Origin of the sequence: Chitinophaga sp. (genome assembly GCF_036569125.1) — a bacterium.
Lineage (GTDB): Bacteria > Bacteroidota > Bacteroidia > Chitinophagales > Chitinophagaceae > Chitinophaga.
The window spans coordinates 1-50,374 of record NZ_DATCRF010000365.1 but is presented as its reverse complement, the minus strand read 5'-3'; the positions used below and the strand labels follow the sequence as shown (position 1 = coordinate 50,374).

The window sequence follows — 50,374 nt, the reverse complement described above, 5'->3', positions numbered from 1 at the left end:
GGCAGGCCCAGTATCAGGCGAATGCTATCGCCCGCCATGCCGGGGTGCTGGAATTGCAGGTGCTGGCCTATATAACCAATACCTACATTAGAGCGGATGTGGGAGGCCGTAGTGGTATCCCCGTCTATAGCATTACCCGGGTTGGTTACACTGCACAACAGGCAAATGCTGAGCGGTGCGGTGTATACCGGGCTTTGCTGCGCATTGCTGTAGGTACAGGGCAAACCGCCGGGTGCATTCACCAGCTGTATAACGCCTACTGCGCGGGTGCGGCTGGCCTGGTTAGAGGCATTCACCGCCTCTGCATATACTTTACCATTTGCAGTTATGGCAGGGGTAGTATAAATAGTATCTGTAGCCAGCACTACGCCGCCGCTATCCACACTATACCAGCGGTAAGTAAGCGCCGGATCAGGATTGGCAATACGGAAGGTGGCCCTTTGGCCGGTGCTTACATAGGCGGTATCGGGAATAATATCCGGTACCGGCGGTAAGGTGGAGATAATAACGTAAACGGGCGTACGCTTACTGCTGCAGCCGCTGGAATCGGCCTGCACATAATAAACAGTATTGGAATCCAGCGCAGCGGTTATGAACTGTGCGCCGGTGTGAATGGCTGTGCCGCCGGTATTTGCTGTAAACCAGCGGTAAGTATAATTAGCGTTGGGAGATATTACGTTAAAGGTGGCAGTATGCCCTTTGTCTATTGTAATGGTGGACGGGTTCACCGCAACAGCAGGCAGGCCCAGTTTTACCTGAACCGGCGTGCGGGTATTGCTGCCGCAGGCATCTGCACCGGTGGATACTGCTTCTACATAAAAAGTAGTATCTGAAGTAATGTTGCCGGCGTTAAAGGTGGCGCCGGTGAACAACAGGTTACCGCCGGAATAGGAATCGTACCAGCGGAACACGCTACCTGCAGGCAAAGTAGCCTTTAAAGCTACACTGCCGCCGGGGCATGCCCTTACCACGCTGTCTGCCACCACGGCGTTGGGCGGGGTGAATTTAGCGTAGTAGATCCTGAAGGAGCTGATGGCTGCCAGTAAAGCGTTGAAATCTATTTTTACACTGTCGAATGCTACGCCGGGCGCAAAAACAATTTCTCCGCGGGTAGTATCACCCAGCAGATGCAGATCCAGCAGGGCTGCGTTATTAGCCTGCGCTACCTGGGTATTACCGCTATACAGGGTAAAGGTTAAACCGGATAAGGCGCCCAGGTTTAACAGGCCGGTGTTGACGCCCACGCCTATACGCAGCGTATCCTTAGCGCCGCTTAATGCGCTAAAGCCTAAACCCTGGTACACCCCGCCCAGCAGGCCAATGGTTACACGCAGCTCAGATGCGCTATTCACATCGCCATCAATGGCCAGTAAGGGATTTATTACGGAACAACCCAAACACGCTACACCACTGGTGCCGGCGGATTGTGTGGCGGCGGCCCCGCACAGGAGGTTATTCACCGCCTTGGCGTAAATGGGTACAGCTGTACGTATCAGGCTATGTAAGCCATCGTTGGGTGAAAATGCTTCTACATAATACACCTTGTTATCCAGTATGTCCGGTGTGGTAAAGTTAGCGCCGGTAAATACAGGCGTGCCGCCGGTTGGTGTTTCATACCAGCTGAAGGTAGCATTGGGAATACGCGGAATACCGGCTGTAAAGCTGGCCGTTTTGCCCACTTCTACGGTATCGGATGCGGGGTTTACCCTGGTTACCTGTACCGGCATCATGGCGGCGGCTTCATATACATTTAAACCGTCTAATAAACCTACGGTAGAGGTAAGGTCTATACGGGTACCATCAAACGGTTGTGTAGCGGCAAAGGCTACACGGAATTTATTAATACCGCCGTCTATGCCCAGCAGGTCCAGCTTAATAAGGCTGCTGTTCAGGAAGGTGGCATCACCATTAGGGGTGGCGCCATTGAAAGTTTGTACCCGGATGCCGTTCAGCAGATTGGCGGTAGCCAGGGGATTGTTCTGCGTACCTAAGAAAAATACCACGCTGTCGCCGGCCTGGTATTCAGCCGGGAAGCGGATCTGCTGCCCTACGTAGGTAGCTACGCCTACCGGCAGCACCAGGCGCGAAGCGGTAGTGGTATCTTCATCTACAGCCAGGTTAGGGTTGTTAACGGCGCACAGCACGCAGGCAATACCGCCGGTTATGGGGCTTTGCTGGTCCACACCATACGTCCACAAGGGGCCGGCACCACCGGCTACTATTACGGGTACGGCTGTACGTTTAAAGCTGGTTTTACCCAGCGGGTCTACTGCCTCTACATAGTAAGTAGCATTACGGGTAAGCGGCGGGGTGGTAAATGTACCGGTGGCCAGCGGTGCGCCACCGGTGGGAGATGCGTACCAGTTGTAGGTAGCGCCTGCTATACGCGATGAGGGTGTTAAAGTAGCGGTTTGATGATAAGCCACAGTATCGGGCGAAGGGGTAACCGTTACCGGCACCATAGCCACGGCTTCATATAATTTAAGGTTTTGCGCCAGCGAAAGCGATGCGGTAGATCTCAGGTTCACCTGCACTGCATCACAGGTATCCTGTATGGGCAGTGTAACCCTGAATTTACGGTTGCCTCCGGAAAGGCCCAGCAGGTCTATCCGCGCCAGCTGAGCATCCAGCACCGTTGCATCATCGTTTGCTACCGGAGCGCCCAGGATAGCATCATGATAGGTTTGTACAATGAGGTTAGGTAATAGCTGTCCGCTAAGGAGGTTGGCCGGTGTTTCCAGGATCAGCACCAGGCTATCGCCGGGGTAGTACACACCCGGGAATATCACCCGCTGGCCTAATGTGGTGGCCAGTCCCAGCGGCATTGTGAAAGCTGATGCGGTGGTAGTATCGCCGTCTGCCGCCTGTGCGGGATTGCTTACCGAACACAGAACGCAGGCAGCGCCGCCAACAAAGGGCCCGTCCTGTTCATCGCCATACGTCCAGATAGGGCCGGGTGCGCCGGACACTCTAACTACAACGGGCGTACGTATATAGCTGCTTAAATTATCGGGAGTAGTAGCCTCTACATAATAGGTAGCTGCTGCTGTAAGGGGCGGGGTATTAAAGGTAGCGCCGGTATGCAGGGCAGTGCCGCCGGTGGGGCTGCTGTACCATTTGAACTGTGCGCCTGATAAGCGGGATGCCGCGGTGAAAGAAGCGCTTTGCCCTGATACTATTACGGTACTATCGGGGTTTACGGTCACCGGTACAATGGCTGCGGCCTCATAGATCCTTAAGGAGCCTAAAGCTGCCAGTACGGAACCGGTAGTTACCTGTATGGCATTAAAGGCCTTTGTTACCGGTATAATTGCACGGAACTTACTGGCTGCGCTGCCTAACAAATTCACCTGTACCAGGGAACCATTTAAAGCGGTTGCATCATTATTCAGTATTCCGTTATTGAGCGTTTGTACGGTAATGCCGGACAATAAGCCACCGGCCAGCAGCTGGCCGGGCACTTCCAGGTCCAGCGCTATTTTATCACCGGCCTGGTAATCGCCGGCAAAAGTAAGCCGCTGTGTTACAGTACCGCCTACACCCACCAGTGTTACCAGGGCGGAGTAGGTAGTGGTATCGCTATCAACGGCGCGGGCGGGGTTGGTTACCCCGCAGCCCAGGCATATGCCGGTAACAAAATTGCTTTGGGTAGCGGCAAAGCTCCATAAGGGGCCGGGTGCTCCGCCAAAAAAGCGTATAGCCGTTTCCTTTAGGGCAAAGGGAGCAAAGGGATGATCCTGCAGGTAGGCCTGCTGCCAGCTGTTATAGGTTTGCCGGGAAAATACAGCCTTTGCAGGGGCAATACGGGCATAGGCTCCCATAGCCACGAGCAGCGGGATACAGGAGATGACAGCAAAAATAAAAGCTCTTAAAGAACCTTTAGGAGTAACTTTTAAATGCATAGACAGCAAATATTAGTTTGGTAGATATAATGCGTTTTGGTTTTACATAGTGATCACTATGCATCTAAACTCTGGCCAGGTTACGAACGGGGAGTAAGGTTTCAAACGGATCTTAAGTTTCTTACTAGCAGATTAAATTGAAAGCAAAATCACAACTTATCGGTATAGCATTTTTCACAATCTGTTAAAGAAGTGTTATTGTATTCGCCTAACGAAAGTACTCTCAAAAGGGAGGAAACGAAAATTCATTTCATTCATGTAAGCGCCTATGTTCAGACTTATTCAGTAAATATCGTTTTGTTCATTTTGTTCATTTAAGAATTGTTGTGAGAGGAAATATATCAGGAGCTCCGCATTTTATAGAACGGCGATATGTAAACGCGGAAAAAAGATGTAGGGTTTTATGTAGGGGGGTAGAGTTGCACTAGGGTTGCGCAGCAATTACGGAGCCTTTTTAGGAGGGAAGCATACCAATAACACCCGAATCAGACTACCCTTACACTGCTTAAAAACAACGCCTGCAATTGAAGCGCAGTTTCACTACTCATTTAAATAGCTGATAAGAATAACCGTATCAGTAATGCAGTAACCGGTATCGATTGCAAAAATATTCTTCATGGGAATATTAATGTGTGATCATACTGTTAGATATAATATTTTCCCTCTAAAGCCATGCAATATTTTAGCAGCCGGACCTATCTAACATTTGTTATCACTGCTATTGCAGCCGATCTATTTTGCTAAATAAAAATCTAAATGTGTAATCTATACGTAACTATTCATGGAAATCTAAAGTCAATCACCTAAAATCCATTATTGTTCCCTATGATAGATCTATCCTATGATTTTATCGTAGCGCTGCAAAAAGAAGTGCTGTATAGATTTGGCGTGGAAGTAATGTTACCGGGGGATTGTAAGCATCTCTCCCAATCTATCCTGGACGCCACAACTAAGCTGGTAAGTGAAACCACACTTAAACGTGTATTTGGTTTTGCTGTTGCCCAGCATAGTTTTTCGCGTTATACACTGAACACCTTATCGCAATATTGCCGGTATAAGGATTGGGAAGATTTTCAAACCCATCAATACAAGCAGCTGAGTGGAGATATTATTGTTGATAACGATAAATGGTCTGATCTTAAGAATAAGGCAGACGCTGTTTCCTATTACACCATTGTAACCTTAAAGAACCGTTCCGGCATTCCTTTTAACTACACTGTACCGCGGCAATACTGCACCGCGCATATTGAACGTTTCCTGGAAAGCGACTATGCAGCTACTGCACTTATTGCACCTTCCGGCTGGGGTAAATCCGTTACATTAGTTCATTTAGCCGAGCATTTCTGGTTTGGCCGGGAGGCCCGTTACAAACAGGATATCTGCTGGTTCATACATGCGCATGCAGCCGGCAGCCTGCTGTTAAAAGGCTTCTCCCTCTCATCCTGGCTGGATAACCAGCTGAATCTTGGCAGCGGTGAAAACTTCCGGGAATACTTTGCCCGTAATTTTGATAAGAAGGGCGGCCGCCTGGTGCTGATCATAGACGGCTTTGATGAAATAGCTGTGGCAGGCGATAAGCTGCGCCTTATGTACACCAAGCTGGAAGACTTTGTGTATTCCAACGATCTGTTCCCCTGGGTGAAAGTGATCCTTTCTATCCGCAGCAATACCTGGTCAGAGATCTTCCAGCACTCCGTGCAGTACCCTGCCTTTCGCCGCTACTGGTATGTAGGCGCTGAAATGGATGAAGAAACCAATACCAATCTGCCCCTGCTTACTGAACAGGAAGTAAAATCCGTTTTATACAATCATCAGTTTAACCCGGTAACGGTACGCACTTTCAGTGAACCCTTCCTGCAAAAGCTGCGTTACCCTTATTACCTGCAGCTCTTTTGCCAGCTGAATGCAGGGCCGGACCAATCGTTTATAGATGAGCACCTGAGCCTTTTTGAGATCGTATCGCGGTTTGTGCAGCAGCGGGTGTTTAATTCCCAGAATAATTCCTTTAAGATCAGGATCCTTGACCAGCTGCTGGACCTGCTGGACTATGGACGTAACGGACAGTACACGGATAAGATGCTGTTGCTGAACCAGCAGGATATGGCCCTTGTACAAGCGTATAAAGAGCTGCTGGCCGATAATATACTGGTGGAGGAAAACCTGAGCCAGGAGATCATGTTCCATGTGAAGGTGCGCTTTGCGCATAACTTTCTGCTGGAATATTTTACCGCCATGCATTTTGTGCGGGAAAGCGGGCAGCTTACAGACGATATGCTGCAGCAGATCCTTACGCATTTCCCCGCATCTGCTTACCGGGGCAGCATATTTAAATGGCTGCTGCGGTATGCTATTAACCAGCGGCAAACAGACAGCGTGCATAAAATACTTTGCCTGCCGCTTTCCGCCCCCGAAAAATCTGTGCTGCTGGAATACCTGGTGCTGCACTACCAGCAGGAGGGCGACCGGCAGCAGGACCTGAAGCATGTTTTTCCGCCCGGCTATTTTAAAAAGTACCCGCTGAACAGCTTTATCAGCGATGACTTTTTGCACCCCGGCAAACGCAAGGTGCTTACCGCATTGCTTACACTGGCCGAGGCGCCGGAAGACCGGCTGAAGATACGCAGCATCCTGTTCCGCCTGGCGCTGCTGCAGCTGGATGCGGAACAGTGCGAGCAGGAGCTGAACAACATTAAGAAGATCTGCGCCAAAGAACCGCAGGATGAAGGGTTGTGGCTAAGTCCCTATGAAATATGCCTGTTCATTTATGAGTATATGAAATTCGGGATCGTGAATGAAGGCATCCGTGAAAAGATCTACGATTATACACGCTACTGGAATGGCAGCAGCCGGCAGTCTATTACCGTGGCGCAGGAAATTGTGTACCGTAACATGGGATTTATATTCCTGCTGCTGGAAGATTATGAGCACCTGTTTAACTTCAGCAAACGCTTGTTTGCCTATCACCCTGCCCTGCCCTACCGCACTACGGACAGCTTACGCCAGGTACTGCTTTGCTGGCAGGCCTATGCACAGCTGCAGCTGGGAGACCCGGACACGGCTTCCAAAATATGCCGCCATGTAGACACGGTACTGAGCAAAAACGCAACGGACCATTACTGTATGCGGCATGTGGAAACGCTGCAAAAGATCATTATGGCGCAGGTGTATGATAACCGGCAGGAGTATAGCAAGGCACTGCGTACGGCAGAAGGGGCTATGGAAATAGCGCTGAAGCAGGACCTGAAGCTGCTGGCGCTCCTGAACTTTTCCCTGCTGCGGAGGATCTATAAACAGCTGCAGCTGGAAAAACAGCTGGATCAGGCGCAGCAACAGGTAGAACTTTTCCATAAAAGCACCTCCTTTAAACAAACGGCCCGGTTATGGTAAAGAGGTAGAATGATTACATTTGTAATTTACATTTTACCTTCATATGAATGGCAATTGATGAAAGCAGATACTCCGGCCTGCAGCAATTCCTGCTCAACCTATTGAGCCTGTTAACCGTGCTGCCCCTGGCGCCGTACCTGAACCGGTACCTGCCACAAATAGTGGCCGGTGGCTGGCACCTGGATATGATGGTGGCCATTATCCTTTCCTTTTTATTTACCCGCCTGCTGCTGTGGATCTTTAAACCGCTGATCATACCGGCGTTTTTGCTGGTATGCGGGGTGCTGGTATTCAACTACTTCACTGACAGCTACAGCTTTAGCAACGTTTTAAACGATTATAAAGGCGTGGTACAGGGCAACTGGGGCGCCAAGGACAGCAAGCAGCTGGACATTTTAAGCCTGTACCCCCGCCGTGTGGAAACCTACCGGGATAAAACCGTACGGGGCATAAAGTCGCGGGTGGATTTCCAGGATTCTGTGGTACGCAACTTTTCTGTGCGGCACTCCCTGGAAGATTTTGATGAATATTTTCCAAAGTATGGGCGGGTGGTACGCTTTCTTTCCCTGTTCCGCTACATTAACACCCATTTCAAATATGTGCAGGATACCCGGCGTGATGAATATTTTGCCACGGCCCGTGAAACCATCTTAAACGGGCTGGGTGGGGATTGTGATGATCACTCCATTCTTATGGCGGCCTGCCTGCAATCCATTGGCGCCCAATGCCGTATTGTGCTTATCCAGGGGCATGCTTACCCGGAGCTGTACTGCGGCAGCAAAGAAGATTTTGAGGCCATGAAACAGGCTATTATCACACTTTTTCCCCGGCCGGCAGTAAAGGAGATCTATTACCACGAAATGAAAGGCAGCTACTGGATAAACCTGGATTATACCGCCCGCCACCCCGGCGGCCCTTATATGAATGATAAGGTGTATGCGCTTATAGAATTATGAGCCTGTCGGCTCACAATTCTATAAGCACAGTCTATGGTCGATGGTCCATAGACCATGGCCTAGTGCGTATGGCGGGTTGCTCGTTGAATGGGCTGCTGTCCACGGACGACGGTTTACGGCCCATTGCATAGTTCGTATAGCTTGTTTAGCGTGATGAACTGCAACTACCTGTTAACGTATTATTTACAATCCTGAACCATGCCATGGACTATGGACCATCGACCATGGACCAGTATGGTCAGCGATGGCCCGCAGGCCATCACTAACCATACTTTATTACATTTGCACCATGAGCCATTACAGCCGGATACGGAAATACCATAGCTTTTTCAGATTTAAACAGGATTTTGAGCGGTACAGCCTGAAAAAGGCCCGGAGCTACGAGATCATTATTCATTGGCTGCACAGCAAAATGAGCCGCACCCAGTTCCTGATGCTATCCGGTATACTGGTTGGTACTGCTGCCGGGCTGGGCGGTGTGGCGCTGAAAATGCTGGTGCATTACATTCATTATGTTATTACGTATAAAGTACATTTCAGCACACAGATCATATTTTATGCGCTGTTCCCTTTCCTGGGTATTGTGCTTACCACGCTGATGGTGATCTGGTTCTTTAAAGGGCAGGCACGCAAAGGCATTCCGGCTATTTTGTATGAAATAGCGCAGAACAGCAGCCTGGTGCCGGCTGTTAAAATGTATTCACAGATCTTACAAAGTGCAGTAACCGTGGGCCTGGGCGGCTCTGCCGGGCTGGAAAGCCCCATAGCGGTAACAGGCGCGGCCATCGGCTCCAACTATGCACGCATTTACCACTTAGGCTATAAGGAAAGAACGCTGCTGCTGGCAGCCGGCGCTACGGCCGGTATTGCGGCTGCCTTTAATGCACCCATTGCAGGTATGATGTTCGCGTTTGAGATATTGCTCACCGGCGTGGTGTTCTCTGATTTTATTCCGCTGATACTGGCGGCCGTATGCGGCAGCCTTTTATCCAAGGTTATTTTGCAGGAGGAGGTATTGTTCCACTTTCAATCGCGCGAGCCTTTTAATTATCATAATCTTCCTTACTACATTATACTCTCCATCCTATGCGGGTTGTATGCCCGCTACTTTGTAGTGCTTTCCCAGTGGGTGGAACATTTTTTTCACCGCCGGCAATGGAGCAAGCTGCAAAAGGCCATGCTGGGCGGCGGGGTGGTAGCGGTGTTGTGTGTGATGATGCCGCCGCTGTTCGGGGAAGGTTACACCTCTGTAAAGCTGCTGGTGAACGGCGATGCAGGTAATATTATAGAGCACAGCTTTTTACGGTACGTACATCTTGAAAACTGGATCGTGCTGCTGTTTGCGGGCAGCGTATGCCTGCTGAAAGTGTTTGCCACTTCCTTTACCATTCATAGCGGAGGCAATGGCGGTAACTTTGCACCATCCTTGTTTGCAGGCGGTTTCCTGGGTTATTTTTTTGCCATGGTATGCGAGCAGGCAGGTATGAAGGATGTGCCGGTGGTGAACCTGGTGATTGTGGGCATGGCCGGCGTAATGAGCGGTGTGCTGTATGCTCCGTTAACCGCTATTTTCCTGATCGCAGAATCCAGCTCGGGGTACGACCTGTTTATTCCGCTGATGCTGGTATCCACGATTTCTTTCCTGATAGGCAAATGGTTCTCCCCCATTTCACCGGACCTGAAAGAGCTGGCAGATGCAGGTAAGATCTTTACCCGCGAGCATGACCGCAATATATTATCCATCCTGAAAATTGAGCCGCTGATTGAAAAGGATGTGCAGCAGATAGATATACAAGCTTCCCTGCGGCAGCTGGTGGAGCTGGTGAAACAGGGTAAACGGAATATGGTGGCGGTAGTGAACCAGCAGCAATTCCTGGAAGGTATTATTACACTGGAAGATATACGGCCTATTATGTTTAACCCTTCCCTGTACGATACCACTACTGTAAGGGAGCTGATGAAAGCGCCGCCCGCACTGGTGCACCCGGAGGACAGCGCTGCTTTTGTAATGCAAAAGCTGGATGAGACCCATAGCTGGAACCTGCCGGTGGTGGAGCAGAACCGCCTGCTGGGATTTGTATCGAAATCCGGTATCCTGAATCGCTATAGACAACTGTTACAGGAGTACTCCAACGATGATTAATTAAGAATGAATAATTAAGAATTAATAATCGTATGAAGTGTTTCCCAATTATTATTAATTGTTCATTATTAATTGTTAATTTATTGCATGGCAAAGATACTCATTCTGTTTGCGCATCCTGCGCTGGAGAAATCACGCATACATGCCGGCTTGCTAAAGAACATCAAAGGCACGCAGGGCGTTACGCTGCATGACCTGTACGAGGTATATCCCGATCTGAATATAGATGCAGACCGGGAACAGGCGCTGTTGCTGCAGCACGATATTATTCTTTTCCAACACCCGTTTTACTGGTACAGCGCACCGGCCATTATTAAACAGTGGCAGGACCTGGTGCTGGAACATGGATGGGCCTACGGGCATAACGGCAAAGCCTTAAGCGGCAAGCGGATGGGCAATGTGATCAGCACCGGCGGCTCACAGCAATCATATACGGTTGAAGGGCACCATGGCTGTACTATTCATGATTTTCTGCTGCCCTTCCGGCAAACGGCCCGTCTTTGTAACATGGAATATTTGCCGCCTTTTGTAATACATGGCACTCACCGCCTGAAACGGCAGGACCTGCCTTTTTGCTGCATGCAATACCGGGAAACGCTGGAAGCCCTGCGGGATGATAAGTACAGCCCGGCCATGCTGCAGGAAGCCACCTACCTGAATGATCTGATAGCGCAGATCAGTGAGCATAACTGACAGCACTTTTCAATGTTTAATATAATACGGGCAGCAACCATTTGCCAACCTTCTTAAACCTTTGTACGGATGAACGAGCATTCCTTTTTCTTTACTGCCATGATATACCTGGCCGCGGCGGTAGTATGTGTACCGGTGGCTAAAAAGCTGGGGCTGGGATCTGTGCTGGGCTACCTGCTGGCCGGCATTTTCATAGGGCCGAATGTAATGGGGTTCATTGGCGCTGAAGGGCAGGATATTCTGCACTTTGCGGAGTTTGGCGTGGTAATGATGCTGTTCCTGATAGGTATTGAGCTGGAGCCTTCGCTGCTCTGGAAGCTGCGCGCGCCCATTATTGGTTTGGGCGGTATGCAGGTGCTGATCAGCACCGCTGTGATCTCTGTTATTGCCTGGTGGATGGGACAGCCCTGGAATGCGGCGCTGGCGCTGGGTATGACGTTCTCCCTTTCTTCTACCGCCATTGTATTACAGATCTTAAAAGAAAAAGGCTGGATGCCTTCTGCTGCAGGACAAAGCGCTTTTTCCGTGCTGCTGTTCCAGGATATTGCCGTAATTCCCATGCTGGCTATTTTTCCCTTACTGGCCCCGGTGGGCGCTGTTACCAGCACCGGCGGGCATACCGCCAGGGAGGGGCTGCCCGGCTGGATGCAAACGCTGATGGTGTTTGGCGCGGTGATCACCATTATACTGGCAGGGCGTTACCTGGTAAGGCCGCTACTGCGGCTGGTGGCGCAGGTACGGGTGCGGGAGCTGTTCACCACCTTTGCGCTGCTGCTGGTAGTAGGCATCTCCGTGCTCATGACCTTAGTGGGCCTGAGCCCCGCGCTGGGCGCATTCTTAGGCGGGGTGGTGCTGGCCAATAGTGAATACCGGCATGAGCTGGAAAGCGATATAGAACCTTTTAAAGGTTTGCTGTTAGGACTGTTCTTTATTGCCGTAGGCGCTTCTATAGACTTTAAGCTGATATTTGCCCACCCCCTGATGATGGTAGGGCTGGTGCTGGCCCTGATGATGGTGAAATGCCTGATCTTAATGGGCCTGGGTAAAATATTTAAGCTAAGCACGGACCAGAACCTGCTGTTTGGCTACAGCTTATCGCAGGTAGGTGAATTTGCTTTTGTGCTGCTGTCCTTTACCCGCCAAAACGGTATACTGCCGGATACCACTGCCAGCATGATGACGGCCGTAGTGGCGCTTAGCATGGCCTTTACGCCGCTGGTGATACTGCTTTATGAAAAGCTGTTGCAGCCCCGCTTTACCATTACGGAAAACAATACCCGGGAGGCAGATGCCATTGCCGAAAAGAACCCGGTGATACTGGCCGGTTTTGGAAAAACAGGGAATGTGATCGGCCGCTTTTTGCTGGCCAATGGCGTGCCTACTACTATCCTGGACCTGGACTCTGACCGCATAGATATGCTGCATAACCTGGGTATACGCGCCTATTACGGTGACGCATCCCGCCAGGACCTGCTGCATGCCGCCGGCGCGGCAGAGGCTAAAATAATTATTATTGCTACGGATACTATTGACCAAACAACGGAAATAGTAAAAGTGGTGCGCCAGCATTTTCCCAACCTGCAAATGCTGGTAAAGGCGGCTACCATACCGGATACCTTTGACCTGATGGAGCTGGGCGTGCTGCATATTTACCGGGAATCGCTGGATACTTCCCTGCGCATGGGCGCCGATGCGCTGCATATGCTGGGTTTCCGCGCCTATAATGCGCGCCGCGCTGCCAGCACTTTCCGGCAGCATGATGAAAAGGCGCTGAAAGAGCTATCGGCCCTGCGCGATGACCGCAAAACCTACCTGAATACTTTTAAGGAACGTATTGAAGAAATGTCCACGCTCATTCAAACGGATAAGGTTAAACCCTGGAACGATGAAATACTGAGCTGGGATGAACGCTCCCTGATGGAAGAAGAAGGAAACCCGGAAGTAAATGAAATACCGGGCGCCAGTGGTAGTGCAGAAATATTGAATGTAAAAAAAGAAAATACGTAGTATTTATTTTTCACTTCCGGTTACTCAGCACCGGCCGTTCCTTCGCCATTTACGTGGGCGGCTATACGCTGCGCTACCTCTTCCAGCAGGCCGGCATCTATATTTCCTGCCTGGTCATGGTTATCTGCAATGGCGCGCGGGTAGCCTTCTTCATCCGGCTCAAAGGTAATTTCATGCTGCTGTATGATCACCTTATAAACGGTTTTATATTGCTGGTCCCAGGTCTTTACCTCCAGGATATGCGGGTGCCCTTTGTATTCAAATTTCAGTAAAAAGTTGTCCACGATGCTTAGGTTTTTTCTGTTGTTTCAAAAGTAACCGTTTTTGTGGTACAAGAGTTGAGGCTATTTAGAAAAATCTAAGTGTTTATGGCCCAGCTTGTTTTATTATCCAGCGAAATACAACCATATGCCTTCCGGGACGATGGCATTTTTCCCAATAACCCACACTTACCTGCTTTATTTTATGAAGATTGTTTGCAGGTGCCGGATGACTTTACCGCTGCAGCTGCTATAGAAGCGCTGTTCACCAGTAATGGGTGGACGGGCATCTGGGAAAGCGGGATCTATAATTTTCATCACTATCACAGCACCTCTCATGAAGTAATGGGCGTTTGCAGCGGCGAAGCCACGATACAGCTGGGCGGCCCGCACGGCATTGCACTGGAAGTAAGAATGGGCGATGTGCTGATCATACCTGCCGGTGTGGCGCATTGCAGCCTGAATAGCAGCGCTGATTTCAGCTGTATTGGCGCTTACCCTCCCGGGCAGGAGCAATATGATGTTTGCCGGGGCGATACCAGTGAAAGGCCGGAGGCAGACGAACGCATTGAGCATTTACCGTTACCTGCAATAGACCCGGTGTATGGGGCAGATGGCCCACTGCGCCAGTATTGGTTAGAGTGGCGGCTGGCCTAGCTTAGCGGCCGCCTGCAATGCCCCGCTGTAACCCAAGCAGGGCTGCCAGCCCCTTCATTCTGCCAATAGCGGTATAACCCGGGTTGCAGTGTTTTTGCAGATCATCCAGCATACGGTGCCCGTGATCGGGGCGGAATGGAATGGGCAGCGGTTGCTGCTGCTGTAATTGCAGCAGGGTTTTCATAATGGTGTACATGTCTACGTCTCCCTGCAAATGATCGGCTTCATAAAAGTTACCATTGGTATCCTGCTGTACATTGCGTAAATGCACAAAGTTCACGCGGCTGCCTATCATGCGCAGAATGGCCGGCAGGTCGTTATGCGTGCCGGCGCCCAGGGAACCGGTGCAGTAGCAGACGCCATTGGCAGGGCTGTCTACCATCTGCAGTATAAAAGCAATATCATCATGGCTGCTTACAATGCGGGGCAGGCCCAGCACATCAAAGGGCGGATCATCCGGGTGAATGGCCAGCTTCATATCCAGCTTTTCTGCTACCGGCACTACCTGCTGTAAAAAGTATTGCAGGTGCTGCCGCAGCTGCTGGCGGGTAATATGTTTGTAGTGCTGCAGGCGCTCCCGGATGCCGGGTATATCCAGCTTTTTTTCACTGGGAATGCCCAGCAGGATGGTATCTGCAATGGCCTGCTTTTGCGCATCCGTGTACTGCTGCCAGCGTTGGGACACAGCAGCTACTGTGGCCGCATCATAATCGTTCGCGGCATTTTTCCTTTCCAGTAAGTGAATATCAAATAAGGCCAGGTCGGCTTTATCAAAATATAATGCTTCGGCGCCGTTGGGCAATCGGTAGCTGATATTGGTACGCACCCAATCCAGCACCGGCATAAAGTTGTACGTTACAATACGAATGCCGCAGGCAGCCAGGTTCTCCAGCGTGAGCTTATATTTTTCTATGTAGCCGGTATAATCGCCGGTTTGTGTTTTAATGGATTCATGCACGGTTACGCTTTCCACCACATCCCAGGTAAGGCCTGCCTGTTCAATAAGCTGTTTGCGGGCGGCAATAGCAGCCCTGGGCCATACTTCGCCATGGGGAATATCATGTAAGGCGGTTACAATGCCGGTAGCATCTGTTTGCCTGATCTCCTGCAGGGTTACAGGATCATCCGGCCCAAACCAGCGCCAGGTAGGTTTTAATAGTTTCATATAATGCGGAACCATGTTCATAACTAAAAAGTAATCTCTAAAGTAACAAAGGATATTTAAATTTATAGCTTTAATACCGGCGTATGGCTCAACGATCTTTTTTACTATCCTGCATTGGCTGTTTCTTTACCTTATTATCTTTTGCGCAGGACACTTCCCTGCATACAGTACCCAACCGCAGCAACAGCGCCGTACAGCAGCAAAAACCTTATGTGATCCTTATTTCCATTGACGGAATGCGGTATGATTTTGCGGAGAAATATCACGCAAAAAATTTACTGCGCCTGTCGGCCAATGGCGTGCGTGCAAAGAGCATGCAGCCCAGCTTTCCCACCTTAACATTTCCCAACCATTATACGCTGGTAACGGGTTTGTACCCCGCTCACCATGGCCTTGTTGACAATGATTTTTATGATCCGCAGCGGCGTAAAAGATACTATGTGCATGACCGTGATGCGGTGGAGGATGGCAGCTGGTATGGCGGCACGCCATTATGGGTGCTGGCGGAAAAACAGCAAATGGTAAGCGCCAGCTATTACTGGGTTGGTTCAGAAGCTGCCATACAGGATACCCGCCCTACCTATTCTTTTACCTATAATGAAAAGCAGGGTATAGATCAGCGCATACAGCAGGTGGTGGACTGGTTAAGCCTGCCGGCAGATAAGCGTCCGCACCTGGTTGCTTTTTATTTCCCGGAAGTAGACCATGCTGCGCACTATGCCGGGCCTGATTCAGACAGCGCCCGCAAAGCCGTTCAGTTTGTAGATGAAAGCATTGGCAAAATGGTGCAGGCAGTAGGCAGGCTGCAATTGCCTGTAAATTTTATAGTAGTATCAGATCATGGTATGGCGCAGGCGGATCTGCAACATCCCATTTACATAGACAGCACTCTTAACCTCAGTGACTGCAAGCTATCACTGGGGAATGAAAAGGTGATGATCTATAACAGCGATACAGCACGCATCCGCCAACTATATGATACATTAAAAGCAAAGGCCGATCATTACCGGGTATTCCTGAAAAAAGAAACTCCTGCCCGCTGGCATTATGGACAGGAAGACCGTTACAACCGTATTGGCGACCTCATATTAGTTGCAGATGCAGGCTATGTTTTTAGCAGGAAAAATATGCGTACCTATCCCGGCCATCACGGGTATGATAATAATGATATCCGTATGAATGCCACTTTTATGGCCTGGGGCCCGGCCTTTAAAAAACATTATACGCAGCCTGCTTTTGCCAACGTACATGTGTACCCGTTAATAACCAGCATTTTAGGGTTAAAGATCACAGAACCGGTGGATGGAAAAGCTGCAGTGCTGAAAAATATATTACAGAAATAACGCCTAATACATATAAAAAACAACTAATGCGATTATCTTTATGGGTTATAAAAAATAACCCTATTATCCATGAAGAAAATTGCACTGTATGCGTTCTCGCTGGCTGCCCTTTCAGCCTGTTCGAAAAACGACGACAAGCCTCAGCCCACGCCTGAGCAGGACAAACAATCACTGGAAGTACAAGTTTACAACACTTTAACCTGGAGCGTAGACAAACCTGCCGGCTCACCTGCCACCAACGCAACTGTAAAGCTGTTTAAAACAAAGGCTGCATTTAACAGCAGCACAGCTGCGTACACCCAAACTACCGATGCCAATGGTAAAGCCAGCTTTGCCAGCATTGATACCGGCCAGTATTTCATTGTAGCCACCAGCACCGATGGCAATAACCTTTTAGGCGCAAAACAGGTAAATGGCGTGTATGTAGGTTATATAGCAGATTCCCTGTACCAAACCACCGCAGAAATTGCCAGCTCTCCTGTTAACAAGTATGCGGCGCCCGGCAACTTCCGGTTGGAAGATCTGAACGGCGATGGAATGATAAGTGGCGATGATGTTACAGAGCTGCCCGCACAATCCATTCATATAGCAGCCAAAAGCAGCAACACCAAACGCATCCTGATCGGTAAGGTGGATAACCGGCCTATAGGCTTCACTAGTAAAACACAAGTAGCAGCCGCCCTGCAAAGCAGCGTTACAAGCCTGAATAACTTTCATGAGGTACAGGTTACCCTTGACGCTGTGTATACGGACGATGCGGCCTGTGGCAGCATGGGCCCTGACTGGTGCAGCATAGATGCCTATACCGGTATGACCGCCGCCAACAGCACCGCGCTGCTGCTCTGGAAAAACGGTTACCAGATAATATCACAGCTGAATCAAGTAATTAATTATACCAATGCGGTAAGCGATATGCAGGCTGCTGAGAAAGAGCTGGCCATTGCACAGGCTAAAGGCGTAAAAGCATATGTATATTTTCAGCTTATGTCTTACTTTGGTAATGTACCTATGCAAAACGACCTTGCATTACCTACCAACGTGAACCGGCCCGCTACCGACGACCTCCGCACCTATATAGATACGATGTTAACAGCAGCTGCATCAAAGCTGGGCAGCAATACGGATATTATTTCTGCTGTGGCCTGTAAGGCCATACAGGCCAAGCTGGCCCTGCAAGCGGAAGATTTTGTAAATGCAAAAGCCTATAGCAGCGCAGTGATTGCCAATACAGCCTATATGCTGGTGGATACCCCTTTGATATTTACGCAAACCGGTAATAAAGAGCTGTTGTGGAATACTTCCAACACCCTGACAAGCAGCTGGGTGAAGAGCGTATTTACCAGAGGTACTTTCTTACCGGAGCTGCGCTTAACAGAAATGTACCTGATCAATGCAGAAGCTAATCTTCATGTGGGCACTATGAGCGATGCAGTTACCAGCCTGAATAAAGTACGCCAGCGTGAAAAGCTTGCAGCCCTGGCAAACACTATCAGCGCAGACAATTTCCGTGCAGAGCTGATGACCGCCTGGAAACGCAATATGCGTACAGAAGGTAACCGCTTACCGTCTTTAAAACGCTGGGATATGGACGTGCAGGTATTAACACCGCTGGGTTACGATAAACATCATGATCTGCTGCCCATTCCCATCAGCATACTGGAAACTTATCCCAACTTATATCAAAACGTAGGATATTAAACTTTTCCCTGAACAGGGCTAAAGGTTACAAATTAGATAAACATGCAACAGGCTGCCTTTCCAGGCGGCCTTTCTTGTTTTAAGCCGGAGTGTTAAACAACGTTAACAGTTTAAACTCTTGTTACCTGCGCACATCTAACTATCAGATCAAAAATTTGCGAACATGAAACGCTTAATACTTGTAGCCCTGCTGTTCACTGGCAGCATCGCCTTTCACAAAAACGCCAACGCACAGGTAAGAGTTAACGTAAATTTTAACATTGGCAGCCAGCCTGAATGGGGCCCGGCAGGATATGATTACGCGCAGTACTATTATTTACCTGATATAGATGCTTATTATAATGTGCCTGCACGGCAGTTCATATATGCAGATGGTCCGCGCTGGATCACCGCTGCCAGCTTACCGGCACGCTACCGCGGGTTTGACCTTTACCATAGTTACAAGGTAGTGATCAATGAGCCCAGGCCATATATGCACCATGATGTGTACCGGAGCCGTTACGCCGGCTACCGTGGCCATTACAACCAGATGATGAACCGCGATAATCATCGCGATAACCATAACTATGCACGCGATAACCATGGGGATAACAGAAGGGAAAGAGGCCGGGTGATTAACAGGGGCTGGGGCCATGGTAGATAAGAGAAGGAGACTATTCTTTACCTGCTATACACACAACAACAAAACGGGTTGGCTGCCTTTTGCAACCAACCCGTCTATTTTTGAGGCGTAAAGATCTGCCGCAGCTGATCCACCAATACGCCGTTACCACTTACACTAATGCTGCTGATCTTCTCTGCTATCTTTTCCACATATTCCATTTCTTTCAGCTTCCACAGCATCGGGTTATCTTCCATCAGCTTTGCAGTGTTCAGCAAGCTACGCGTGCTGGCAGTTTCTTCCCGGCGCATAATGGTGTTGGCCTGCGCTTTCTTTTCCGCCACCAGCACCTGGTTCATGATATCCTTCATTTCACCCGGCAGTATAATATCGCGGATACCGAAGCCGGTTACCTGCACACCCAGGCCGGCAGCTTTATCGCTTACTGACTGCAGAATGAAGGGCGCCAGGGTATCTTTCTTTTCCAGCAGCTCATCCAAACCCAAACCGGCAACGTATTCACGCAGCGCCAGCTGGAACAGGATGTACAATTGCTTATCGTACTCCTTGTGCTGCAGCATAGCTTTTTCAATATCAGTAACCCGGTACTGCGCCCAGGCATTGATACGCAAAGCGGCTTTGTCTTTGGTTAGTATTTCCTGGCCGTTCAGCTCCGTTTGCAGCTGCCGGGTATCTACCTTGCCCATAAGAATGGGAATGTGGTTCCTCCAGAAGTAGTATACACCACCTGCCAGTGTTTGTGCATACTTACCATCAATAAACAATACTGCGCGCTCGTAGGCTTCCACACTGAAGGTGCGCACATAAGGCGCCACCAGCCGGTGCTGCAGCGTGGTACGGTCAAGGTTTTCCGTGATCTGCACCTTGTTCAAACCGGCGCGTACAAATTTATATTGTACAATGCCTTTCCAGAAAACGTGACGGCCCGTAGTGAGCACCTGCTTCAGCAAGCCGTTCTCATATTGCAGCACTATTTCATCTTCCTTTACTTCTACTACATGCAGCCTTGCTGCCAGCGCTTCATCCTGCAACAGGATGTTAAGCTCAAAAGCTGTTTCAAACGGCGCGGTAGTGTCGTATACGCGCACGGTTTCAACAGGCATCAGCCAGTAGCTGCCTTCTGCCAGCATGCGTTTGTACACGCCATTTTTAAACACCAAACCAACCTGGTAGGCGTTAATTGTTACCCTTTTCATCTTGTTAATTTTATTTTGATCTTAAAAGACCAGCGCTACTTTGCATTCAATACATACGGAGGTGGATTTCCGTTACCGGGGACCGTTGATGGAACAGGTGCGGTGTGCATTACCTGCTCAAATCATTGGCTGCCTGTAACGGAGCATTCACCCGCTGGTATTTACCGAACCGCCTGTCGCCTATACCTTTTGCATAAGCCGGCCGGGTAACGCTGGTTTTGTTGGTGCACTTTTTAGGGAAGGAGTGCGCTTCCGGGCTGTTGCATAACCATTATGCTATCCTTTCTAAAAAGGAGTGGGATTTGAACCCACATACACAACTGTTGCTCTAACCAATTGAGCTAACGGTGCTTTAAACCGTGAAGGAATCGAACCTTCAACCCACAGGTCGGGATACTGCCAAACACGAACAACAGCATACAGCAAGCTACAGCCGCTGCACTGCGGGGCTTCTAAGACCACGCCCGGGTTGCCGGTTAGAAGAGTATCCACTTCCCCTAACAGGGGAAGATCTTTTACTGATGCTTTCCATCAGTTATAATTTATAATTTGTTTTGACAGCTGTCCGCAGTCACATTTTTATACTCACACTTTACAGCTTTGCCAGCTTATCCAAATATGGAGCACTGCCAGCTATCCCGCAGTTATTTCCATACCCACCTTTCAGTTTCTGACGGCTCATTAAAGCAGTGTGCAAATAGCGAGAGCTGTTCCGATGCCTGGTCACATTGCTATCTTTTATGCCAGATCGCCTTATCAATGCACGGCTTTATCTGCACAGCTGCTGCTGGCAAAGGCATGCGGCTTGGCTTTAAAGGCAAAACCCATCCCGGTGATATAACCCATTGCTTCCTTTAAAGCATCGTTACTTTTAAAGTTGGGTTGTGTGTTAATATCCGCGTGCACTTCCATATCTACATTGTAAGTAGTGAACAGGCCACATAATTCGTAGGCTACTTCAATACTTTTGGTTACTTCCGCCAGCATCCTTTCTCTTACAGACATTTTGCGTACCGTGGTTTCATTGTGTATGTACATGAAACCGCCTTTTCCCTTGCGGATAAATACGATCACGGTAGCAAACTCCGTGGTGCGGCCTTTCACCTGACTGTCTGTACCTATACAAACCTTCATGGTGTAACCATTGTGGATGGCTTGTACCAGCACATCCCTTATTTCATCTTCGATCGGTGTTTTTACAATGGCGCCGTTTAACCGTCTCCATTGTCTTTTGTGGTCCATGGCATTCTGTTTTTATTGGTCCGTGGATGGGGCAGGATTCGAACCTGCACAGGCGATGCTTCAAACCGCTGCTCTACCATTGGAGCTACCCAACCTTTTACTAATGTGAGTGGTAAAAATTTTAGCCACTCACATTCTCTTTTGCGGACAGAGAAAGATTCGAACTTTCATCTTGCGGCTTAACAGGCCGCTGCTTTACCATTAAGCTATCTGTCCGTACTGGTGTGAGCTTGCACCACTGTCCTAACCAGTGGTAAGGGATAAATAGCACTCACACCATTGTTGGCCCGGTGAGACTCGAACTCACAACTCCCGGTGTAAAAGACCGGTACTCTGAACCAATTGAGTTACGAACCAATTTTGTGTGGGCGTCCCTGGGGATTCGAACCCTCAACTTCCGGCCCACAACCGGATGTTTTGCCGTTAAACTATGGACGCCATTTATTCAGTTGCCGGATTCAGAATCGAACTGAAACTATCACAGCCAAAATGTGATGTGTTGACCATTACACTATCCAGCAAGTTGTGGTGACTGATAGATTCGAACTATCAACCGTTACGGTATCAGCGTAGTGCGCTACCATTGCGCCAAGTCACCATTTGTTTTGTTGGCCTGACTGGGTTTGAACCAGTAACCTTCTGCGTATAAGGCAACTGCTCTTACCATTGAGCTACAGGCCAGTTACTTTCGTATAAGCGCACAGCGGTTCGTACGGGAATCGAACCCGTAGCTGCAGATCGACAATCTGAGATGTTAACCATTACACCAACGAACCATAAAAAAAGCCCGGCCGCTTAGTACGACCGGGCTTTTTAACTGCACACAGGGTTACTTATGTGCGATCATACCAAGGTCGTTTATTTGACGGGGTGCGTTCAATATGTTTATCATTCTTCTGCTGATCACTATACACATGACAAGGGCTTATGAGTGATAACCATTGATCATTCATACCTCTAAATCGTATACCTGTTATGTGTAGTGAATGCATTTGCATGTTTATGTTTTATGTAAAATAAAAAGCCCCCGACGCGTCGGGGGCTTGTGTTATATCGAATTCGTTGTTTCAACTATTCTGTAGCATAACATGCCCCGCAAACGCTGCAATCCTCCATGGGACCGAAGCCTTTCTTTGCGTTTGTATGTAACTGTATGCGTGACATGTTTTTTATTTTTTGTTTTCTTTAACAGTGCAAAGATGAAACTAATTTTTTGATAAAAACAACTTTTGATAAAAAAATTGCATAAAATTTTTTCCTGTTATAACTAACGTGTACGACTGATGTATTCATTCCATTGTAAACCAGCCGGTAATGTGCGGTTGCAAAATTCTATATGCATTACCCGCCTGTTAGCATTGCTGGTGGCCCTGTCAGAGGCATGCAGTAATAAAGGGCGCATCAGCATTACACCTCCTTTAGGCACATTACACATCACTTCCTTTTCATTTTTCCAGTCAATTGTTTCCGGGCGATAAATGCCTTTGCGATGAGAACCGGGTATTACTTTTAGTGCACCATTGGTTGCATCCGTATCATCTAAATGAATACGGATGGTGTAAATGTGTTCCAGTATTTCCAGTGGTGGTTGTACTGCAAATTGTTGTTGTTTGATAGTCCATGAGCTGAAACCGGGTAATGATATTTTCTGATCAACAGAAATGGTAAGGTCCTGGTGCCAGGCTACCCACCAGTTAGATTGAGGCGGCTTATCAAAGTAAATAGACTTCACTACGAAGTAGTCATCTCCCAAAAGCTGCTGAATAATTTCATGAAGGCTATTTGTGAAGATCAGTGGTTGCAGCGCAGGAATTTCTTTCAAACATTGCCGGATGGCAAAAAGATCGGCGGTCTTCCGAAAAGTGGAGGATGTTGTATCGGCAGTATTGATCACCTCACTAATGGCATCTATTTCATGGGCTGCAAACACATCCGGGATGATCGTATACCCGGCCCCGGCTAATTGATCCTCATAAAACGGCATATGCTCCTGCATAAATAACAGATAAGGCCGCTAAGATACTACCTGGCCCGGCAATATTAAACCGTTTAAAATGTCTGAAAAATGTTAAAAAAACAGCAAATAAGGGACTTCAGCCGTGCATTTTATTCAGATTTTGCCGATATTTGTTATACAAAACAAAACACTACAACTATTCCTAACTATTTTTAATCACCGCAACAGGACCATATACCTGTGGAAAAACTTATGGCCTGTGTCAATTTGGAGAACTGTGAAAATGAGAAAACCTATCCAGCGAAGAGCAAAGCTATTTATTATTCCAATTGTACTTTTTTCGTTCCTATTTGCTGCAAATGTTTCTTCTACCAGCCGTAAGAACGCAAAGTTTATGCCGGTACCTACTGCCGCAAGCAGCAGTAAAAGTATGGTATATGACAGCTTACAGCTGGGTACAATGGGGCTTTCCCAGGATGCTTTTATGTATGGCATAATGGGTTTTAACCGCCTGTTAAATAATGGCAGGCTGCATAATGATAGTGTAATTGCTATTGTGGACTTCAGCCTTCCCTCCACCCAGAAACGTTTATTCGTTATTGATATAAAGAACGGCCGCCTGCTGTTTAACACACTGGTATCCCATGGAAAAAATACCGGTAAGCTGAATGCTACCAGCTTTTCCAATGCCACTAACAGCAATAAGAGCAGCTTGGGATTTTATATTACGGATAATACCTACCAGGGCGAGCACGGCTTATCCCTGCGTTTGCAGGGAACAGAAAAAGGCATTAATGATAATGCTATGCACCGGGGTATTGTGATGCACGGGGCCAGCTATGTGAATGAAGATTTTATTAATAACCAGGGTTACATTGGCCGCAGCCTGGGCTGCCCGGCTATCCCGGACGAGATACACCGTGAGGTGATCGAAGCGCTGAAAGGCGGCGCCTGCCTGTTTATTTACAGCGCTAACAAAAATTATATTGCACATTCCAAAATGCTGAAACAGGATAAAGCTTTAGCGATGAGCACTCCGATGCTGTAAGCGGCATTACCTGTTATACTACCTATGTTTATTGAGAGATTTAATTAAGACCTGGCATAACCGCCGGGTCTTTCTTTTTTAGTTGGCGGAGCTGAGCGCCGGACCCTGCCCGTCTGTAAACATCTTTTGCGCCAGGCGCGCATCGTGCCCATAAATATCCTCGCGGAACTGTAAAGCGCCCTGCTCATCTACCCAGGCGGTGTAATAGGTCACCAGTACGGGTACGGAGTGCTTCAGCCTTACATATTTTTCCTTATCGCCTTTGTTAATTGCGCTGTCTACTTTTTCAGGTGTCCATTTGGGCATATCCTGCAACAGGTAGTTAGCCATTTTAACGGGATCGCTTAAACGTATGCAGCCGTGGCTGTACGCGCGTTTATCTTTTTCAAACAGGCCTTTTACCGGCGTATCATGAAAGTAGATGTTAAAGCTGTTGGGGAACAGGAATTTTACATGGCCCAGCGCATTCTTTTTACCCGGGCGCTGTCTTACTACAGGTACGCCGTTGCGCTCGCCGGTGATCTCCATATCATTCTCTTCCAGGTAATTTTTGTTCTTAGCTATATGTGGCAGTATTTCTTTCCGTACAATACTGCGCGGCACATGCCAGTAAGGGTTAAATACAATCTGGTTCAGATCGCCGTAGAACATGGTGGTGCTGCTGCCTTCCTTGCCTACTACTACGGGCATATCAAATACCTTCTTTTTACCTTCCCATACATGCAACACGTATTCGGGTATGTTCACTATAATCAGCTGGCCTTCCGGTGCAGCGGGCGCCCAGCGTATGCGTTCCATATTCATTACCAGCTGTTGTACGCGGGCCAGCACGGGTACGTTCATATCGCGCAACAGCGTATCTGTAAGCAAACCGCTGGGGGTATAACCATGCGTTTGCTGAAATGTTTTAACGGCTGCTTCCAGGGTATCGTCAAATAAGGTGCTGCTGTCTGCTCCGGACAGCTCGCCGGTAGCCTGCAGCCGTTTCTTTACCAGCTGTATTGCTGCTGCGCTGTCTCCTTTTGCATATTTTTTCTTATCGGCTGTAATGGCCGGCCAGCCACCTTTTTTGGCAATATGTACATACTGCGCCAGCTGCTTTTTCATGGCGGCGTATGCCGGGTTGGCTGCTTCATAGCTCTTTTGTTCCCGGCTGTTGTTAGCCAGTATAGAATCCGTGAGCTGCAGCAGGCGTTGTTTCTGAATGGGAATGAATTGCTGCAGCTGTGCAAGGTTCAGGTCTTCAAACTTTTCCTGGGTAAACTGTATAAAACGTTTTGTGAGCTGCAGCTCTGTTTTTATAATACCTGCTTCATTGCCGGTGATAGTAGTATCATTATCATTCATCAATTCATCCAGGCGAACCTCCATTTGCCGGCTGCCGCTGGTGTCTTTGCTGTAATGGTACAGGCTGCGGAAGCCCAGCGCCTGTTCAGTTAGCCCCTGGCTGTCGAACCAGGCGTATTCAAAATTGCGGACGTTGTAAAAGCTGCGCATGGCATTCGCGGTGGTATCGTCCATTTTTTGCTGCGCTATAAATTTCTCTACGGCTGTGCTGTCCAGGAACAGATCGTTGTAGGCATTGCTTTTGTTCACCGCGGTATTGCGGGCTGAGATCTCCGGTTTGCTTTTGGTACCCTGCCGGCATCCTGCAAGAAGCAGGATTAAGCCGGCGGGGATGAATAAGATCAGCCATTTCATTTTCATGGTGTAATTTCTTTCTTTATGTACGAGGACCAGGGGGAGAAGCGTTTCACTTTCTCCATCCAGTAGCTGTTGTTCACATCCACATCGGTGTATGGCAATCCGTCTGATAACTCTATGGTAGCGTCTACCAGGTTCCAGTCGGTTTCTTTAAGATGCCATTTAAAGCGATGGGATCCGTTCTTGTTATACCCTCCATCTCCTGCAACTAACGTGCCTGCCACAAACTTATTCCTTTGGGCTATAGGCAGTTTCAATTGGGCATTGATTTCCGCAATGAGGGTAGTATTGGTATCAGCTACGGCCACTACAAAGGTGGTGTCCTGCCATTTCCAACCGGTTTCCTGGCCGTTGCTGTGCATGCCTACTGCATAATAGCGGTAATGTGCAGGTGTTGGATCATTGTCTTTTTTACAGGAGAAAGCGAGTAGCAATAGCAATGCTACGCCGAATGGTTTCAGCATGGTTAAATGGTTTTAATGTGATTTGATGTTACAATACATAACCGCGTGGCAGCATGGATGCCACAGCAGGTGTTTTCGTATGCTATAAAAAACGTTTGTTGAAGAGATTAAGTTACAGGGAGGGGGTTATTCAACCGTTATCTTTAAAAGCGGAATGCAGCAACCCGCATCGCAAGCATTCCACTTTTACATTTAAGATTTATGAGTTTACATTCCTTTGGGCCTATTACAGCTGCAATTTTATCCCCGCTTTATTCAATCCTTTGGCAATGCCCATCACGATCACTGCGTACAGGATACACCATAACATGCCGGGATAGCCCTGCTGCAGCAGGTCCGGTAAACGAATGCCCAGCAGGTGCAAAAGGGCGTAGATAACAAAAGGAATGATGTAGGTAAGCAAAGGATTGGCGGCGGCAGGGCGGAAAAAGTTCGTCCAGCCGCTCACTTGTTTGCGGTCAATAAGCCAGTATAAAAAGGAGAACAAAATGCAGCAGATAGCTGCGCTGTATAAACACCAGGTGGGAGTGGCGTAGATCTTGGATATCTTAAAATACGGACGCAGGAAATAACCGGTTACCAGTAAGATCAATGCAAAACCACCGGCCTGTATGAACCGCTGCTGCACACTCTTATTGCTGGCCTGGTCAAAGAAAATCAGCGATAGCACAATACCGCATAATACAATAGAAGTATGCGCTGCATTGCCGCTTTGCGAGGTGATCCAGCGCCAGCCGGATTGCTGTACCGCGGGCTGGTGGCCTATAATATAAAACAGCGTACAGATACCGATCATGGCCAGCAATCCATATACATTCCCTTTAAACAGCTGGTAAAAAATACAGGCATATAAATAGGCCCAGCCAATGAGCCCCAGGATACCCCACCAGTGCGGCTGTAAATATTCCGTACCATCTTTTCCGCCACGGTAAATAAATGCCAGCACCAGCAGGCCTGCAATGCCAATACCTTTTAACACATATACCAGCGTGGGTTTCGAAAGCTTGTATACATTCCACACCAATACCACGCAGATATAAAACAGCAATGACCATACATGAATAGACATGCCCATTGCGGCTTCGTTATAATCGTCTTCTGCATTTACCATAAACAGCCCCAATACCAGCAGGCCCAGTGTGCGCCAGCCGATATGCTGCTGCAGCTGCACAAAACTATCGCCTTTAGCCAGGCGGCGGTTAATAGCAAAGGGAACAGACATGCCCACAATAAACAGGAAGGCCGGGAACACCACATCTACAAAGGTCATTGCATCGGCATCAGCCGGCATATGTTTCATCCAGGGCGAGATGCCGCTTACGCCGGACAGCTCATTTACAAAGATCATTACCAGGATGGTGATGCCACGGAGGGCGTCAATGGAAAGAATGCGATGCGTGGATAATTGGTTGATCATGTAGGTATTGGATTGTTTAGAAAAATAAGACATAGCGCTGATAAAAGCAATTTTATAGATCCGTTCACATAAAAACTACTTGAAAAGTAAGATACAGCGCGTATCTTGGCAGTTTAAAGCAGCTAATATGACTTTGAGGTTTAAGAATGCTTATCTGCTGGCCTTCTCAGGGCTGGTGATGGCAGGTGCGCAGGTGAAAGCGCAGGTAGAGCAACCCCGGAAAATACAGGGACAAAAATTACCGGAAAGCAAACCACTTTCTTATGTAGATCCCTATATTGGTTCCGGCGGACACGGGCACGTTTTTGTAGGCGCCAGCGTTCCTTTTGGCGCAGTACAGGTAGGACCGAATAATATTGTTAAAGGGTGGGACTGGTGTTCCGGCTACCATTATTCCGACAGTGTGGTGATCGGGTTTTCACAAACACACCTGAGCGGCACCGGCATTGGCGACCTGGGTGATGTGCTGATAATGCCGTATACCGGCGATGTAAGAACCAGCCATGGCTCACAGGAAAATCCCACTACCGGTTACGGCTCCCATTACTCCCATAGCCGTGAAACGGCAAGGCCGGGTTATTATGCCGTGCACCTGGACGATCATGATATACAGGTAGAGCTGACCGCGTCTGAGCGCGTGGGCTTTCACAGGTACACTTTCCCTAAAGGCAAACCGGCCCACATTATTGTGGACCTGAAAGAAGGTATTGGCTGGGATGCGCCCGTGGAAACATTCATCCGCCAAAAGGATGAATACACCCTGGAAGGTTACCGCTTTTCCAAAGGCTGGTCAGAAGATCAGCGCCTGTGGTTTGCCATTAAGAGTAATGTACCGGTGAAAAATTTTGCCGTGTATGATGGCGATGAGAAGAAAGATGGTAAGGAGCTGAAAGCCAAATACACGAAAGGCGTTATATCCTTTGACAATGCGCCTGCGCAGGTGATGCTGAAAGTAGGCATCTCGCCTGTGAGCAGTGAAAATGCGCTGGCTAATATTAACGCGGAAATTCCCGGATGGGATTTTGCTGCAGTAGTGAACAGCGCTAATAACAAGTGGAACAAGGAGCTGGCCAAGATCAATGTACAAAGTGCAGATGAAGCTAAAAAGCGCGTGTTCTACACCGCTATGTACCATACCATGATAGGCCCTGCCCTGTTTAACGATCATGACGGCAGCTACCGCGGTACGGATAAAAAAGTGTACACCAAACCAGGCTTTGATAACTACACTACTTTTTCCCTGTGGGATACTTACCGCTCTGCAGCGCCGCTTAGCACCCTGCTGCACCCGGACCGTATGAGCAGCTTTATTAACTCCCTGCTGGCTATTTACCAGCAACAGGGTAAGCTGCCTATATGGCCGCTGATGGGCAGTGAAACCAACTGTATGGTGGGTTACCATGCCGTGCCTTTGATCGCTGATGCCTACCTGAAAGGCTTTAAAGGTTTTGATGCGGAAGCTGCGCTGGCGGCCATGAAAGTATCCTCTACCCGCGACGACCTGGGCGTGAACTACGTGAAAGAGCGCGGTTACATTCCTTCCGACAAAGAATATGAATCCGTATCCAAAGCCATGGAATATGCTATTGACGATTGGTGTATTGCTGCTATGGCCAAGAAAATGGGTAAAACGGATGATTATAATACCTACGCCAAACGTGCTGCTTATTACAAGAACTATTTTGACAGCACCATCAAATTTGTACGTCCGCGTATGAGCGACGGCAGCTTTAAAACGCCGTATGATCCTTTCCAGTCCAAACATGAAAAGGGCGACTTCACCGAAGGTAACGGCTGGCAGTATACCTGGCTGGTACCGCAGGATGTGGAAGGCCTGATCAGCTTAATGGGCGGCGACGCACCTTTTACCAAAAAGCTGGACAGCCTGTTTGAGGCCAAAGGCGATATGGGTAAAGAGGCTTCCAGTGACATATCCGGCCTCATAGGCATGTATGCGCATGGTAATGAGCCCAGCCACCATGTTACCTATATGTACACCTATGCCGGCAACCAGTGGAAAACAGCTGAAAAAGTACGGCAGGTGATGCAGGAGTTCTATACCACCAAACCGGATGGCCTGGCAGGTAATGAGGATGTAGGCGCTATGTCGTCCTGGTATGTATTATCTTCTGTTGGGTTTTATCCTGTAAACCCGGCTAAGGGTATTTATGTTTTTGGCAGCCCGGTATTTGATAAGGCCAGCCTGAAGCTGCAGGGCGGCAAAACCTTTACTGTGCAAACGCTGAACAACAGCGCTGCTAACAAGTATATTCAAAGCATTACCCTGAACGGTAAGCCTTATACGAAAAGCTATATTAAGCATGCTGATATTGTGAAAGGCGGCACGCTGGTAGTTAAGATGGGTGATAAGCCGAACTATGAGTTTGGGAAGAAGACCGAGGATAGGCCGGATTCGAAGCTTTAATTACGAATTAGTTAATTACGAATTGGGCAGAGCGTGGGGAAAAGGAACGTGGTAATTGAATAGGAATAATGAATTGGAATGCAGCGGATGATAACGTGAGGTTGATAAAATATAAGAAACTAAAAAGTCCTGCAGTGAGTGCAGGACTTTTTTATGGGTTGATGTGGCCTTACTGTGGTATTGTGCAGATATGAATAACGAATAATGATTACGGCAAGCGAAATACTTTTAATTACGCAGTACCCAATTCGTAATTCGTAATTAACTAATTCGTAATTCTACACGGCAATCGCCGCCAGCACTTCCGGTGTAAGATCGCCAAACAACGATACACCTGCGGCGCCGTTCTTCACGGCTAACGCTACGCCGCGTTTCAGATCGTCCATATTGCCATTAAAGTCGGGGAGGAAAAGGCCGGCATATAAAGGGAAGCGGCCATTGAGCGCGCGTACGCCTTCGGCAACGGCATCGCCGATCCAGCTTACATCTTCCTGGTAAAAGCCATGATAGATCATGGGGTTCACCGCATCCAGGTGCCAGTTGGTCCAGTCCTGGCGCACAATGCGTTTGGCTATTTCCGGTGTGGGAAATACAGCGGCGGTAATGGGTTTCTTATGCTGCTGCGCTACCTTGGCCAGGTTGTTTACGATGTTGGTGATACGGTCATACCGGAACTTGCGCCAGGAAGGGCTTTGGTCCGGGTGTTCCATTTCCAGCGGGTCCTTGCCTTTTTCTGCTTTGTAGGCGTTGCGGCAGGTTTCACAATAACAAAAATCGTATTCCGGCAATTCTTTGGATTGATCAATGCCGTATTTGCTCCACAGGTTCACGGGCAGTATCACATCGCAATAACGTACATAATCCAGGTGAATGCCATCTATATAATCTTTGGAAAGTGCGTTTTCCACCTGCTGTTTCAGGTAGTTCAGCGTTTCAGGCTTGCTGGGGCATAACCAACGGTAGTAGCCCACGTAGGGCGGGTTGGTTGCGCAGGACTCCCCTTTACGGTTCTGGGAATACCATTCCGGGTGGGCGGCCAGCAGCTCTTTTTCTCCGCGGTTCATTGTCCAGATCCAGCGGTGGGCTTTAATGCCGTTCTTTTTAGCGATGCGGAAATGTTTTTCGCTATCGTCTTCAAAGTAAATATCGCTGATGCCTGCTTTTTTATAATCAGCATAACGTTTTTGTATGTCTGCTTCCGCATCTTCCTTGTTAGGGTTGATCCATACGCGGTGCGCTATCTTTGGGGGCGCTGCCTCCTTTGCCGCTGCAGTGGCCTCTTTAGCCAGGGCAGGCACACCGGGTAGCAACGCTACGCTTCCTACGCCCAGTGATTTTATAAAATTACGCTTATCCATATTGTAATTTAAGGCTTTTGAACGGCTTGGGTAGAGAATTGTAAGTAACCCCATTTCTGCGGCACATGCATGTTAACAACACCCTGCGGCGACCATACCCAGTTATGTTCCGGTAAGGGCTTGCCGGTGGCGGGATTGATTTTCTTTACGTACTGGCCGCCTTTAATTTCCGTATCCCATTCCACGCGGGAAAAGTTAATGCGCCATACGGTACGGTCTTTCGGCACATCCGGTACACCCAGCAGGCGCAGGGCTTTGAAAGGAATAGCCATTTCCACGGTCCAGGATTTATCTTTATCTGCAGGATTGTTTAAGGTGCCATTTATGCCGATGGCTGTTTTCATGCCTTTGGTGTCCCAGGTAATAAGCGCATGGCCGCCTTCATTATAGGGGCGCGGCATAAACAGGTCAAAAATGGTATTGCGGGCGTTCACCTCTATTTCAAAATATTCTTTCCCGTCCCCATCCGGATCAATAAATAATTCAAAATCGTTGTCGTGGTAAATGATGGTATCATGCAGCAGCAGCTTGCCCCAGATATGCGGTTCTTCCAGTTCGGCGGCTACATACAGGTACTGATCATCCCACAGCATTTTAAGGCGGGTGCGTAAGGGCGGCTGCGGGCGTTTGTCGCCTTCAATATCGGTAAAATCCTGGCTCCAGGCGGCCTGCTGCCATACGGCTTCATTCAGCTTACCATCAATAGTGGGTTTGGCGCCGGTATGAAAGCTGGTATAATGCAGGGGCTCCACGTTCTGCGCCTGAGCGGATGCAGCTGAAAAAAGTAATATTCCCCCGGCTAAAATATTACGGATGCTGCGCTGAGAAAAAGTAAAATAATGCATGTCGTAAATATAGGGAATATGCAGTAGTTTTTTTTATTATTTGTTCGGCAGATGGAACGGATGAAAGGCTGACAACTATACCGTTATACGGTTTGCGGAGTGGTAGCTGTTATGGGCGCCATCAGCCTATAGCAGCCGGATCCTGTACGGATACCGGGAGGAAACCGGCGCTGTTCAGAGGCAGCGCCGGGCCTCCGGTATTAAAACAATCAATATTAAAAACTGTCCTGTCCTGATGTTCACTGCCCTTTTTTAAAGGCGGTTTGGTGTGCTGCTGATCCCCGCGCCTGCTGCGGGTTCCCTGCAAAACATTGCGCGGAAACCGCAGCTGCAAAAATTGCCGGGCAACCATTGCTGACGCGTATGCCAGTTAAAATGTCCTATAGTGTGCTCTGCAGCCGGGCGCCGTCCGTTTATGTAATTCCCGTTTGATATCTGGATCTATTCTCCTACATTGCTCAAACTATTACACACGGAAGGCAAACCGGATCTGAGAGAGCATGTTTTAAAGCAGGGTTTCCGTTCCTACAATTCACTGTTACAAAGCAAGCATATCCAGCTTACCTGTGCAATAACTCATTATTTAAATAGTAACTACTTAAATAAATATTTTTTATGGCTGAAAGGAAGGTCAATTCAACTAACTACCAGAATCAAGCTTTCCTGGAAAGTAAGTGTACGCTAAATGAGCTGCTGGTATTATTAAGCCGGCGCTGGTTTACGGAGATCCTTTTCTGTATTGAGGAAGGCAACAGCCGTTTCTCCGGTATCAAGGAAGAGCTGTCGCCTATTACGGATCATATACTGGCAGACCGTTTAAAGCTGCTGGAAAAAAACACGCTCATCAACCGGCAACACTTTCCGGAAGTACCTCCTAAAGTGGTTTACACGCTTACCAAGAAGGGAGAAGAACTATGCGCATTGCTGGAAAAGCTGTGTGATTTTTCGGGGACTATTCCGAATATTTGTTGAGGCGCGCTTCGCGCAGTCCATGGTCGATGGTCCTATAGTCCATAGCCTACCTTAATGTAACAGGTTATACGCTAACAGATAGCTATTAGCTGCTCATAACGCAAACATGCCTCATGAGCTATGCAGTAAACTATTGTCCGCAAACCATAGACAAATACACATTACCGCGCTAACCATTCATATGCAGCAGTCCATGGACCATCGACTATGGACCATGGACCGCTGCGCTTCGCGCAGCACCTACCACCCGATCCCATAATCTTCCCCGTGGTTGCTGGAGCCGCCCCAGAAGCTGCCGTGCTGCCAGTCGAAGTAAATGGCATTAATGGGGCCTGAGGTACGCTCCTGGTAATCTATCTTATATCCTAATTGCTTTAACTCTTTCCGTGTCCAGAAGGGTGTGTTCTGCTGCAGGGTTAAGCCGCCGGGTTTGCGCTCGTGCGCGCCAAAAGAGGAGTACATCTGGTAGCTGTTAAAGTTGGCGGCTTCTACGGCTTCCTGCACATTCATACCAAACTCCACTACGTTCAGGAAAAATTGCAGCAGGTTCTGATCCTGGCTGTCGCCGCCCTGCACCGCAAAAGACAGGTACGGCTTACCATCTTTCAACGCCAGTGTAGGCGTAAGCGTTACCTTCGGATGTTTGCCGGGCTCCATTACATTAAAGGGGCTTTCCTTTTCATCCAGCACAAAGCTTTGCATACGCTGGCTCATCCCTACCCCGGTGTGGCCCGCAATAGTGGCCGGTAACCAGCCGCCGCTGGGCGTTACAGATACTACCCATCCCTCCGCATCCGCGGCTTCTACGGAGGTGGTGCCGCTCAGGAATGTTTGCAGGAAGGGATCATCCAAACCATGAATGGGCTCATCCGGCTTATACACCGCGGTATGGCCCCAGGTTTTTAACAGGTTAAAATAAGGGTTCTGCTTACCACCGCCTTCGAAGGGGTAGGGATCGCCAGGGCCTATCATAGTATCATTCTGCTCCTGGTTAATGCTGCGGGCGCGCTCCTTTGCATATGCTTTGGAAAGCAGGCCTTTCATAGGCTCTTCCGGCGGAAAGTAGGGATCACCGTAATAAAAATCCCGGTCGGCAAAAGCCATGCTCATAGCCTGGTACACGGTATGTATGTAGCGGGTGGAGTTGTAGCCCATGCCTTTCAGGTCAAAATTTTCCAGGATGTTCAGCGCCTGCAGCAAGGCCGGCCCTTGTGTCCATTGGGAAAGCTTGTACACTTCAATGCCTTTGTAGGTAACCATCATGGGCTCTTCGATATGCACTTTCCAGTTGGCCAGGTCGGGCAGGGTAATAAGGCCGCCCTGCTCCTGGCAGCCGCGTACAAATTCCTGTGCAATATCGCCTTTATAAAAACGGTCGTAGGCCGCATACAGCGCCTCTTTGCGGGACCGGCCCTTTTTCAGCGCTGCCTGTTCCGCATCCACCAGCTTCTGCAAAGTAGCTAACAGGTCCTGCTGGCGAAAAATTTCACCGGCATCAGGCGCTACGCGCGCACGGTCAGGATGTGTGAAGAACACCTGTTTGGAGTATGGCCATTGTGTGATCCACTTTTTGTATTCCTGGATGGCGTTGGCGGTTTGCCCTTCTATGGGATAGCCTTTGGCCAGCTCCATGGCAGGGGCCAGCACCTCTTTCAAACTTTTGGTGCCATACTCCGCCAGCATGGTAATAATGCCGCCCGGTGTGCCGGGGGTTACGGCCGATAGTGGTCCGTACTCCGGCGGGTACTGCATGTTCTTTTGCTTATAAAAAGCAGGAGTAGCACCGGTGGGCGCTACTCCTAATGCATTAATGCCAATTACTTTTTTTGTTTTCGGATTATAGATGAGGGCCTGTGTTTCGCCACCCCAGCTCAATACATCCCACATGGTGGAGGTAGCGGCTATCATGGCGCAGGCAGCATCTACCGCGTTACCGCCCTGCTGAAAGATCATGGAGCCGGCCGTTGCCGCCAGCGGCTTGCCGGTAATGGCCATCCAGTGCTGGCCGTGCAGAACAGGTTTTTGGGTGGCCTGGCAAAATACCAGCAGGGGCAGGCATAACAATAACAGGGTGAGTGGATATTTCCTCATAGCAATAGATTATTGGTTGCGATACCAATAAAATTACTGCTTTGTTAATTGTTAAACCTGCAAAATAGATGAACGGTCCTACCGGTTCTCGAAATAATCAAAAGCATCAATAATATCCAGGTAGGCGCCATCAAAATGGCTGTTCAATATTTTTTTCAGGTAAGAGCTGTCGTTACCGAATATTACGCTTTTCCAGTCGGCATTCCAGTACTCTACATAGTAGTTGCCTTTCCAGTTGGGATCTTCTGCGCTGATGAAAGGTGGATTACCCACGCGCCAGCCTGTTTGCCAGTAGTAACGGTAATCCTCTGCTTCGCCAATAGACAGGTAGCAGATCACCAGGCGCTTACCACCGTTGGCTTTGGTTTTCAGCCGGTCTATTTCTGCTGCAGTGAAAGGATTGTTGCTGCCAATGAACAGGTCCATCAGCACTACGTCATAATTAGTAGCTGCAACGGCATTAATGAACTGGGTCTTGCTGGAATAGTTCTCAGGATTAATAAGGTAAAGGAAATTTTTTGCCTGCGACAGGCTGGTAATATTATTAGAGTTCACACCATATGGTTGTACGGGGTAGCCGGGAATATTATTCAGCTCCCGGTGGTTGGCGGCAAAAGAAGTATAGCCGTTGGTGTTATTGCTGCTGTAAGACTTGTCCATATTAGTCTTGCTGCTGCAATAATCGGTAACCAGCACCTTTTTGCTTGCCTTAATGCGGTTCAGGAATTCACGCAGGTACAGGTTGTCATTAGAAGGTGTGGGCACATTATCATCGGTGTAGCCATAGAAAAGGTCTTCCTGGCCTACACCATCAATAGCCTGGATGTACGATTGGGCCAGTGTTCCATTACTTTCACCGTTGGTGGTAATAAGCTCGATACCGTTCTGCGGGATAATGGCAAACTGCGGGTTTTGTGCTTTTGCATACTGGCTGATGCCGATCACAAAATTGCGCATCTCCTCCCGGTAATCAATTACAGCGATCGAAGCTTTTTCTTTGGAGGAAGGTGTGGAGGGTAATGCGGGCTCCGGTACATCGGAATGGGAACAGGCTGTTAAGCCTGAAATGATCACCAGCGCTACAGCCAGCGGGTAAATGGTTTTCATAAAGATAGGGTTTGATGATTTTTCTATAAACGTTCCATCGCTCAAAATGTTATACAGCTATAATAAATTAAAACTGTCTTGAGTTATAAGTAATAGTTATTCAGCAACTACGAAATCCAAAATGAAAAATAATTGTTAAAAAAAATTATGAAAAATCGTTTTAGCTAATTAAATTGTGAGCACAACCGATTGAAGAACTAAATGTATGTAGTAGGATTTCGTTTAAAGGCCCACGTCAGCAGTGTAATCCCGATTCCGCGTTATCAGCCCAACTAACAATGCCTTGAAAACTGATCCAGAGCCTATTTCCATAAGAATGTTTATCACCGTAAAGCACATTTTAAAATTCCACAATTCTAGCACATGCAGGTTCAAACTTTACTAGCAAATGGCCATCCTATCCGTATGCCCGTACCTCAGCGGTACGCATCTCCACCATCGCTTTTACAACATCCGCTATTGATCTATTACAAGGTCGGTAGCTAAATCTGTTTCCGTAAAGCAACATTATTAAGCCCGGTGTAAGCGCAAGCTTACGCACAGGGTTTGTATTGCCAAATCTTCACTTATGACAACACAATGTTACGTCATCCCACGAAACGGGGTGGCAGGGGCCATTGTCTGCTTACTGCTGTCTGCCGGCAGTTATGCGCAAAGCGTGTACAAGAGCAAAGACACCAGCAGTATTTCGTCTTCCACAGACAGTATCAGCTGGTTAAAAAAAATACCGCTGCAGGCCAGGGACACTATTGGACACTTACCAAATAATGAGCTCTTCCTTTACAACAACAAGGCAGGCGCCATATCCAGCGTGAATATGGACGAGGTAAGAAAAATGCCTTACAACAGCATTGACCAGATGCTGAACGGCAGGGTAACGGGGGTGGATATACGCACACCCAGCGCAGAACCCGGCAAACGTACCAGCGTATTTATCAGGGGTACCTCCACCTTACTGCTAAAGAACAGTGACCTGTTCTACGCACAGCCTACTTATATTGTAGATGGGGTGCCGCTGATGCCGGAACATGCCTTCCCGTACGACATACAGCGTTTTGATTTCAACCGCCTGGGAACAGAAAGCAACCTGCTCTCTTTCCTGGATGTAAATGATATTGCCAGCATAGAAGTGCTGAAAGATTTTGCAGCCAGCGCCAAATACGGCCCCCTGGCCGCTAACGGCATTATCAACATCACCACCAAAGGCCCGCGCTCAGGGCGCATGAAGGTATCGGTAAATTCCTGGATAGGCCTTTCCATTAAACCAACGATAAACACGGTGAACGGCGAGTATGAGCGCAACTTCCGCATGCCTTTTTACCAGAAATACGCCAATGAATCGCAATGGCGCAATTTTCCGCGGTACCTGGCAGACTCCACACAGGCGCGCTACTTTGGGGCAGCAGACTGGGACGACCTTTATTACCGTAATGCTTTAAGCAATGGTATACAAGCCGCTGTAAGCGGCGGCAACCGCCTGGCCAACTTCCGCTTTAGCCTGGGCCGCACCGCACAACAAGGCGTGGCAGACCATACAGCCATGAACCGGTACGACATTAATTTCGGTATTAACCTGATGCCGGTAAGGAACCTCATGCTCACCACCTTTATTAACGGCGCCACGCTTACCCGCACCCGTAATGAATTTATCCGGGACCGAGCCGGTGATGAGGACTACCTGGTGAACTTTGAAAACCCGCCATCACCCAACAAACAATACTTACAGCCGTATTACACGTACCTGAAAGACGGGCTGAACCGCAACCGGAACAATAATGCGCGCATCCTTGCCAACCTGCATTATACACTTGGTGCTGACTGGGCGCTGAACACCCGCTTCAGCATTGACTATGGGCAAAACTTCCGGGACCTGTTTATTCCCACCACCATCAATGACGGTAATAACTTCGTATCCAACTTCGACGGCTTAAGCCGGCGTATGGTGCTGGATAACTCCATACGGTACGATCATACTTTTGTAAATAAGCACCATATAGATGTAACGCTGGGGCAATACGCACAGTGGGACAAGTGGCGCTATGATTACGGCAAAGCTTATAAAGGCCGCAGTGATTATATTAAGATCTACAAACCGGGCGACGACTCCAATAAGGAAGGCGTATTCGGCAACCTGCGCCTGCAGGCTAACTATAAGGACTATACGCAAAGCAATGTAGCATCCTTTTACACCAACGTAGGGTATAATTACCTGGAAAAATATTTTGTGAACCTGTACCTGCGGGAAGATGGCAGCTCGAACGTACCATCGGAGAGCCGCTGGCTGTTCTCTCCCACCTTATCCGCAGCCTGGAAGATCAGCAATGAAGAATTTCTGCACGGCTCACGCTGGCTAAGCACTTTGAACCTGCGAGCCAGCTACGGCCGTGTGGGACGTGTATTAATGGATGAGTATTACAAAGGCGGCCCCATTTATAATGTGGACATTGGCTGGGATGGCAACCCCAACACAGCTACCTACAACGCCTTTCCCGCCATTAACGCGGCCTTTGGCACCGGTTATGTAACCAGCAATTTAAAATGGCCTTATGTTGAGCAGCTGAATGTTGGCCTGGATGTAGGTTTGCTGAACGACCGCATTCATGCTACGCTGGATGTGTACTCCAAAACAGACCGCGACCTGCTGCTGAAAATTCCCGTGATGGAAGAAACCGGGTATACCGGCCTTGTTAAGAACGGGATGGACATCCGTAACTACGGTTATGAGGTGGCCATTGATGCAGATGTGATCCGCGGCAGCAAATTCCAGTGGAGCACCGGCATCTCGGCCTATACCAATCAGAACAAGCTGCTGGCTATGCCGGATGGCATTACCGATATGGTGATAGGCAACCACCGCCTGCTGGTAGGCAAACCAACAGACCGTTACTGGCTGCTGATCAACGATGGTATTTATAACAGCGATGCAGAGGTTCCCACCAACCCATCCAACGGCCATAAAATGACGTACCAGGGCGCCGCCCTGCATGCAGGCGATCCCAAATGGAAAGACCTGAACGGCGATTACGTGATCAATGATGCTGACCGTGTAATGAAAGGGCGGCAGGCGCCGGCAATACAAGGCTATTTCAGCAATACCTTCCGTTACAAACAGCTGGAGCTGCAGGTACAGTGCAATTACGCTTTTGGCCGCAAGATCATCAACCAGGCCATGGCCGACCATTTTGATTTTGCGCAGCGCGAAGGGCTGGATGATGTAAAAGGTATTAAAGAAGTGAACTACTGGTCTAAGATAGACGGCGATTACAACAAGTACCCGCTGTATAATCCCTGGAGCGCTGTAAATGCCTACCAGCCGGACCAGACGCTGTTCCTGGAAGACGGCTCTTTCATAAAGCTGCGTTCCGTTACGCTCACCTATAACCTGAACACTCCCTGGATGCGGCGCGCCGGTATTGAGCAGCTGCGCGTTTATGGCACCGCCAATAACATATGGACCTGGACGCGCTACTCCGGTGGCGACCCCGAAGCGGTGGACTACTTTGGCTATGACCAGGGTTATTACAACTGGGCAGCACCGCGCAGCTTTACGTTAGGTTTCAACTTTCAATTCTAAAAACTATTGCCATGCGATATACAATAGTGATCTTATCGGGTTTGTTGCTGCTGGGCAGCTCCTGCAGTAAAATGCTGGACCAGCCCTCCAAACGCGCGCTTACAGAAGAGAACATGTGGCAGAATAAAAATGATGCCCGTGCCGCTGTTTATGGCTGCTATGCCCTGATACGCGCCGCGTTAATGAATGAAAATGCCCACTGGGTATATGGCGATCTGCGGGGCGGCGACTTCCGCGTTACCAAACGCGGCGACCTGCAGGCGCTGGTGGATAATAACCTGAACGCCAGCTATGCCACTACCGATCAATGGCGCGACTGGCGCCGGTTTTACGCCGCCATTGCCCAATGCAACCTGGCCATTGAAAAATTGCCTGAAGTGCCCAAACGCGATTACCGCTACTCTAACAATGATATGGAGCTGGACCGCTCGCAGGTACGTTTCCTGCGGTCCTTTCTCTATTATTATATTGTAAGGGTGTGGGGCGATGTGCCTTTAATTTCCAGCCCGCCCAACGGCACGTTTACGCCTACCCCAAGAACCAACCAGCAGCAGGTGCTGGACTTTGCCATACAGGATGCGCTGGCTGCTGCCTACGGCCTGCCGTGGAAGTACAATGGCCAGTCGCCGGAGCAGCAAGGCGATTACCAGGGCCAGGGTGAAGGCCACCATACAGATATTTCCGCTACCCGCGGTATGGCCTATACCTTACTGGCGCACCTGTATGCCTGGAAAGGCGATTATGCCAATGCCCTGCAAAACACACGTGCTGTAATAGATAACCAGGGGCAAACCGGTTACAACTTTGTAAGCACCGCCGATCTTACCCGCCTGGATGGCTCTTTCCGCGGCCGTGGCTTCAGCAATATTTTCCAGATAGACCTCAACTTTGACCACGCAGAATACTCCACTACCGGGCAGCTGGAAGACTGGACACTGCGCTCACCGGATATTCCCAAAAGCGAATCCGAGATCTATATACCCAAAGACAGCATCCTGAGTATTTACAGTGAAAGCGGCGATCAGCGCGCTACCCTGTTCTTTGATCAGCTGAATGATGCCTACCCGGTGTTCTATAAAATGAAGCAGGTGAACAGCGCGGTAAAAAATCCGACACTCCGCTTTTATACATCCGCCATCATCATTTTCCGGTATGAGGAGCTGTACCTGCTGCAGGCAGAATGTAAAGCGCGTTTAGGCATGTCCGATGCAGTAGGTGATCTTAACAGCATACGCACCCGCCGCGGTTTAAAAACACTGCCCGGCAATCCCACGCAGGAAGCCCTGCTGGATGCCATTTTCCTGGAACGCAGGCGTGAGCTGATAGGCGAAGGCTGGTACTGGTTTGACCTGATACATTTCAACAAAGTATCGCGGTACACCCAATTCACCCAGGCCGATGTAAATAATGGCGCTGCTTACTGGCCTGTGTCTAAACAGGCACTTTCCACCAACAGCGCGCTGGTACAAAATAATTTCTGGAAATAATGTTTGCTGTTATGAAAATGAGCTTACAACAATTCACCGCGCGGAGTACCTGCCCACAATGGTACACCGGCGCCCTGCTGTTGCTGCTGGTGATAGCGGGTTGTAAAAAAGATAATACTTACCGCAATGCCAAACCCACGGCAGAAGTGCCGGTAAACACCTATGACTTCCTGAAAAGTCAGCAGGGTTTGTATGATACCTTATTATACCTGGTTGATAAAGCCGGCCTTACAGATACGCTGAAAAAGGAGAACATCACTTTTTTTGCGCCGCAGGATTACAGCATTAAAACTGCGCTGTACAACCTGAACTTCAGCCGGGGTAAATATGGCTTTAAAGGCGACTGGACGCTGGACAGCGTACCCGCAGCCGTATGGGATACGCTGCTGCGCCGCTACATGATGCGGGGTAAGGTAGGCGCCGACTCCCTGCAGTATGCAGATGGGGTGATGCTGAACACCCTGGCCTATAATTACCAGATGAACGGCAAGTCTGTACCCACAGCAGCTTCCGGCATCCAGAACGGCGGCCCGCTGGTATTACAGTACAGCGATATGAACCGCTCCCGCTTTATCAGGGACTGGTCAACCTCCATTACCCAAAGCATAGATCTTAAAACGGCTAATGGCTGGCTGCATGTGCTGGAAAGCAAACATGTATTCGGCTTTGTGTCGTTGGTGCCGATGGCTTTCCCGTATTCGCTGAACCCCATACAATCGCCCTACCTGGGATTACCATCTCCCATACCCGGCACTATTGAGTTTGAGGATTATGATGATGGCGGAGAGGGACTGGCTTACCATGATAATGACGGCGGCAACAACGGCAACCAGTACCGCACAGAAGCTGTGGATATCGAAAACTGCAGCGAAGGCACTTATAACGTGGGCTGGACCGGTGGTTCCGAATGGCTGGAATACACGGTAGAAGTAGCCGCAGACGGCGCTTATGCTGTTGCCCTGCGCATGGCATCCGGTGGTGGCGGCGGCAATTTCCGGCTGGAGTTTGACGGCGTAAACGTTAGCGGTACGGTGCATTGCAATGATACAGGCGGCTGGCAGAACTGGGTAACGGTAAATACCACGGTGAACCTTACTGCCGGTAAGCACATCCTGCGGTTCTATGAAGAATCCGGCGGTTACAATATCAACAAAATGACCTTCTACAAACTTTAATTCCCTGCATTATGCAACGTTATAAACCTTATCTGATCATGCTTCTGCTGCTGGCCACGGCCATGGCAGGATGCTACAAAAACATGGTGCCGGGTGAAAAGGATTTTTTCAGCACCAATATGAACTATAACCGGACCAACTTCCCGGTGAACTTAGGCCGTACGAACGTGTACTCCTATATTTTTAATGCGGACTATTCCACGCAGCCGCTCACCTTTACGCTGGAAAATGTACGCCATGCCGACAGCAGCGCTGCTCCGGAGCTGCTTGAAAAAGTAGCTACCCGGCAATGGAAAAACTATTACAGCGGCTTAGAAAAGACCATTGCGGAAATTGAAGACAAACGCAGCACCGTACAGGCGCCGGCGTTAGATATACGCCCGCACTCCGGTGAAATATTTTTCTGGAATACGGATTCCTCCCGCATTAAGCCCGGCATCTATTACTTTGATGTGCGTGTAAAAAATAATGGCGGTGAAAAAGTGTTCAAGAACATGGTGCTGGATGTGCGCCGCCCGCGCCCTTATGAGCCGTATGAGTTTGACGATATCACCGGCATCCGCAAAGCATGGGACCAGGGCGGCATTACGCACCCCGACCTTAGCGGCGTGGTAGATCAATTTAACCTGAACCTGCCCCGGGATAGTGTGAATGTATACTTCCGCAAAACAGATATAAAAGGCAATACGCTTACGTTTAAAATCTTTGATAAGGATTCTGTAGCCATTCCCTTTTCCAATTTCAACCTCACACAATGGGACAGCCTGCGTTACCGCACCGGTTCAATCGGTTTGGATGTACCCTTTGGCTTTAACCGGCGTATGAGCGCTGACAGCACCATTCTTACCTATGATGTTACCAGCCCCTTTCCCATACTGGCCGATGTTTCCGGCAACTCGGACAAAGCCTATATCGCATTCCAGTATAACCGCGTATCCTTTGGGCACCGGTACAATGCAGGCATAGGGCTCAGCTTAGCCATTTATGAACCCGGCGACTGGGAAGTGGTGTTCAAGTTCAAGGTGAATCCAAAATTTCAGGACGATTAAAATTACTATGTATGTATAAATGTTATTACAACCTGCTGGTCTTACTGCTTATTCCCCTGCTGCTTTGCAGCAGCCAAGCCTTTGCCCAGCAAAACATTACTGTAAAAGGCAGGATCCAGGATGCCATTAGCCGTGAAGGGCTGCCCGGCGTTACCATCATAGATGTGCAGGCTAAAAAAGGCCTGGGCTTAACGGATGTACAGGGTAATTTTTCCTTTACCATACAGGAAGGCAGAACGGTACAGTTCCGTTTTGTGGGCTATAAGGATCAAACGCTGAAGGTTACCAAACCTACGCTGAACCTTTTCCTTTCACCGGAGAACCGTTCCCTGAAAGAGGCTGTGGTAGTGGGCTACCAGAAACGTACCAAGGAAACCGTATCCGGCTCAGTAGCCGTGATCTCCGGCAGGGACCTGCAGGATGTACCGGTATCCAGCGTGCAGGAGCTGTTACAGGGTAAGGTAGCCGGCTTAAATATCCAGAACAACACCGGCGCGCCGGGCTTCCGCGGCACGGTATCCATACGCGGTATTTCCCAGCTGAACATCACCGGCACCGGCGACCAGACTTACCTGGCTACCAATAACCCATTGCTGGTAATAGATAACGTACCGGTGGATTATGATGGCGGTTTTTCCCAGTCCATGTTACAACCAGGTGCTGCCACCGGGCCACTGGCGCTGATACCGCCGGATGACATACAATCCATCGAGATCATGAAAGATGCGCAGGCCACCTCACTGTACGGTTCCCGCGGCGCTAACGGTGTAATTGTAATTACCACCAAACGTGGTAACTCACCCACGCCGGTGATCGATGTGAACAGCAGTGTGTTCATTAACCTGGCCCCGCAGCTGCGGCCTACCTGGGGCGGCGCTCTGGAAAGGCAATACCGTATCAATTCCATTTTATATCACAGCCGCAATATCCAGGAAGCGCGCGACCGGCTGGAAGGCGCCCAGTTCCTCACAGATAGTTTGAACAGCTTTTACAATAACTCAACCAACTGGCAGGGGTTATTTTACCAAACTACCATCAACACACAGAACAACGTACAGATCAGCGGGGGCAATCCCAAGCTGAACTACAAGGCTAACATGGCGTACCAGCGTAACCAGGGTGTAATTAAGAACACCGGTTTTGACAAGTACAGCCTGAACATGCAGCTGAACATACAGCCCAGTCCAAAGCTGCGCATCAGCACCCAGCTGTTTGGCGCCTTAGGACAAAAGCAGCGCGGTAACGGCGGCGGCTTAACAGGCAATGGCGCCGGTAATGCCTTCACCTCCTCTCTGCTGCCCGGCCCTTCCCAGTTTGTAGGCAACCCGCAGTTTGACGGGTATGAGAATAATATGGATGATAACAACACCATTAACCTGCGCGGGTTTGTGGATATGGATTATGAGATCTTCCATAACATACGCGTAAACTCCATCACTTCTTACGACTATTATACAGATACCCGCGACCGCTTTAACCAGGCCTTTGCCAACAACAACCAAACCCTGTTGTATGGCTTTGTTGGGCGGCATGATGAGCTGAATACGCGTAACGGTATTAACTACAATTTCAGCAGCGACCCAGCCAATGTGGAAAGAGGGCATAACCTGTATGCGAGCCTGTTCAGTGAAGTGAATATTAAAACAGATAACCAGCACATACGCGATGTACGCAACGGGCCCAGTGATTATTTCTGGGGGCCGCGTGGTTACTCGCCCCGTTTTTATCCCGGTAACCCCTGGAATGACGGAGGTAATACCAACGATAATGGCACCAGCGTATCTTACCTGTACCATGCCTTATCCTGGGCCGGTTTTGTTTCCTATAACTTCCGCACCAAGTATAGTATAGACCTTTCTTACCGCCTGGATGGCAACTCATCGGCAGGTATCAATAACCCCTATACGAAAAACCCGGCCATTGGTTTGCGCTGGAACTTTGGTAAGGAAAACCTGATGCGGCGCTTTAACTGGCTGGACTATGGTTCCGTACGTGTAACCTATGGCTCCAACAGCCGTGCTGCTGCTACGCTGCCCAACTTCCTGGGCATTTACCAGGTGTATAACAACTATAACAACAGCCCGGCCATCGCACCCAATTTTGATGTAATGGCCAACCAATCTTTGGAGCCGGAAAAGTCGAACCAGTTCAACTTTGGTGTAGACCTGGGCCTGTTCAAAGGGCGGCTGGAATTTATTTATGATACCTACTTCAAAAAATCGTTTAACCTGATCCGTGATCTATACCTGCCCGATGTTACCGGTTTTAACCGCGTACAGGTAAATGGCGCCAGCGTGGTGAACTACGGGCATGAGCTTACGATCACTGCGCGGCCCATTTCCTCGCCCATCCAGCAGAATTTTCAATGGATGATAAGTGTGAACGGTGCATATAACCGTGGCGTGCTAACACAGCTGCCCGGCGGTGTACAGTTTTACCGGCAGGCGCAGGGCGCCCCCTATTATGAGGAGCTGGCGCTGAAAGTAGGCCGTAACCCCATCAGCAACTACCTGTATGAAACACAGGGCATTTACGCCAATACCAGCAATGTACCCGTAGACCCGGTGCGGGGCGTACGCTACAAATCATTCCGCGGCAACGGCACTCAGTATTTCCAGGGTGGCGATCCGCGCTGGCTGGATGTGAACGGCGATTATGCGCTGGATGATGCGGATGACAATGTGATCACCGGCAACCCCGATCCGCTGATAACAGGCGGTATCACCAACACCTTCAGCTACCGCAACTTTGCGCTGAACATTTTCTGCTCTTACCTTATTAAGCGCAGCATTATGAACAATGCCATGGCAGCGCGCTTATACCGTGCGCAGTACCCGGATGCCACCTACATTACCGGTACGGCAGAAGGGCCTGTGAACTATTATGACCTTAGCAAGATCAATTACTGGAAGAACCCCGGCGATAATGCGCAATACCCTGCTGTAGGCGACATTTTCCACGGGCAGGATGTAATACCCAACCGCCTGGATCAAACGCTGTTCCAGGAAGATGGTTCTTATTTTAAGCTGAACCAGGTAACGCTGAGCTACAGTTTCCGCAACCAGGAATTTATGCGGCGCCTGAAGATACGCATGCTCAGAACCTACTTCACGGCTTATAACGTAGCCATCTTTTCACCCTACTCCGGTCCTAACCCGGAAACGGTGACCTCGCTGGGCCGTGATGATATTAACGGGTACCCTTCTGCTACCAGCTTTGCGCTGGGCTTTGCGGTACAATTCTAACAATGTAAAAGATGAACATTATGCAAACACGCTTTAAAATAGGATTGCTCATCGGCTTGTTGGCATTTACTATGTCCTGCAAAAAGTTCCTGGAGGTGAAGCCGGTGGATACCCTCTCCGGCAGTGAGTTCTGGAAGAATGAGGATGATGCCCTGAAAGGTATTAACGGCGCGTACCGTCTGCTGCTGGATAAATTCCTGGAATCTACCCTGTACAATACAGGCGATTTCCGCGCCGGATGGTGGAACTGGTTTAACAAGCGCAACCTGGCCGCTTTGGGCCGTAATGATATGCTGGGCGGTGACCTTAACAGCTCAGATAATTCCGCCGGTCCTAAGAACTGGACACAGTTTTACAAGGCCATTGCTGCCGCCAATTTATGCATAGACCGTATACCCGGCATACAGGACCCCGGCTTTAGCGCGCAAAACCGTAAGGCGCTGGTAGCTGAAGCACGCTTTATACGCGCCTTTACCTACTTCTATATGGTACGGCTATACGGAGATGTGCCGCTGCAGCTGGATCCGTATGAAACGGCTATTAAACCCCGTGCAGATATGATCACCGTGCTGGATACCTGCATAGCGGACCTGCGCAGCTGCGAGCAGGACCTGCCCATTTCCTACGATGACCCTACCAACCGCGCAGTACGCGCTACCCGTGGCGGAGCGCTTACTTTAATGGCGCACATGTATATGTGGAAAGCCGGTTTTGATGCAGCGCACAAACAGGAGTGCTGGCAGCAAACCGCTGCATTGGGCAAGCAGGTAATGGACCTGGGCGTATACGAGCTGCTGCCTTATACCAAGGAAACCTTTCAAACCATTTTCAAAGGCCGTTCCCTGGAAGGTATTTTTGAGCTGTCGCTGGATATAAATTACGGCGTACAATTCCACTCGCTTATAGCGCAGTGGGTGTTGCATGAGCCTATTATTCACAGCAGCGGCGACCTGTATGGCGGCTTTGGTTCTGAGATCACACCGAAGCGTATATTCCTGGATAAGATCTATCCGGCTGGTGAGCCGGACAAACGTTTTGACCTGTGGTTTGATGATCCGTACAGTAATGCCAACCCGCAGTCGGCCATGTACCTGAAGTTCTCCTCCGTATCCAATCCATCCACACGCGACTATGATGCCAACTTCCTGATATTCCGTTATGCGGATCTGCTGCTGCTGCGTGCAGAAGCATTGGCCAACCTTGGCAACCAGGATGCAGAAGCCATTACGTTGCTGAATATGGTGCGCACCCGCGCCGGCGCCCGCAGCTACAGTGGTGGTGGCGGCCCTGCGCTGCAGGATGCCATTTTCCTGGAACGCGCTAAAGAGCTATGGGGCGAAGGGCATTTTTATTATGACCTGGTACGTACCGGCCGCGTAATGGACCGCAACCAGTGTGAGAACTACCTCACACCGGAACAGTTCCAGCGCCGCGCATGGACCTGGCCTATAGACCTGGGTGCGGTAAAGAACAATCCCCTGATCATACAAAATGAATTTTGGTCCAGATAAAAACTGTGTTATGAAAAAATTATGGTCCATTGCAGGCTTGCTGCTGCTCACCGTGCTGTTGTTCAATGCCTGTAAAAAAGATTATTACGTGGATGGCGGTTTAGCCAATCCCAAATACGACGGCAGCATTTATGATTACCTGAAAAATACGCCTTACTGGTTTGATACCATTACGTATATCATTGACCGTGCGGGCATGAAAGACATGCTGAACAACGATTCCGTTACTTTTTTCGCCCCTACGGACGATGCGGTGAAGGTAGTAATGAACGCCCTGAATGATTACCGTTACTTCAACGTGGAAGATTCCGTGCACCTGCAGGATATAGACCCGGAAGTATGGCGGCACTTCCTTTCCATGTACGTGCTGAAAGGGAAATACCTGGCCAAACAGTTTGCGCGGGTAGACCCTGTTAACGTATACGCCTATCCCGGTATTAACTATGTAATGGATGGGGGCTACATACTGAACATAGGCCTCATTTACCAGAACTACAATAATGTGGAAGCAGTGGGGGCCCGCATTATACGGCTAACAGACATTACTTACGACCCGCAGAATTTCCAGAACAACCCATCCACTATGATCGCCACTTCAGACATACAGCCCCGGAACGGTGTGCTGCATGTGCTGAACAACAACCATGTATTTGGTTTCCGGGGCGGCACTTTTGTACGGATGGCAGAACAATACCTGTTGAGATAAAAACATTACCAGATGAAAATACTTCGATTTTTTACAGGGATCATAATAGCCGGTATTTGCCTGCAGGCCTGCAGTAAGGATGATGTGGCCAGCAGCGGCAAAGACCCTTATAAGGATACGGTATCGCCGGCAATCCTCATCAGCAAGGGCGGTGTATTGCCGGACCGGGGACATATCAACGACGAGATCACTATCCGCGGCAAAGGGTTTAAGGCGCACCAGCAGGAGCTCTCCATATTGTTTAACGGGCAACCCGGTACGCTGATAGATGTAACCGATTCCAGCGTAAAAGTAAAAGTGCCCGTTTTTGCCAGCACCGGCAACATTACGGCACAGGTAGGGCAGCAGTATTTCTTTGGCCCCTTTTTCCGTGTAATGGGTGTTATGGAAACGGATACCGTATACCCCAGCTCCCGTGGCGCAGATAATACCATACAGGACATTATACCGGTAGAAGGCGGCAAATACCTGATAGTGGGCGATTTCACCAACTTTGACAATGCCAACATTGACGGGGGCGTGAACCGTGTAGCACGTATAAATGGCGATGGTACCATTGACCGTTCTTTCCGTTACGGAAAAAATACCGGCGCACCGGCAACCGTGGTAAGAGCCGCTGCCATGCCCGATGGCAGATACCTGGTAGCCGGCAGCTTTGCCAGCTATGAAGGGCTGCCTTATGTAAGCAGCATTGCACGCCTGTATAATACCGGCGGTTTGGAAACGGAAAATATAACACGGCCTTCCGGCAAAGTGCAGCCGGTATCTGCCCTGAAAGGCGGTGTATCGGGTGTGGTAACCGGTTTGCATTTACAGCAGGATGGGAAGATGATAGTAGTAGGTTACTTCCGTTATTATGTAAAGCCTAATTACAACCTGGTATCTGTAACGGGCGGCGACTCCCTGCACCTGGACTCTACCATGGTGAACTTTATGGCCCGCCTGCATCCGGATGGTACGCTGGACAC

33 protein-coding genes and 7 tRNA genes are annotated in these 50,374 nt (G+C 49.2%); 20 read left to right on the top strand and 20 right to left on the bottom strand.

Translation table 11 applies throughout. From position 1 onward, the window contains the following. Positions 1-3,902, bottom strand: a 3,902-nt coding sequence (locus tag VIM87_RS13685; RefSeq protein ID WP_331997535.1) for a hypothetical protein, incomplete at its 3' end; no start/stop codon positions are given. 825 nt (positions 3,903-4,727) lie between these two features. Here VIM87_RS13685 and VIM87_RS13680 point away from each other — a divergent pair. From VIM87_RS13680 to VIM87_RS13660, 5 genes are all read left to right on the top strand, one after another. Then, positions 4,728-7,289 (top strand): hypothetical protein, encoded by a 2,562-nt coding sequence (locus tag VIM87_RS13680; protein WP_331997534.1) that lies wholly within the window; start codon positions 4,728-4,730, stop codon positions 7,287-7,289. A gap of 47 nt (positions 7,290-7,336) precedes the next feature. Beyond that, entirely contained in the window at positions 7,337-8,245 is a 909-nt protein-coding gene (locus tag VIM87_RS13675; RefSeq protein ID WP_331997533.1) for a transglutaminase-like domain-containing protein, read from the top strand. 289 nt (positions 8,246-8,534) lie between these two features. After that, a complete protein-coding gene (locus VIM87_RS13670) occupies positions 8,535-10,388 on the top strand; it encodes a chloride channel protein (protein ID WP_331997532.1) in 1,854 nt (617 codons plus the stop codon). Between the two features lie 87 nt (positions 10,389-10,475). Next, positions 10,476-11,081, top strand: a complete 606-nt coding sequence (locus VIM87_RS13665; RefSeq protein WP_331997531.1) for an NAD(P)H-dependent oxidoreductase — start codon at positions 10,476-10,478, stop codon at positions 11,079-11,081. A 69-nt stretch (positions 11,082-11,150) separates the two neighbouring features. Further along, positions 11,151-13,088, top strand: coding sequence for a monovalent cation:proton antiporter-2 (CPA2) family protein (locus tag VIM87_RS13660; RefSeq protein WP_331997530.1), 1,938 nt, complete (start codon positions 11,151-11,153; stop codon positions 13,086-13,088). 20 nt (positions 13,089-13,108) lie between these two features. On the opposite strand, the gene VIM87_RS13655 is transcribed toward VIM87_RS13660, so the two are convergent. Next, on the bottom strand, positions 13,109-13,372 hold the full coding sequence (locus tag VIM87_RS13655; RefSeq protein WP_331997529.1) for a hypothetical protein: 264 nt from the start codon (positions 13,370-13,372) through the stop codon (positions 13,109-13,111). Between the two features lie 84 nt (positions 13,373-13,456). On the opposite strand from VIM87_RS13655, the gene VIM87_RS13650 reads away from it, so the two are divergent. Then, a complete protein-coding gene (locus VIM87_RS13650; RefSeq protein WP_331997528.1) occupies positions 13,457-14,005 on the top strand; it encodes a cupin domain-containing protein in 549 nt (182 codons plus the stop codon). A 1-nt stretch (position 14,006) separates the two neighbouring features. On the opposite strand, the gene uxuA is transcribed toward VIM87_RS13650, so the two are convergent. Then, positions 14,007-15,170, bottom strand: a complete 1,164-nt coding sequence (gene uxuA, locus VIM87_RS13645) for a mannonate dehydratase (protein ID WP_331997527.1) — start codon at positions 15,168-15,170, stop codon at positions 14,007-14,009. Positions 15,171-15,253: 83 nt separating this feature from the next. On the opposite strand from uxuA, the gene VIM87_RS13640 reads away from it, so the two are divergent. The 3 genes from VIM87_RS13640 (at position 15,254) to VIM87_RS13630 (ending at position 18,854) form a co-directional block, all read left to right on the top strand. Then, positions 15,254-16,513 (top strand): ectonucleotide pyrophosphatase/phosphodiesterase, encoded by a 1,260-nt coding sequence (locus tag VIM87_RS13640; RefSeq protein WP_331997526.1) that lies wholly within the window; start codon positions 15,254-15,256, stop codon positions 16,511-16,513. A 69-nt stretch (positions 16,514-16,582) separates the two neighbouring features. Further along, positions 16,583-18,211, top strand: a complete 1,629-nt coding sequence (locus VIM87_RS13635) for a RagB/SusD family nutrient uptake outer membrane protein (RefSeq protein ID WP_331997525.1) — start codon at positions 16,583-16,585, stop codon at positions 18,209-18,211. 163 nt (positions 18,212-18,374) lie between these two features. Then, on the top strand, positions 18,375-18,854 hold the full coding sequence (locus VIM87_RS13630) for a hypothetical protein (protein ID WP_331997524.1): 480 nt from the start codon (positions 18,375-18,377) through the stop codon (positions 18,852-18,854). Between the two features lie 74 nt (positions 18,855-18,928). On the opposite strand, the gene VIM87_RS13625 is transcribed toward VIM87_RS13630, so the two are convergent. The 10 genes from VIM87_RS13625 to VIM87_RS13580 form a co-directional block, all read right to left on the bottom strand. After that, complete coding sequence (locus VIM87_RS13625) at positions 18,929-20,029, bottom strand: slipin family protein (protein WP_331997523.1); 1,101 nt, start codon at positions 20,027-20,029, stop codon at positions 18,929-18,931. 756 nt (positions 20,030-20,785) lie between these two features. Continuing rightward, on the bottom strand, positions 20,786-21,271 hold the full coding sequence (locus VIM87_RS13620; protein WP_089906768.1) for a ribonuclease H-like YkuK family protein: 486 nt from the start codon (positions 21,269-21,271) through the stop codon (positions 20,786-20,788). 23 nt (positions 21,272-21,294) lie between these two features. After that, positions 21,295-21,366 (bottom strand) — tRNA-Phe (locus tag VIM87_RS13615). A 49-nt stretch (positions 21,367-21,415) separates the two neighbouring features. After that, positions 21,416-21,487: transfer RNA gene (locus VIM87_RS13610), tRNA-Asn, on the bottom strand. A gap of 66 nt (positions 21,488-21,553) precedes the next feature. Next, positions 21,554-21,628, bottom strand: a tRNA-Lys gene (locus VIM87_RS13605). A 9-nt stretch (positions 21,629-21,637) separates the two neighbouring features. After that, positions 21,638-21,710: transfer RNA gene (locus VIM87_RS13600), tRNA-His, on the bottom strand. Between the two features lie 87 nt (positions 21,711-21,797). Continuing rightward, positions 21,798-21,869: transfer RNA gene (locus VIM87_RS13595), tRNA-Ile, on the bottom strand. Between the two features lie 10 nt (positions 21,870-21,879). Beyond that, positions 21,880-21,952, bottom strand: a tRNA-Ile gene (locus VIM87_RS13590). 23 nt (positions 21,953-21,975) lie between these two features. Then, positions 21,976-22,047 (bottom strand) — tRNA-Asp (locus VIM87_RS13585). A 491-nt stretch (positions 22,048-22,538) separates the two neighbouring features. Beyond that, the gene (locus VIM87_RS13580; RefSeq protein WP_331997522.1) at positions 22,539-23,267 is read right to left on the bottom strand and encodes a phytanoyl-CoA dioxygenase family protein; all 729 of its coding nucleotides are present in this window, start codon (positions 23,265-23,267) and stop codon (positions 22,539-22,541) included. A gap of 355 nt (positions 23,268-23,622) precedes the next feature. On the opposite strand from VIM87_RS13580, the gene VIM87_RS13575 reads away from it, so the two are divergent. Beyond that, on the top strand, positions 23,623-24,276 hold the full coding sequence (locus VIM87_RS13575; RefSeq protein ID WP_331997521.1) for a murein L,D-transpeptidase catalytic domain family protein: 654 nt from the start codon (positions 23,623-23,625) through the stop codon (positions 24,274-24,276). A 78-nt stretch (positions 24,277-24,354) separates the two neighbouring features. On the opposite strand, the gene VIM87_RS13570 is transcribed toward VIM87_RS13575, so the two are convergent. From VIM87_RS13570 to VIM87_RS13560, 3 genes are all read right to left on the bottom strand, one after another. Beyond that, positions 24,355-25,983: a L,D-transpeptidase family protein gene (locus VIM87_RS13570; protein WP_331997520.1), complete on the bottom strand. Its 1,629-nt coding sequence runs from the start codon at positions 25,981-25,983 to the stop codon at positions 24,355-24,357. Further along, positions 25,980-26,444 (bottom strand): hypothetical protein, encoded by a 465-nt coding sequence (locus VIM87_RS13565; protein WP_331997519.1) that lies wholly within the window; start codon positions 26,442-26,444, stop codon positions 25,980-25,982. The genes VIM87_RS13570 and VIM87_RS13565 overlap by 4 nt, the downstream gene beginning before the upstream one ends. 226 nt (positions 26,445-26,670) lie before the next feature. Next, complete coding sequence (locus VIM87_RS13560; protein ID WP_331997518.1) at positions 26,671-27,861, bottom strand: DUF5009 domain-containing protein; 1,191 nt, start codon at positions 27,859-27,861, stop codon at positions 26,671-26,673. A 127-nt stretch (positions 27,862-27,988) separates the two neighbouring features. On the opposite strand from VIM87_RS13560, the gene VIM87_RS13555 reads away from it, so the two are divergent. After that, positions 27,989-30,286: a GH92 family glycosyl hydrolase gene (locus tag VIM87_RS13555; protein WP_331997517.1), complete on the top strand. Its 2,298-nt coding sequence runs from the start codon at positions 27,989-27,991 to the stop codon at positions 30,284-30,286. A gap of 278 nt (positions 30,287-30,564) precedes the next feature. Here VIM87_RS13555 and VIM87_RS13550 read toward each other — a convergent pair whose 3' ends face one another. Together VIM87_RS13550 and VIM87_RS13545 are read right to left on the bottom strand one after the other, a co-directional pair. Then, on the bottom strand, positions 30,565-31,644 hold the full coding sequence (locus tag VIM87_RS13550; protein WP_331997516.1) for a family 10 glycosylhydrolase: 1,080 nt from the start codon (positions 31,642-31,644) through the stop codon (positions 30,565-30,567). 8 nt (positions 31,645-31,652) lie between these two features. Next, positions 31,653-32,489: a carbohydrate-binding family 9-like protein gene (locus VIM87_RS13545; protein WP_331997515.1), complete on the bottom strand. Its 837-nt coding sequence runs from the start codon at positions 32,487-32,489 to the stop codon at positions 31,653-31,655. Between the two features lie 615 nt (positions 32,490-33,104). Here VIM87_RS13545 and VIM87_RS13540 point away from each other — a divergent pair. Next, a complete protein-coding gene (locus tag VIM87_RS13540) occupies positions 33,105-33,461 on the top strand; it encodes a winged helix-turn-helix transcriptional regulator (RefSeq protein ID WP_089906776.1) in 357 nt (118 codons plus the stop codon). A 240-nt stretch (positions 33,462-33,701) separates the two neighbouring features. On the opposite strand, the gene VIM87_RS13535 is transcribed toward VIM87_RS13540, so the two are convergent. After that, entirely contained in the window at positions 33,702-35,552 is a 1,851-nt protein-coding gene (locus VIM87_RS13535; RefSeq protein WP_331997514.1) for a gamma-glutamyltransferase family protein, read from the bottom strand. A gap of 78 nt (positions 35,553-35,630) precedes the next feature. Beyond that, positions 35,631-36,659 carry an endo alpha-1,4 polygalactosaminidase gene (locus tag VIM87_RS13530; protein WP_331997513.1) on the bottom strand — a complete coding sequence of 343 codons (1,029 nt, stop codon included), beginning with the start codon at positions 36,657-36,659 and terminating at the stop codon, positions 35,631-35,633. Between the two features lie 568 nt (positions 36,660-37,227). On the opposite strand from VIM87_RS13530, the gene VIM87_RS13525 reads away from it, so the two are divergent. The 8 genes from VIM87_RS13525 to VIM87_RS13490 form a co-directional block, all read left to right on the top strand. Next, the gene (locus VIM87_RS13525; protein ID WP_331997512.1) at positions 37,228-40,233 is read left to right on the top strand and encodes a SusC/RagA family TonB-linked outer membrane protein; all 3,006 of its coding nucleotides are present in this window, start codon (positions 37,228-37,230) and stop codon (positions 40,231-40,233) included. Between the two features lie 11 nt (positions 40,234-40,244). After that, positions 40,245-41,720 (top strand): RagB/SusD family nutrient uptake outer membrane protein, encoded by a 1,476-nt coding sequence (locus VIM87_RS13520; RefSeq protein ID WP_331997511.1) that lies wholly within the window; start codon positions 40,245-40,247, stop codon positions 41,718-41,720. Positions 41,721-41,731: 11 nt separating this feature from the next. Then, positions 41,732-42,895, top strand: coding sequence for a carbohydrate-binding protein (locus VIM87_RS13515; protein WP_331997510.1), 1,164 nt, complete (start codon positions 41,732-41,734; stop codon positions 42,893-42,895). An 11-nt stretch (positions 42,896-42,906) separates the two neighbouring features. Continuing rightward, positions 42,907-43,944 (top strand): DUF5007 domain-containing protein, encoded by a 1,038-nt coding sequence (locus VIM87_RS13510; RefSeq protein WP_331997509.1) that lies wholly within the window; start codon positions 42,907-42,909, stop codon positions 43,942-43,944. An 11-nt stretch (positions 43,945-43,955) separates the two neighbouring features. After that, complete coding sequence (locus VIM87_RS13505) at positions 43,956-47,189, top strand: SusC/RagA family TonB-linked outer membrane protein (protein WP_331997508.1); 3,234 nt, start codon at positions 43,956-43,958, stop codon at positions 47,187-47,189. Between the two features lie 20 nt (positions 47,190-47,209). Then, entirely contained in the window at positions 47,210-48,700 is a 1,491-nt protein-coding gene (locus VIM87_RS13500) for a RagB/SusD family nutrient uptake outer membrane protein (RefSeq protein ID WP_331997507.1), read from the top strand. Between the two features lie 10 nt (positions 48,701-48,710). Then, positions 48,711-49,406 carry a fasciclin domain-containing protein gene (locus VIM87_RS13495; RefSeq protein WP_331997506.1) on the top strand — a complete coding sequence of 232 codons (696 nt, stop codon included), beginning with the start codon at positions 48,711-48,713 and terminating at the stop codon, positions 49,404-49,406. Between the two features lie 12 nt (positions 49,407-49,418). After that, positions 49,419-50,374: IPT/TIG domain-containing protein (locus VIM87_RS13490; RefSeq protein ID WP_331997505.1), on the top strand; the 956-nt coding region annotated here is incomplete at its 3' end.

Excerpts from the sequence above, each read along its gene's own strand:
- VIM87_RS13520 (WP_331997511.1), top strand. The coding sequence starts at position 40,245 with ATGCGATATACAATAGTGATCTTATCGGGTTTGTTGCTGCTGGGCAGC.
- VIM87_RS13505 (WP_331997508.1), top strand. The coding sequence starts at position 43,956 with ATGTATAAATGTTATTACAACCTGCTGGTCTTACTGCTTATTCCCCTG.
- VIM87_RS13565 (WP_331997519.1), bottom strand. The coding sequence starts at position 26,444 with ATGCTGAAACCATTCGGCGTAGCATTGCTATTGCTACTCGCTTTCTCC.
- VIM87_RS13580 (WP_331997522.1), bottom strand. The coding sequence starts at position 23,267 with ATGCAGGAGCATATGCCGTTTTATGAGGATCAATTAGCCGGGGCCGGG.
- VIM87_RS13680 (WP_331997534.1), top strand. The coding sequence starts at position 4,728 with ATGATAGATCTATCCTATGATTTTATCGTAGCGCTGCAAAAAGAAGTG.
- VIM87_RS13660 (WP_331997530.1), top strand. The coding sequence starts at position 11,151 with ATGAACGAGCATTCCTTTTTCTTTACTGCCATGATATACCTGGCCGCG.
- VIM87_RS13545 (WP_331997515.1), bottom strand. The coding sequence starts at position 32,489 with ATGCATTATTTTACTTTTTCTCAGCGCAGCATCCGTAATATTTTAGCC.
- VIM87_RS13665 (WP_331997531.1), top strand. The coding sequence starts at position 10,476 with ATGGCAAAGATACTCATTCTGTTTGCGCATCCTGCGCTGGAGAAATCA.
- VIM87_RS13560 (WP_331997518.1), bottom strand. The coding sequence starts at position 27,861 with ATGATCAACCAATTATCCACGCATCGCATTCTTTCCATTGACGCCCTC.
- VIM87_RS13495 (WP_331997506.1), top strand. The coding sequence starts at position 48,711 with ATGAAAAAATTATGGTCCATTGCAGGCTTGCTGCTGCTCACCGTGCTG.
- VIM87_RS13635 (WP_331997525.1), top strand. The coding sequence starts at position 16,583 with ATGAAGAAAATTGCACTGTATGCGTTCTCGCTGGCTGCCCTTTCAGCC.
- VIM87_RS13675 (WP_331997533.1), top strand. The coding sequence starts at position 7,337 with ATGGCAATTGATGAAAGCAGATACTCCGGCCTGCAGCAATTCCTGCTC.
- VIM87_RS13575 (WP_331997521.1), top strand. The coding sequence starts at position 23,623 with ATGCCGGTACCTACTGCCGCAAGCAGCAGTAAAAGTATGGTATATGAC.
- VIM87_RS13670 (WP_331997532.1), top strand. The coding sequence starts at position 8,535 with ATGAGCCATTACAGCCGGATACGGAAATACCATAGCTTTTTCAGATTT.
- VIM87_RS13630 (WP_331997524.1), top strand. The coding sequence starts at position 18,375 with ATGAAACGCTTAATACTTGTAGCCCTGCTGTTCACTGGCAGCATCGCC.
- VIM87_RS13640 (WP_331997526.1), top strand. The coding sequence starts at position 15,254 with ATGGCTCAACGATCTTTTTTACTATCCTGCATTGGCTGTTTCTTTACC.
- uxuA (WP_331997527.1), bottom strand. The coding sequence starts at position 15,170 with ATGAAACTATTAAAACCTACCTGGCGCTGGTTTGGGCCGGATGATCCT.
- VIM87_RS13530 (WP_331997513.1), bottom strand. The coding sequence starts at position 36,659 with ATGAAAACCATTTACCCGCTGGCTGTAGCGCTGGTGATCATTTCAGGC.
- VIM87_RS13555 (WP_331997517.1), top strand. The coding sequence starts at position 27,989 with ATGACTTTGAGGTTTAAGAATGCTTATCTGCTGGCCTTCTCAGGGCTG.
- VIM87_RS13570 (WP_331997520.1), bottom strand. The coding sequence starts at position 25,983 with ATGAAAATGAAATGGCTGATCTTATTCATCCCCGCCGGCTTAATCCTG.
- VIM87_RS13540 (WP_089906776.1), top strand. The coding sequence starts at position 33,105 with ATGGCTGAAAGGAAGGTCAATTCAACTAACTACCAGAATCAAGCTTTC.
- VIM87_RS13625 (WP_331997523.1), bottom strand. The coding sequence starts at position 20,029 with ATGAAAAGGGTAACAATTAACGCCTACCAGGTTGGTTTGGTGTTTAAA.
- VIM87_RS13620 (WP_089906768.1), bottom strand. The coding sequence starts at position 21,271 with ATGGACCACAAAAGACAATGGAGACGGTTAAACGGCGCCATTGTAAAA.
- VIM87_RS13510 (WP_331997509.1), top strand. The coding sequence starts at position 42,907 with ATGCAACGTTATAAACCTTATCTGATCATGCTTCTGCTGCTGGCCACG.
- VIM87_RS13500 (WP_331997507.1), top strand. The coding sequence starts at position 47,210 with ATGCAAACACGCTTTAAAATAGGATTGCTCATCGGCTTGTTGGCATTT.
- VIM87_RS13550 (WP_331997516.1), bottom strand. The coding sequence starts at position 31,644 with ATGGATAAGCGTAATTTTATAAAATCACTGGGCGTAGGAAGCGTAGCG.
- VIM87_RS13650 (WP_331997528.1), top strand. The coding sequence starts at position 13,457 with ATGGCCCAGCTTGTTTTATTATCCAGCGAAATACAACCATATGCCTTC.
- VIM87_RS13515 (WP_331997510.1), top strand. The coding sequence starts at position 41,732 with ATGAAAATGAGCTTACAACAATTCACCGCGCGGAGTACCTGCCCACAA.
- VIM87_RS13525 (WP_331997512.1), top strand. The coding sequence starts at position 37,228 with ATGACAACACAATGTTACGTCATCCCACGAAACGGGGTGGCAGGGGCC.
- VIM87_RS13535 (WP_331997514.1), bottom strand. The coding sequence starts at position 35,552 with ATGAGGAAATATCCACTCACCCTGTTATTGTTATGCCTGCCCCTGCTG.